This is a genomic window from Paenibacillus sp. 01T424 (assembly GCF_056398745.1).
This window is the reverse complement of sequence record NZ_JBFTPZ010000028.1, coordinates 1-57,671: the sequence shown is the minus strand read 5'-3', so window position 1 is coordinate 57,671 and position 57,671 is coordinate 1. Positions and strand designations below refer to the sequence as shown.

At 45.9% G+C, this 57,671-nt stretch carries 55 protein-coding genes (1 of these 55 running past the window's edge); 1 reads left to right on the top strand and 54 read right to left on the bottom strand.

Annotation, left to right across the window (positions count from 1 at the left end):
* Positions 1 to 378, top strand: the final stretch of a protein-coding gene (locus AC1DPK_RS20830; RefSeq protein WP_477511493.1) for an Ig-like domain-containing protein. Its footprint begins 1,830 nt before the window's first position; only the last 378 of its 2,208 coding nucleotides appear in the window; its start codon lies beyond the left edge, outside the window; it ends in the stop codon at positions 376 to 378.
* 144 nt (positions 379 to 522) lie between these two features.
* Here the strand turns inward: AC1DPK_RS20830 and AC1DPK_RS20825 are convergent, their stop codons facing one another.
* From AC1DPK_RS20825 to AC1DPK_RS20560, 54 genes are all read right to left on the bottom strand, one after another.
* Positions 523 to 840, bottom strand: a complete 318-nt coding sequence (locus AC1DPK_RS20825) for a DNA-directed RNA polymerase subunit beta (RefSeq protein WP_477511492.1) — start codon at positions 838 to 840, stop codon at positions 523 to 525.
* Between the two features lie 16 nt (positions 841 to 856).
* Positions 857 to 1,699 (bottom strand): flagellar hook-basal body protein, encoded by an 843-nt coding sequence (locus tag AC1DPK_RS20820; RefSeq protein ID WP_076266220.1) that lies wholly within the window; start codon positions 1,697 to 1,699, stop codon positions 857 to 859.
* 32 nt (positions 1,700 to 1,731) lie between these two features.
* Positions 1,732 to 2,595: a flagellar hook-basal body protein gene (locus AC1DPK_RS20815; protein WP_076266221.1), complete on the bottom strand. Its 864-nt coding sequence runs from the start codon at positions 2,593 to 2,595 to the stop codon at positions 1,732 to 1,734.
* A gap of 175 nt (positions 2,596 to 2,770) precedes the next feature.
* Positions 2,771 to 3,763 (bottom strand): rod shape-determining protein MreB, encoded by a 993-nt coding sequence (gene mreB, locus AC1DPK_RS20810; protein ID WP_477511491.1) that lies wholly within the window; start codon positions 3,761 to 3,763, stop codon positions 2,771 to 2,773.
* A gap of 124 nt (positions 3,764 to 3,887) precedes the next feature.
* On the bottom strand, positions 3,888 to 4,175 hold the full coding sequence (spoIIID, locus tag AC1DPK_RS20805) for a sporulation transcriptional regulator SpoIIID (protein WP_054025430.1): 288 nt from the start codon (positions 4,173 to 4,175) through the stop codon (positions 3,888 to 3,890).
* A gap of 194 nt (positions 4,176 to 4,369) precedes the next feature.
* Positions 4,370 to 5,116 (bottom strand): peptidoglycan DD-metalloendopeptidase family protein, encoded by a 747-nt coding sequence (locus AC1DPK_RS20800; RefSeq protein WP_477511490.1) that lies wholly within the window; start codon positions 5,114 to 5,116, stop codon positions 4,370 to 4,372.
* An 82-nt stretch (positions 5,117 to 5,198) separates the two neighbouring features.
* Positions 5,199 to 6,389: a stage II sporulation protein D gene (spoIID, locus tag AC1DPK_RS20795; protein WP_477511489.1), complete on the bottom strand. Its 1,191-nt coding sequence runs from the start codon at positions 6,387 to 6,389 to the stop codon at positions 5,199 to 5,201.
* Positions 6,390 to 6,513: 124 nt separating this feature from the next.
* Entirely contained in the window at positions 6,514 to 7,704 is a 1,191-nt protein-coding gene (locus AC1DPK_RS20790) for an ABC transporter permease (RefSeq protein ID WP_477511488.1), read from the bottom strand.
* Positions 7,646 to 8,413: an ABC transporter ATP-binding protein gene (locus tag AC1DPK_RS20785; RefSeq protein WP_477511487.1), complete on the bottom strand. Its 768-nt coding sequence runs from the start codon at positions 8,411 to 8,413 to the stop codon at positions 7,646 to 7,648. Before AC1DPK_RS20785 ends, AC1DPK_RS20790 begins: the two co-directional genes overlap by 59 nt.
* Positions 8,410 to 9,915 carry an efflux RND transporter periplasmic adaptor subunit gene (locus AC1DPK_RS20780; protein ID WP_477511486.1) on the bottom strand — a complete coding sequence of 502 codons (1,506 nt, stop codon included), beginning with the start codon at positions 9,913 to 9,915 and terminating at the stop codon, positions 8,410 to 8,412. Before AC1DPK_RS20780 ends, AC1DPK_RS20785 begins: the two co-directional genes overlap by 4 nt.
* Positions 9,916 to 10,149: 234 nt before the next feature.
* Positions 10,150 to 10,521 carry a DUF3846 domain-containing protein gene (locus tag AC1DPK_RS20775; RefSeq protein WP_477511547.1) on the bottom strand — a complete coding sequence of 124 codons (372 nt, stop codon included), beginning with the start codon at positions 10,519 to 10,521 and terminating at the stop codon, positions 10,150 to 10,152.
* A 218-nt stretch (positions 10,522 to 10,739) separates the two neighbouring features.
* Entirely contained in the window at positions 10,740 to 11,690 is a 951-nt protein-coding gene (locus AC1DPK_RS20770) for a carbohydrate kinase family protein (protein ID WP_477511546.1), read from the bottom strand.
* A gap of 11 nt (positions 11,691 to 11,701) precedes the next feature.
* The gene (locus AC1DPK_RS20765) at positions 11,702 to 13,159 is read right to left on the bottom strand and encodes a glycoside hydrolase family 32 protein (protein ID WP_477511485.1); all 1,458 of its coding nucleotides are present in this window, start codon (positions 13,157 to 13,159) and stop codon (positions 11,702 to 11,704) included.
* A 24-nt stretch (positions 13,160 to 13,183) separates the two neighbouring features.
* Positions 13,184 to 14,011, bottom strand: coding sequence for a carbohydrate ABC transporter permease (locus AC1DPK_RS20760; protein ID WP_477511545.1), 828 nt, complete (start codon positions 14,009 to 14,011; stop codon positions 13,184 to 13,186).
* Positions 14,011 to 14,895 carry a carbohydrate ABC transporter permease gene (locus tag AC1DPK_RS20755; RefSeq protein WP_441874703.1) on the bottom strand — a complete coding sequence of 295 codons (885 nt, stop codon included), beginning with the start codon at positions 14,893 to 14,895 and terminating at the stop codon, positions 14,011 to 14,013. The genes AC1DPK_RS20760 and AC1DPK_RS20755 overlap by 1 nt, the downstream gene beginning before the upstream one ends.
* Before the next feature lie 106 nt (positions 14,896 to 15,001).
* The gene (locus tag AC1DPK_RS20750) at positions 15,002 to 16,309 is read right to left on the bottom strand and encodes an ABC transporter substrate-binding protein (protein ID WP_477511484.1); all 1,308 of its coding nucleotides are present in this window, start codon (positions 16,307 to 16,309) and stop codon (positions 15,002 to 15,004) included.
* A gap of 191 nt (positions 16,310 to 16,500) precedes the next feature.
* Positions 16,501 to 17,478 (bottom strand): LacI family DNA-binding transcriptional regulator, encoded by a 978-nt coding sequence (locus AC1DPK_RS20745; RefSeq protein WP_477511483.1) that lies wholly within the window; start codon positions 17,476 to 17,478, stop codon positions 16,501 to 16,503.
* A gap of 172 nt (positions 17,479 to 17,650) precedes the next feature.
* Positions 17,651 to 19,087: a UDP-N-acetylglucosamine 1-carboxyvinyltransferase gene (gene murA, locus AC1DPK_RS20740; RefSeq protein WP_477511482.1), complete on the bottom strand. Its 1,437-nt coding sequence runs from the start codon at positions 19,085 to 19,087 to the stop codon at positions 17,651 to 17,653.
* A 300-nt stretch (positions 19,088 to 19,387) separates the two neighbouring features.
* Complete coding sequence (locus tag AC1DPK_RS20735) at positions 19,388 to 19,654, bottom strand: DUF1146 family protein (RefSeq protein WP_076266234.1); 267 nt, start codon at positions 19,652 to 19,654, stop codon at positions 19,388 to 19,390.
* A gap of 116 nt (positions 19,655 to 19,770) precedes the next feature.
* Positions 19,771 to 22,974: a S8 family peptidase gene (locus tag AC1DPK_RS20730; protein ID WP_477511481.1), complete on the bottom strand. Its 3,204-nt coding sequence runs from the start codon at positions 22,972 to 22,974 to the stop codon at positions 19,771 to 19,773.
* A 644-nt stretch (positions 22,975 to 23,618) separates the two neighbouring features.
* Complete coding sequence (locus tag AC1DPK_RS20725; protein WP_441874698.1) at positions 23,619 to 25,172, bottom strand: NADH-quinone oxidoreductase subunit N; 1,554 nt, start codon at positions 25,170 to 25,172, stop codon at positions 23,619 to 23,621.
* Positions 25,173 to 25,175: 3 nt separating this feature from the next.
* Positions 25,176 to 26,807, bottom strand: coding sequence for a complex I subunit 4 family protein (locus AC1DPK_RS20720; protein WP_477511480.1), 1,632 nt, complete (start codon positions 26,805 to 26,807; stop codon positions 25,176 to 25,178).
* Positions 26,804 to 28,675: an NADH-quinone oxidoreductase subunit L gene (nuoL, locus tag AC1DPK_RS20715; RefSeq protein WP_477511479.1), complete on the bottom strand. Its 1,872-nt coding sequence runs from the start codon at positions 28,673 to 28,675 to the stop codon at positions 26,804 to 26,806. The genes AC1DPK_RS20720 and nuoL overlap by 4 nt, the downstream gene beginning before the upstream one ends.
* Positions 28,676 to 28,683: 8 nt before the next feature.
* Positions 28,684 to 28,986, bottom strand: coding sequence for an NADH-quinone oxidoreductase subunit NuoK (nuoK, locus tag AC1DPK_RS20710; RefSeq protein ID WP_339205398.1), 303 nt, complete (start codon positions 28,984 to 28,986; stop codon positions 28,684 to 28,686).
* A 4-nt stretch (positions 28,987 to 28,990) separates the two neighbouring features.
* Positions 28,991 to 29,506 (bottom strand): NADH-quinone oxidoreductase subunit J, encoded by a 516-nt coding sequence (locus tag AC1DPK_RS20705; protein WP_076266240.1) that lies wholly within the window; start codon positions 29,504 to 29,506, stop codon positions 28,991 to 28,993.
* A complete protein-coding gene (gene nuoI / locus AC1DPK_RS20700) occupies positions 29,507 to 29,956 on the bottom strand; it encodes an NADH-quinone oxidoreductase subunit NuoI (protein ID WP_054025448.1) in 450 nt (149 codons plus the stop codon).
* A gap of 16 nt (positions 29,957 to 29,972) precedes the next feature.
* Complete coding sequence (gene nuoH, locus AC1DPK_RS20695; RefSeq protein ID WP_477511478.1) at positions 29,973 to 30,989, bottom strand: NADH-quinone oxidoreductase subunit NuoH; 1,017 nt, start codon at positions 30,987 to 30,989, stop codon at positions 29,973 to 29,975.
* Entirely contained in the window at positions 30,989 to 32,089 is a 1,101-nt protein-coding gene (locus AC1DPK_RS20690) for an NADH-quinone oxidoreductase subunit D (protein WP_076266242.1), read from the bottom strand. Before AC1DPK_RS20690 ends, nuoH begins: the two co-directional genes overlap by 1 nt.
* 7 nt (positions 32,090 to 32,096) lie before the next feature.
* Positions 32,097 to 32,738 (bottom strand): NADH-quinone oxidoreductase subunit C, encoded by a 642-nt coding sequence (locus tag AC1DPK_RS20685; protein ID WP_477511477.1) that lies wholly within the window; start codon positions 32,736 to 32,738, stop codon positions 32,097 to 32,099.
* Positions 32,735 to 33,253, bottom strand: a complete 519-nt coding sequence (locus tag AC1DPK_RS20680; RefSeq protein WP_076266244.1) for a NuoB/complex I 20 kDa subunit family protein — start codon at positions 33,251 to 33,253, stop codon at positions 32,735 to 32,737. The genes AC1DPK_RS20685 and AC1DPK_RS20680 overlap by 4 nt, the downstream gene beginning before the upstream one ends.
* Complete coding sequence (locus AC1DPK_RS20675; protein ID WP_256710814.1) at positions 33,238 to 33,552, bottom strand: NADH-quinone oxidoreductase subunit A; 315 nt, start codon at positions 33,550 to 33,552, stop codon at positions 33,238 to 33,240. The genes AC1DPK_RS20680 and AC1DPK_RS20675 overlap by 16 nt, the downstream gene beginning before the upstream one ends.
* Before the next feature lie 136 nt (positions 33,553 to 33,688).
* A complete protein-coding gene (locus AC1DPK_RS20670) occupies positions 33,689 to 34,924 on the bottom strand; it encodes a GerAB/ArcD/ProY family transporter (RefSeq protein WP_477511476.1) in 1,236 nt (411 codons plus the stop codon).
* A 5-nt stretch (positions 34,925 to 34,929) separates the two neighbouring features.
* Entirely contained in the window at positions 34,930 to 35,172 is a 243-nt protein-coding gene (locus AC1DPK_RS20665; protein WP_441874691.1) for a hypothetical protein, read from the bottom strand.
* A 9-nt stretch (positions 35,173 to 35,181) separates the two neighbouring features.
* The gene (locus AC1DPK_RS20660) at positions 35,182 to 36,438 is read right to left on the bottom strand and encodes a Ger(x)C family spore germination protein (protein WP_477511475.1); all 1,257 of its coding nucleotides are present in this window, start codon (positions 36,436 to 36,438) and stop codon (positions 35,182 to 35,184) included.
* Entirely contained in the window at positions 36,435 to 38,048 is a 1,614-nt protein-coding gene (locus AC1DPK_RS20655; RefSeq protein WP_477511474.1) for a spore germination protein, read from the bottom strand. Before AC1DPK_RS20655 ends, AC1DPK_RS20660 begins: the two co-directional genes overlap by 4 nt.
* Before the next feature lie 159 nt (positions 38,049 to 38,207).
* Entirely contained in the window at positions 38,208 to 40,430 is a 2,223-nt protein-coding gene (locus tag AC1DPK_RS20650) for a methyl-accepting chemotaxis protein (RefSeq protein ID WP_477511473.1), read from the bottom strand.
* 303 nt (positions 40,431 to 40,733) lie between these two features.
* On the bottom strand, positions 40,734 to 41,132 hold the full coding sequence (locus AC1DPK_RS20645) for a F0F1 ATP synthase subunit epsilon (RefSeq protein ID WP_076266251.1): 399 nt from the start codon (positions 41,130 to 41,132) through the stop codon (positions 40,734 to 40,736).
* A 24-nt stretch (positions 41,133 to 41,156) separates the two neighbouring features.
* Positions 41,157 to 42,560, bottom strand: coding sequence for a F0F1 ATP synthase subunit beta (atpD, locus tag AC1DPK_RS20640; protein ID WP_076266252.1), 1,404 nt, complete (start codon positions 42,558 to 42,560; stop codon positions 41,157 to 41,159).
* Between the two features lie 78 nt (positions 42,561 to 42,638).
* Positions 42,639 to 43,499, bottom strand: coding sequence for an ATP synthase F1 subunit gamma (atpG, locus tag AC1DPK_RS20635; RefSeq protein WP_054025458.1), 861 nt, complete (start codon positions 43,497 to 43,499; stop codon positions 42,639 to 42,641).
* A gap of 143 nt (positions 43,500 to 43,642) precedes the next feature.
* Positions 43,643 to 45,157, bottom strand: coding sequence for a F0F1 ATP synthase subunit alpha (gene atpA / locus AC1DPK_RS20630; RefSeq protein ID WP_076266254.1), 1,515 nt, complete (start codon positions 45,155 to 45,157; stop codon positions 43,643 to 43,645).
* Positions 45,158 to 45,182: 25 nt separating this feature from the next.
* The gene (locus tag AC1DPK_RS20625; RefSeq protein ID WP_477511472.1) at positions 45,183 to 45,722 is read right to left on the bottom strand and encodes a F0F1 ATP synthase subunit delta; all 540 of its coding nucleotides are present in this window, start codon (positions 45,720 to 45,722) and stop codon (positions 45,183 to 45,185) included.
* Positions 45,719 to 46,201 (bottom strand): F0F1 ATP synthase subunit B, encoded by a 483-nt coding sequence (atpF, locus tag AC1DPK_RS20620; protein ID WP_477511471.1) that lies wholly within the window; start codon positions 46,199 to 46,201, stop codon positions 45,719 to 45,721. Before atpF ends, AC1DPK_RS20625 begins: the two co-directional genes overlap by 4 nt.
* A gap of 85 nt (positions 46,202 to 46,286) precedes the next feature.
* Entirely contained in the window at positions 46,287 to 46,502 is a 216-nt protein-coding gene (gene atpE / locus AC1DPK_RS20615) for a F0F1 ATP synthase subunit C (RefSeq protein WP_053373757.1), read from the bottom strand.
* Between the two features lie 76 nt (positions 46,503 to 46,578).
* Positions 46,579 to 47,343, bottom strand: coding sequence for a F0F1 ATP synthase subunit A (gene atpB / locus AC1DPK_RS20610; protein ID WP_477511470.1), 765 nt, complete (start codon positions 47,341 to 47,343; stop codon positions 46,579 to 46,581).
* Between the two features lie 22 nt (positions 47,344 to 47,365).
* Positions 47,366 to 47,734, bottom strand: coding sequence for an ATP synthase subunit I (locus tag AC1DPK_RS20605; protein ID WP_076266258.1), 369 nt, complete (start codon positions 47,732 to 47,734; stop codon positions 47,366 to 47,368).
* The gene (locus tag AC1DPK_RS20600) at positions 47,727 to 47,960 is read right to left on the bottom strand and encodes an AtpZ/AtpI family protein (protein WP_076266259.1); all 234 of its coding nucleotides are present in this window, start codon (positions 47,958 to 47,960) and stop codon (positions 47,727 to 47,729) included. The genes AC1DPK_RS20605 and AC1DPK_RS20600 overlap by 8 nt, the downstream gene beginning before the upstream one ends.
* 190 nt (positions 47,961 to 48,150) lie before the next feature.
* On the bottom strand, positions 48,151 to 49,299 hold the full coding sequence (wecB, locus tag AC1DPK_RS20595) for a non-hydrolyzing UDP-N-acetylglucosamine 2-epimerase (RefSeq protein WP_054025466.1): 1,149 nt from the start codon (positions 49,297 to 49,299) through the stop codon (positions 48,151 to 48,153).
* Between the two features lie 38 nt (positions 49,300 to 49,337).
* On the bottom strand, positions 49,338 to 49,967 hold the full coding sequence (upp, locus tag AC1DPK_RS20590) for a uracil phosphoribosyltransferase (RefSeq protein WP_076266260.1): 630 nt from the start codon (positions 49,965 to 49,967) through the stop codon (positions 49,338 to 49,340).
* A gap of 168 nt (positions 49,968 to 50,135) precedes the next feature.
* Positions 50,136 to 51,122 (bottom strand): glycine-rich domain-containing protein, encoded by a 987-nt coding sequence (locus tag AC1DPK_RS20585; RefSeq protein ID WP_477511469.1) that lies wholly within the window; start codon positions 51,120 to 51,122, stop codon positions 50,136 to 50,138.
* Positions 51,123 to 51,701: 579 nt separating this feature from the next.
* Positions 51,702 to 52,664 carry an ABC transporter ATP-binding protein gene (locus AC1DPK_RS20580; protein ID WP_076266262.1) on the bottom strand — a complete coding sequence of 321 codons (963 nt, stop codon included), beginning with the start codon at positions 52,662 to 52,664 and terminating at the stop codon, positions 51,702 to 51,704.
* Positions 52,661 to 53,659, bottom strand: a complete 999-nt coding sequence (locus tag AC1DPK_RS20575) for an ABC transporter ATP-binding protein (protein WP_339209780.1) — start codon at positions 53,657 to 53,659, stop codon at positions 52,661 to 52,663. The genes AC1DPK_RS20580 and AC1DPK_RS20575 overlap by 4 nt, the downstream gene beginning before the upstream one ends.
* Before the next feature lie 13 nt (positions 53,660 to 53,672).
* Positions 53,673 to 54,596 carry an ABC transporter permease gene (locus AC1DPK_RS20570; protein WP_441910167.1) on the bottom strand — a complete coding sequence of 308 codons (924 nt, stop codon included), beginning with the start codon at positions 54,594 to 54,596 and terminating at the stop codon, positions 53,673 to 53,675.
* Positions 54,593 to 55,528 carry an ABC transporter permease gene (locus AC1DPK_RS20565; protein ID WP_054025472.1) on the bottom strand — a complete coding sequence of 312 codons (936 nt, stop codon included), beginning with the start codon at positions 55,526 to 55,528 and terminating at the stop codon, positions 54,593 to 54,595. Before AC1DPK_RS20565 ends, AC1DPK_RS20570 begins: the two co-directional genes overlap by 4 nt.
* Before the next feature lie 134 nt (positions 55,529 to 55,662).
* Positions 55,663 to 57,345, bottom strand: a complete 1,683-nt coding sequence (locus AC1DPK_RS20560) for a peptide ABC transporter substrate-binding protein (RefSeq protein WP_076266266.1) — start codon at positions 57,343 to 57,345, stop codon at positions 55,663 to 55,665.
* Between the last annotated feature and the right edge of the window lie 326 nt (positions 57,346 to 57,671).

The following is a 57,671-nucleotide window of genomic DNA, read 5'->3' as shown; positions in this document are numbered from 1 at the left end:
GAGTCTGGCAATCCTAATATCGCAACCGTTAGCAGTACCACTGTTAAAGGAATTGCCGTAGGAACAACTAAGATTACTGGTTCATACCAAGGCAAAACGGTCATCGTTCCTATCGTGGTTTCACCTAAACTGAAATCACTTGTTTTATCCAGCAAATCGGTTCAGCTCAGTCCGGGAGGAAGCTATTCGGCTAAGCTGCAAGCTAACTTTACGACTGGAAACCCGGCTGACGTTACCGACAATGCGGTTTGGACATCCTCCAAAGCGAGTGTTGCAACCGTGGTTAATGGAAAGATCATTGCTGTTAGCAAAGGATCTGCATCCATTAAAGCGACCTATGCAGGAAAAAGCGTGACGATTAGAGTAAGTGTAAAATAGTTCAAAAAACAGCAAGTGAGAAGCTCGTCACCTCGTTACACGACGAGTTTCTTACTTGCACAAATAATGTAGGCTATCAAAAAAAGGGATGCCCGCTACGCAGCATACACTGCAAAGCGGGCATCCCTTCTTCTATTTAATTGATTACGATTCAGCAAACACTAAGTCATAGAGATGCTGCCATGTTGCCCAGCTAAAAACCTCATCCTCAGGCTGCTTGCCTATTACAGCGTAACCAATGTACAAGCCTGCCACAAGCATAATGATCATTATGAGCGGTACGATGCTTTTGCGCAAAAGCCACAGCAGCATGCTTACCCCTTTGGGCCGTTGCTTCTTATTGGAGCTCTTCTCTTCAGCCTTCACGCGACCGGCGCGCTTCTGCCTCCCTGAGCTTTTCTCTTCCGCTTTACTCCCGGATCCGCTTGCTTCGTGGTCCATTCGCTCATCGGCCATACTCATTCACATCATCCTATCCTTATGCGCGCAGCCCGTTGGTAAGACTCATCATCGTATCACTTGACGATAACGCTCTAGCTGCCAATTGATAAGCGCGCTGCACATTAATAAGCTCGGTGATCTCGTCCGTCAGCTCGACATTTGACTGCTCCAAGTACCCTTGACGCAGCACAATGTTATTTTCCGAGTTCGGCACGGTCTGCTGCACGACATCACCAGCATTAATTCCGTTTGCAACGACAAACAGGTTATCAGAAACAGCAGTTAGTGCCGCAGGACGCGAAGCTTGGAGCAGCTTAATGCTGCCAAGCGGAATCGTGCGCTCGGAAGATACTCCTAGCACCGTTCCATCTGGATTAACCCGCAAACTGTACCCTTGTGGTACTACGATATTGCCCTCAACCACGTTTCCTGTCACAGCATTTCTTACATTTGCTACGACTGGATATCCGTCTTCCGTTGCCAAAATCGTATCACCGTTTGCGCCGACCGTCAACTGAAACGCTCCATTGCGTGTATAAGCACGGTTGCCAGCGTTGTCCACTTCCACCTCGAACAATGCATTTCCCTCGATCGCAATATCCGTGTCCTTATCGGTTCCCTGCATTGGACCTTGGGACAAATTAGGCTGAACCATTGTCATTCTTGAGCCCCAGCCTTGTGTGAAATCCATCGGCGTTTTACGGCCAGGCTGATTGAAAGCTTCCGGCTGAGTTCTTAAGTTCGTTAGAAGATCCTCAAAGGTAGCTTCCTTCTTTTTGTAACCAACCGTATTCACATTAGCTATGTTATCCGCTAGAAGATCCAGCTTTTGTTGAAGACCATTCATCGATACCATAGCGTTAATCATTGAACTGTTCATGTTTCGTGCACCTCCGCTACTTCAACCTGTTGTTACACGCGACCGACTTCGTTGACGGCTTTGCTTAAGCTTTGATCATAAAATTGGATAACCTTCTGGTTAGCTTCATAAGCACGCAGCGCCGACATAAGGTCAATAGCTGCTTGCGCGGTATCAACATTAGAACGTTCTATGTAGCCTTGTCTCACTTCCACGCGTTCATTCGGAGCGATAGCGACAGCTTCGCCGCCCTCTCCCGAGAATCGGAAGCTTCCGTTTCCTTCGCGCACAAGCATATTCGGATTATCAACACGGCTAATTAGCAATTGAACGCCGATATCTTGCCCATTGGCATCAACGAAGCGCTGATTATCAGTCAGTACAAGTCTGTCTAGACCTACACCGGCAGGCATCCGAATCGGCTGACCATTCGTTCCAAGCACGCTCGAGCCGTCACTTCCCATAAGAAAGCCATCCTCGGTCAGCGTAAACTTCCCGCCCCGCGTATACCGAACCTCGCCATTTTGATCCTGTAGTGTAAAAAAGGCTTGAGGCTGAAAAGTAATCTCTCCGTCCGGGCTTATATTTTTACCGGAAGCGTCAAAGGACAACCCGTCTACTTCAATGTTGGAGATCAAAGCAAAGTCAGACGAGTTATTCGTCTGTGTCAGATCGCCCTGCAAATGAATAGACAAGCTTTCTTCCGCAAATACACCGTTAGTCAGTTTACCGATCTTGGTGAAATTCTCCGGACCAGCGCCTGTCAATGACAGCATCATCTCCGGAAACGAACGAGTTACAGCGTTTGTCTGCTTATAACCAGGCGTATTAATATTCGAAATATTGTTCGTCACCGTATCATGTCTGCGCTGCTGAGAAATCATGCCTGACGCCGCGGTGTACAATCCTCTTAACATCCGTTGTTACCCCCTTAGTGCTTCCAATCGATCCTAGCTATATATGTTATCGGTTGAAAGCAAGGCTGCCTGAATAGCTTGTCCATGCGACCTATGACTCATTTACGCCTCGGCTACGCCCCCCTAAGGCTCCCTACCCGCGCAAATCATCTATTATATAAGCCGCATACGGTCTTTACTTCTTCCCGAGCTTGTCCAAGTTATCTAGAAGGATTCCGGTTCCCTTAACGACGCAGTGCATCGGATCTTCCGCAATAAGCACAGGCACTTTAAGCTCTTCTGCTAGAAGCGAATCTAGTCCGCCAAGCAAAGCGCCTCCACCTGTCAAAATAACACCACGGTCAATAATGTCCGCTGACAGCTCAGGCGGCGTGCGTTCCAGCACAGCCTTAGCAGCCGATACGATGGACATTACGGAATCCCAAAGCGCCTCACGAATTTCTCCTGAACGAATCGTTAATGTGAGAGGAAGGCCTGAAACCATGTCGCGACCACGAATATCAATCTCTTCCTGTTTTCCGCCCTCTAGCACAGTACCAATTTTAATTTTAATATCCTCGCTTGTTCTTTCACCGATTAGAAGCTTGTATTTGTTCTTGATAAACTTCATAATCGCATCGTCAAACTTGTCCCCTGCGACTTTAATGGAGGAGGCAGTGACAACGTCGCCCATAGAAAGAACGGCTACATCTGTCGTGCCTCCGCCAATGTCAACGACCATATTGCCGCTAGGCTGGAAGATATCCATTCCAGCCCCTATCGCAGCGGCTTTTGGTTCATCCTCAAGAAATACTTCTTTTGCTCCGCTGCGTTCTGCAGCTTCACGAATAGCCTTCTGCTCTACAGAAGTAATGTTGGTTGGAGCACAGATAAGAATGCGGGGACGGCTAAACCATTTCCGTCCCTCCACGCGATCAATAAATGCTTTAAGCATAATTTCCGTAATTTCAAAATCCGCAATAACACCATCACGCAGCGGACGAATCGCAATAATATTGCCCGGCGTTCTGCCTACCATGCGATGCGCTTCCTCGCCAACTGCCAGCACGCGTTTCGAATCACTCTCAATGGCAACTACAGAAGGCTCATCGAGAACAACGCCTCTTCCTTTTACRTGTATGGATACATTAGCAGTACCAAGATCAATCCCAATATCCTTGCTCAACATAAGGCTTAAGTCCCCCAACGAATAATAATTACAAAACGTACATTTGGTTCCCTTGACACAGAAACCGCTAACGTTTATTATTCGCCAAAAAAGACAAAATTCCTCTATAATTCGTGAAAAAACTTCAATGCTTTCCTGCTGCGAGTACTTCACGCTTTTTTGTACTCGTTTTTTTATATTTAATTTTGGTCGCTTCTCCTCCCCTCAGATGCCTAATCGATTTGTGGTACTCGAGAATGTGCTTTACCTGATCGGCCAAATCGGGGTTTATTTCAGGAAGCCGCTCAGTTAAATCCTTGTGCACAGTGCTTTTAGACACACCAAACTCCTTGGCGATCGTCCGCACCGTATGCTTCGTTTCCACGATGCAGCGGCCTATTTTAATGGTTCGCTCCTTAATGTAATCGTGCACGTTCCCGCCTCCCTACTCGAGATAGTTTGGTACATTATATGAGTAGGCACCGTATATATTCGTTGTGGCCAAGCTTGACAGGCAGGAATGTGAATAAATTTTCATAAAAACGTAAAACAGGCAGGGAATTGCTCCCCGCCTGTACGACTAAAGTCCTATTTTTTTACTAACCTGACGTTATGGTTTAACTTGTATTACTCTTGCACTAACGAGCTTGGGTTTATCGCCTTGCCATTGCTTCTTGTTTCATAATGAAGGTGGATGCCCAAATCGCGTTCCAAATCATTGCGACCGGCTTTTGCGATTATTGTTCCTTGCGTAACATCATCGCCTTCTTTAACTGTTACATCCGCTAAGCTTTGGTAAACAGTCACTAGACCGCCCTCATGTGTGATTTCGACGGAGTTGCCGTTAGTTGGATGCTGCTCCACATAAGTAACCTTGCCTGATAATGCTGCAAGCACATCAAATGTTTTTCCATTTGGGTCAACAAAGTCGATACCCATATGAGGAGAGAACTTGTCACCCGTTTGGATCAATGCAGCTTCGCGTTCTGCGTCACTTGCTTTTGCATCGTAGAATGGAAGCTCTTCTTTAAGCACTGTTTTGTCAGTTAGCGGCCAATGGATCGATTCATTGGCAGCAATAACTTCTTGCACTTCTTCATCCTTGCCTTGCGTTCCTGACGCTTCCCCTTGTGTAACTTCAGAAGGCTCGGTTTTTCCTGTTGTCGCTGTCGGTTTTGTATCCGCCCCCTGATAGATCCACATTAAGGTTACGATAATTGCTGCCGCGGCCATGAAGATTGCTGGAGATACCCATCGCTTTGCAAAAAGGTTCTTCCATCCACTGCTAGATTTGGCGGCAGACGTTCCTCCCAGAACAGTTTTGGGAGTTTCTTCTGGTCTTTGCTTCGGTTTACTTTGATTTTGATCATTCATTTTCTATCACCTCACTAGCCATTGTTACCAGATCTGCTAGGTTTATACGTGAGGTGAATACGAAATATTGAAAGAGTTCAAATTACGAGCGAGCTCTCAGCTCTTCCGATAGCTTCGAAGCTTGTTCCACTTGAACGCTAGAATAATAATGAGCCAGAATAGCTTCGGCTTTTGCCCCTGATTGCGCCATTCCATTGGCTCCCCACTGGCTCATGCCGACGCCATGCCCATAACCAAAAGTCGTTATGGATATCGATTTATCTTTTATATTCCAAATAAATTGAGAGGAAGCAAGTCCTAGCAGCTCTCTCACTTCTCGGCCTGTGAACGTTTTGTCTCCTATAATAATCTTGCTGATTCGATTTCCTTCTGTCTTCTCTATTACACGAATGGAGGGTTTGGCAGAGTTCTTCTTTGCTACCCCCAGCTTTCTGTAAAACTCGTTCAGTGACAGCTTGATCGTTTCTTTATATTTCGGCGACAGCTCTTTGTCCCATGGGCTTGCCACACTGCGCAAATATGGAATTTCTTGCGACCAATAGTCCTCCGAGTTTTCGGTGAATCCATTGCTGGTAGAGAAGAAAGCGGCATCTATCGGTTCGCCTTTATAAGTGATAACCTTGCCCTTCGTCTGAAGGATCGCTTCATTAAGCTTGCTCATATTGTTTTTCTGCTCATTCTTTGGCCATTTGGCTGCGAGCTCTGCAACTGAAATATACACTTGATGATCGGTTGTGTCCGTCACATCCGCTCCTTTTACCGGTACTCCGCTGTCATTGCCAAGAACAATTCTACGAATCATATACGTACGAGCCGCAATGGCCTGCGCCTTTAACGCCTCAAGCTCGAATCCGATTGGCATTTCCGCAGCTACTACACCGCGAACATACGCTTCAAGCGGAACTCGCTCTATCCGCTTTTCCTTCGTCAAATAAACACGAATGACAAGACGATCAATCGCATCCAGCGTTTCTCCATTCTTCCCATCACCAGCCGTTGGCCGATTTAAAAGATCATTTTCAGAAGATGGAATGAGCGCATCCGCATCATCCAACACGCTCGTTTTCGGTATCGCTTGGCTGCCCGCTTTAATAGCAGCATTGTCTGTTAAAGACCTAGCAGCCTGCGCATCGCGAAGCTCATCAACTGAAAGTCTTACTAGAATGACAGAAGCACCAAGCATCGCTCCGATTGCAAACAAGGCCATCGGTCTGCTTGTCCGTATACGATCGATCATCGAAACTATTGAAAACGTCCCTCTTCTTCGCCTCATGTGCTCTCCTTCCATCTTGGCCGGAAAAAGGAAGCAGGAAGCAGCTGCCGCCGCCCCCCTCTCTCTTAATCCGATCCTGATGGTTCATTCTATGAGCACAAATAATAGGGTAGAACCTTAAAGTCTAATCATGGCGAAGCGCGTCAACCGGACGCAGACCTGCCGCTTTATTTGCAGGCAGATAGCCAAATATAACGCCTACGAGGGCAGAGAAGACAAAAGCTAACCATACAGTATCTAAAGGTACTTCCGTTTCCGTCTTCATAATCATTCCAATAATAAAAGAGGCGATATATCCAAGTCCAATTCCTAGTGCGCCTCCCAAACCGCTGATGCACACCGCCTCTACTAGAAATTGAAACATAATATCCCGCTTTTTTGCTCCCAATGATTTACGAATGCCAATCTCTCGCGTTCGCTCTGTTACAGACACTAGCATAATATTCATGATGCCGATTCCACCTACGATAAGAGAAATGATCGCTACATAAATGAGCTGCCTGTTCATCGTTTCATTAACGGAATTTAGTGTTTTCATCGCTTCCTCTTGATTAAACACCCTGTAGGCATTCTCATTGCCTCGGAATTTCTCATAGAGAACAGCTTCTACGGCAGTAACCGTCGCAGCCATACGATCTATATCCGAGACAATTAAGTTAATAGTAGAAACACCGCTTGTTTGAAATATTTTCTGAGCTGTCGTTATCGGAATTAATATTTTCTCGTCATTTGAGCCGCTGAGTGAGCTTCCTTGCGATTCCAGCAATCCAACAATCGTGAAATTATAACCGTTAATAGTTATCTTTTTCCCTACTGCCGCCGCAGGGTCCACTCTCTCATCCTCAAATAAATCCTTCGCGGTCTCCACACCAATAAGCGCAACCTTTGTGTTGTTTGTTATATCTGGAGAGGCGATATACCTGCCATCCTGTACGGGAAAGCTTTTCACTTCCTCATAAGCGGCGGTTATTCCTTCTACGGTAACGGATACCTGCGTCTTGCCGTATTTCGCATATCCTGTTGTGCTCGTCACAGGCGCAACACCCGCAATATTCATAACATCACCAAGCTCATTCGCTTCATCGACTGACAGCGTCGTAACTGTTCCACGTCCAAGTATATTAACGGAGAGCGAGTTAGGGCTGCCAAGGGAAGATACCTGCTTAGCCACTTCATTGGAGGAAGCCTTTCCCATAGCAACAAGCGCAATGACCGTTGCAACACCAATCAATATACCGAGCATCGATAATATTGTTCTAAGCTTGTTGGATAAGACGCTCTTGACTGCCATCCTGAGACCTTGCGTAAGCTTCATCGCTGTCCCTCCTCTCTTGCTCCCGCTCCGTCAACACCCCATCCCGAATAATGACCGTACGGCTTGCTCGTTTGGCTACTTCCATATCATGTGTAATCAAAACGATAGTCTGACCTGAGCGATGCAGTTCATCCATCATATTGAGCACTTCCATGCCTGTCTTAGAATCAAGCGCACCTGTTGGTTCATCGGCAAGCAGTATGGGCGGATTAGTCGCCAGAGCGCGTGCAATGCCAACACGCTGCTGCTGCCCGCCCGACAGCTCGTTTTGGCGATGGTTCATACGATCACCGAGCCCTACTCTATCCAGCGCTTCCATCGCACGCATACGTCTCTCCTTGCCCGGCAGCCCCCGATAAATAAGCGGAAGCTCGCAGTTCTCAAGTGCTGTGAGCTTCGGAAGCAAATGATACCCTTGAAAAATAAATCCAATTTTTTTATTTCGTATTTCTGTCAGTTTATTATCGCTTTGTCCAGTCACCTCAAGCCCCTCAAGCTTGTAGCTTCCTTCGCTCGGCAAATCAAGACAGCCAATAATATTCATAAGCGTCGATTTTCCAGAGCCGGATGGACCCACGATGGCTAGAAAATCACCGCGTGCAACCGTAAGTGAGACCTCATGGAGCACTGTCATTTTTTCACGCGCCATCGTATAAAACTTCGTGATCTTGTTCATTTCTATTAATGGAGCATTCAGCGTTGAACTCATCGTGGACCACCTGTTCCAGTCCGCATTCCTCCGCCCATGCCTCCTGGGAAGACCATTACGTCGCCAGCAAAGCCGCCCTGCCGCATTGTCATCTCCGCAGAGCTGCTGCCCATGCCAGCCGTTCCTTGGGCAATCGGAACAAGCACACTGTCCCCTTCTTTTAGCCCTGAGACAATTTCCACAAAATTTTCATTGCTGAGTCCTGTGGTCACCTCAACCAGTTGGCCGCCAAGCGCATCCGGCATGCGGCCGCCACGACCGCCAGCTGCAAATCCGCCACCAGCGGCTGCGCGACCTGCTCCCGATTGACCTGCTGAAGCCGTTCCATCAGCTGCAATGGATTGGCCTGCGACTGCTCTTGAACCATTACCTTGCGCACCCTGAGCACCTTGCCTCACAGCTCCTGTTCCCGTTCCCCCCGTCGGAGCTTTCTGTGCTCCGCTTGTTGTATTGCCTTGTCCGGTCGCCGTTCCTTGTTTCCCGTCTACAGCTCCACCAGGAGCAGCTGCCCCTTCTTGCTGCTGCCCAGCCTGTCCAGCGCCTGCCGATGTACCCGCTCCGCCATTTTCAGACGGAATACGAACGAAAGACCTTGTGCCCATTTCGACGACAGCATTTACTGGTACAAGAATGATGTTTTCCTTAGACGCAATTGTAATGGCTGCCTCACCAGACATCCCCGCCTTCACGCCTTCAATGTTCTTTAGCAATAAGTTCACTTCAAATGAAGATGAACCGTTATTGGAAGTACCCTCCATCGCAATATCCGATACGGTTGCATTGATCTTCTTGTCAGTCAGCGCGCTTAAGGACAAATCTGCCGATTGATTAACCTTTAAAGCAGATATATCAAGCTCATCCACAGATGTCACAAATTCTAGCTTCGTATAATCTACAATTGTAGCTATTGCCGTATTGGCATTCACCTCATCGCCTACCTCAATAGACATTTCGGTAACTTCGCCATCTATGGAGGCTGTCACTACTTTTTCCTCTTTTGCTTGTGCTTCATAGATATCTTGTAGTTGATCCTGGTAGTCTGCGATCTCATCGTTTGCATTTTCAATATTCTTTTGAAGCGATGCCTTCGTGGCCTCTTCATTTTCAGTGCCCGTTGCTTCCTTATAGCTTTGTTGGTATTCAGTAATCGTTTCTTGTAGTTTTGTGATGCTTTTATTGATCGATTTAATTTTGTCATCATTGTCGTCCGCAGACTCAAAGGTAACAAGAATTTGTCCCGCTTTAATCTTATCTCCTTTTTTGACATTCACAGTAGCTATGGTGCCGCTCTTGCCAGCAGTCACCGATTCCCTCGAATTAGCTGCTACCGAGCCTGTCCCGCTAATTTGTTTTACGATTGACCCTTTTGTCGCCTGCACCGTCAGAGACGTAGGCATTACACCTGCTGCTTCCTTATCCTTAGCAAAATAAAAATAATAGGCACCTGCTCCAGCCGCGGCTAAAATGATTAAAATGCCGAGCCCTATCGTCCACTTCTTCATCTGCTTTAATCCACCTTCCATTGGTCTTAGTGAGATCGACTATAGCATTCAAAAATGAACGGAAGATGAACAAGCTTGACGACAAAAAGCCCCCATCTAGTGTTCAGTAGGGAGCAGGCGTATGATGTAAAAGATTACGTAAGGCAGCAAAAGTTCAGTAATAACAGGGTTCCTACTGAATAACGATATTAACGGAATTAAAAAAGAGCGGAGATCCCTCTCCGCCCTCATTCTTTATATTCTAGTGAATTGGTGGTATGTTTTGCGGTCAATGAAGTTACTCATGACAGCCTTAATTTCGTCCTCCGTCATTCCAACGGGTTCACCATCTTCATCCGTTCCAGTGAAAATAGCATTTCCAATAACGGATACTTTAGGCTCGTATTCATCTTGGTTTCTAATTCGCGATTTCTCGGTCAGATGGAAATTGAATGCTGACCCATCGGACTGCAAATCCATGTTAAACCATAAAACAACATCATTCCATATCGTGATAGATTCTACGTTGCCTTCAGCTATTTCATCTAATGCGTCATAGATGTTTCCCTTAATTTCTATTTCTTTTACTTCTAATTCTTTTTCGATTTCTGCAACAATGACTTTCATCGTAGCCAATGGACAACACACCCTTCGTTCTGCCAAAACCATTATTTTAATTCATTCTATGACAAGTGCTTACCCAATTACAAACTTTCACTTGCATGCACATTTATTAACGTTTGCGAGGACTTATAGCCATTCAGTTATCCATTCAAAAAAAGAGTATGTTTCATTCTCCCGAATTGGCGAGAAAAAACATACTCTCTAAATAGATACAGTGTTGATTACATAGGAGGAAGCTCCTGCAAAACAGGCAGCGACGAAATCGCGCCTGCTCTTGTTGTCGTAAGAGCAGCGGCGGCGTTCGCAAACGAAACCAAACGTTTGGCCGTATCGGCATTCATTTCGCTTAACGCTTCTTCACTTCGCTGCATCTGGTACAGCAGCGCTCCAATAAAAGCATCGCCAGCCCCAGTCGTATCCACAACGGCTACTTTCTGGCCAGGAGTAGATACTTCGTAGGAAGACGTATACCACACCGCACCATCCGCTCCCTTTGTGTATACAACAGCTTGAACGTCTCCGACAAACAAAGAAGCAATAGCCTCTTTCTCGTCTTCAATTCCCGTCACAAAAGCAAGCTCATCCGAGCTTATTTTGACAAGATGGCTCAAAGGAATGAATTGCAGTATCGTTTGTCTGCACTGCTCATGATCTGCCCATAGCGGCAGGCGCACGTTAGGATCAAAGCTGATGAGTCCTCCTGCTGCTTTCATCCCCGCAATCGCTTTGAGATGCGCATATTTCACAGGAGCCTCAATAAGATCTACTGAGCAATAGTGCAAAATATCTCCTTTAGCGAACCACTCTTCGTTAATCTCATCCTCTGAAAGCAGCATATCGGCACTTGGATTTCGGTAGAAAGAAAAATCGCGGTCCCCGTCGGCTTTTAAACTTACAAACGCAAGAGCAGTATTTGCTTCATTCGTTTGGAGCACATGCTGAGTATCAACACCTGACGCTTTCATCGTTTCCAAGAGAAAGTCACCGAAAGCATCTTTACCCAGCTTACCTATGAAGGCACTGCTGCCGCCTAGCTTCGCAACCGCACAAGCAACATTAGCTGGAGCGCCGCCTGCTTCCTTCGTGAAACCAACGACATCTTTGAGCTCAATGCCGCGAGTATCCGGAATAAAATCAATTAATGCTTCACCAATCGTATATAGTTTAGACAGATTAAGCCCCCCTAGCTGATGTCCCATTTTTTAAAGGATACCATAGTACAAGCACCTTCTGCGTAGGCGAATATGCCGAGAGATTCAGTACCTGGGTAAATACGGCCTGTCATCACCTTCTCACCGCCTTGAATGAACACCTCGACGGAGGATTTATCGACGAAGATGCGCAAAGCCAGCAAACCATCCTTCAGTTCAACACTCGTCCTGCGCTCACCGCGAAGACCAATCCCTGACTTATCGCGATTAAAACGGAATTTGCCTTCTGCTTGCTGATAAGACAATACGGTTTCTTCCTCGCCGTGCACCCTCAGCTTCAAACCAAATTCCTTGGCTTGATCTGCCTGGAACACGACCTCCAGCTCATAACAATCGCCGCTAACTCCCATATCTTCAACAACATCTGATAAGTTAATATCGCTTGCCTCATAAGCATTTTTCCGGTAATTTTTCATTTCCTCAAGCGGCTTGAACAATAACGACTCACCCTGCAAAATAACTTCGCGCGGCAAAGTCATAGCGCCGGCCCAGTAATGCCCAAGCTGCGTCGGAATTTCTTGTTCCCATGCCTCCATCCAGCCGATGATAATGCGTCTGCCTTTTTCATCAACGGTTGTCTGCGGAGCATAAAAATCAAAGCCGCAGTCAACCGGCTCATACCGATCATACTGAAAGCTGCTTTGCTTAATATCCAAGTGTCCAATCATATAGGTAGTGGAATGCAGATTACGATAGTCATCTCCTTGCGCAGGCATACGCTGCGGCGACATCACCAGCACGTCACGCCCTCCGAGCTCAAACAGATCAGGACACTCCCAGTTGTCGCCAAGCTTCCCATCACTGCGCGCGATTTCCCCGCTAAAACTCCAACTCACAAGGTCCGTTGAACGATACAGCAAAATAAGCCCGCTGCCCCGTCCATCATTTGACCCTAAAACGGCATAATAAACACCGTCGCGCTCGAATACCTTTGGATCTCGGAAATCCTTCTGGCTGAATCCTGACGGTATTTGGTCTGAACCAATGACAGGATTGCTAGCCAGCTTCTCAAAATGGATGCCATCGTCGGAAACTGCGATATTTTGATTTTGACTATAATCACGCTCTCTATTAGGGCCCGTTATCAAATGTCCCGTATACATCAAATACAGCTTGCCATCCCGCTCAACAGCACTGCCAGAGAAGCAGCCGTCACGGTCATAGTCCTGATCGGGCGCAAGTGCAACCGGGAGGTACTTCCACTTGATGAGATCATGGCTAACCGCATGTCCCCAGTGCATAGGCCCCCATACGGGCTGATAGGGATAATGCTGATAGAACATATGGTATTCACCGTTATAATAAACAAAACCATTCGGATCATTCATCCAACCAAACTCGCTCATTAAATGATAAGCAAGGCGGTATTCCTCTTTCAACAAATACTTGCGTTCTGCAATAAATGTGTCGGCATTTTCTCTTGTATACAAAATAAAGCATCCAACCCTTACTTATTATTTAATTGAGCCTTGCATGACTCCTTGGATAATATATTTCTGCGCAAACAAGTAGACAACAAGCACAGGCAATATGGTCAGCATAAGCCCTGCCATTAATGGTCCATAATCAACCGAATACGTACCGAAGAAATAGAAAGTAGACAACGGCAGTGTCCGTTCATCCGGCGAAATTAACACGAGGGAAGGCAATAAAAAGTCATTCCAAATCCATAATACATTCAAAATGGCAATCGTAACCGTCGTCGGAGCAAGCACCGGAAATACGATACGGAAGAAAGTTTGCGTCCGCGTGCAGCCATCGATAAGCGCCGCTTCTTCCAGCTCGGCTGGTATGCTTTTTACAAACCCATGATAAATAAAGACGGCCAGCGGACTGCCAAATCCGACATACATATAAATAAGGGCCCATTTGCTATTAAGAAGACCAATGGTTCCGTATATTTTGACGAGAGGGATCATAATGGCTTGGAAAGGTATGATCATAGCCGCAACCATAAGGAAAAACATATATTGGTTCGTTTTTGTTTGGTTTCGCACAAAATAATGAGCCGTCATTGCAGCTAAAATAGAGATAAGCACAACGCTAAGCACAGTTATGACTATAGAGTTCATAAATGCCGATATGAAATTCATTTTTTCAAATGCATTTGTATAGTTCGTGAAGCTTAGGCTATCCGGCAAGGAAAGCGGACTTGATGTGATTACCTTGTTTTCTTTAAATGAGTTGATGAGCAGCATAAAGAAAGGAACGACGAACAGAACTAAAATAACGAAGAGGGCGATGAACTTCGTCCATGCGAGCCATTGGTTCTTTTTCTCCATCACGCCTCAACCTCCAGCTTCTTGCTAAAATAAACCTGTGCTATGGTAATCGTCGCCACAAGCAGGAACAGGACAAATGCTTCTGCTTGGCCTACGCCATAATCCCGCGATAGAAATGCCTTCTCGTATACATGCATCGATACCATTTCCGTACTTTTGAACGGTCCGCCTTTTGTGAGTGAAACGTTCAGGTCATAAACCATAAAGCATCTTTGCAGTGATAGGAAAATACAGACGATAAACGATGGAACCATCAGCGGCAAAATCATTTTGCGCATTTTCGTCCATAGGCTCGCACCATCAATACTTGCTGCCTCTAAAATATCCTTAGGTACATTCATAAGCCCAGCTACATAAATAACCATCATATAACCGGCATATTGCCATACCGTGACGATAATCATCGACCAGAATGCTTTGTCCGGGTCAGCCAGCCATGAGGAGCTGAATAACGGAATACCCCATTCTTTGCCTAGATACACGAGTACATTCGAGAAAATAAATTGCCATACAAAGCCGAGTACAATGCCGCCTACCAAGTTGGGAATAAAGAAGCCTGCTCTAAAAATACTTTGCCCCTTCAATCCTCTCGTTAATACGTAGGCTAGCAAAAACGCAACTACGTTAATAAGAGCAACTGAAATAAAAACATATTTTAACGTAAGCAAAAATGATTTCCAAAAAACAGCATCCTTGAATACCGCTACGTAATTCTCAAATCCAACCAAACTGCTTGTCGTCGATATGCCATCCCAATTCGTAAAGGTCAAATAAATCCCATACAAGAATGGAATAATCATTACAGCAAGAAAAGCAAACAAAGTCGGTCCGGTAAACAGCAGCCGCAATCGCAATCGATTCCACAGCCCTTTTTCCGTTATCATCATGATCCCTCACATTCAAGCATGGTTTTGTAAGTCAAAATACGATAAGGAGTAAACAGCTTACCCCGTCGTTTGGCGGGGTAAGCCTTCTATAAGCTATTAAGGATTATTTAACCGTCTTCCAATACTCCACAATATCTTTCGTCAACTCCGCACGATCCGCAGCACCTGCTAAATATTTCTGCATCGATGCGCCAAGCTTAGCCCAGTGGTCAGCTGGCAGCGTGCTGATGGAATCCTCTGTTTTGCCGTTTGCGATATGTTCAGAAATGGACTTTGCAAGCGGATCTTTGGCTTCAAGTGTAATGTTCTTGAACGCCGGAATAATATTTGCTTTGTTCACGAGGAAGTCTTGCCCCTTCTCGCTGTATACCATCCACTCCAAAAACGTTTTGGCAGCAGCCTGCTGCTCAGCCGTATTTTTTTCCTTGTCGATGACCAAACGCTTCGAAACCGCAGAAGACACTTGTGTATTGCCAAAATCGTCCGGATTGTTGCTTATAGGGACAGGTAGAAAGCCGTATTGTCCGCTTGCCGTATCAAAGCTGCTAATTTGCGGCCAAGCCCAGTTCCCTTGGAACCAGATGCCTACCTCACCTTTACCCAGCACCTCTGGACCACGCTCATAGGTACCGGACAATGGGGAAGCTTTGTCGATATTGTATTTTGCCATGATGTCGAACGTATCCATTAGTCCATTGAAAACCGTATTGCTAGCTAAATCGATTGATCCAGCCTTCAAATCGTCTATGAACTTTGCAACTGCAGCCGTATCAGCTGATTGACCTGCGTAAGCCAGCGGCAAATAATGTGCTCCCAGCGACCAATCCATCGGTGAGATAATAAGCGGAGCTTTACCTGAAGCTTCGATTTTCTTGAACAGCTCTTCAAGTGCGCTTGTTGTGTTGATCGTTGCTGGATCAAATGTTCCGCCTACCGCTTGATCTACTACCGCTTTGTTATAAATAAAACCATAACCTTCAACTGCAAGCGGGAAAGCGTAGTTTTTACCATCAAATGTCGTTAGCGCCGTGCTGCGGTCAACGGCATCCGCCATCCACTTCTCACCGCTAAGATCAAGAACACGATCCTTGAATTTCTCAACATCTCCTGTATCGAGCATCGTAATGGTAGCCGGGTTTCCTGATGCATAAAGCGCAGACGCTTTCTCAAAAGGGGACTGTCCTGCCGGTACCGGTATAATTTCAAGCGTAATGTTAGGATTATCCTCTTTAAATACTTTCGCAGCCTCTTCGAGCTGGGCTTGAATCTCGCCCTTCGAGTTAAGCAACGATATCTTTACTGCAGAACCTCCATTAGACGATCCCGCATTATTCGAATTGCCACATGCCGTTACAACCATAACTACCATTAGCGATAATGCTATCGCTTGCATCCATTTCAATGATTTCATTTGATTGCCCCCAATTTTTTGAGATTGAAAAAGATTGAAAGACGATTTAMCGATCGTGTAAACCGCTTACAAAACGTATTATATAATTGTGAATAAGAGTATGTCAATCGTTTGACATGTTAAACGATTGACATAACTTTTAAAAAAATAAAAAACCCTTGCTGCACTTGGGTTTTTCACGTTTTTTTAATCTATGTAGAAGCTCGTTTAATCAGTTCAACCGGTAAAATATTTTCGAATTCGAAAGCTTCCTCGTTCATCTGCTTCATAATCAAATCAATCGCCATTTTCCCAATTTCTGCAATCGGCTGTTTCACCGTTGTCAGCTCCGGCGTGAGCCATCTGGCTGCGCTAATATCGTCGTAACCGATAATTTTCACATCCTCCGGGATTCGTTTGCCGGCGATCACACACTCTTTAACTGCAAAAGCAGCAATAATATCACTCGTTGCGAAAATGCCATCCAGATCGGGATGATCCTGAAACAGCTGATGTATAATTTGCTCGTACTGGAGTTGATCAAACACATTCATATCAGTCTGAATGATGACATGCTCGATCCTCTTCTCCTTCATCACGGCTTGAAACGCTTCTGTACGCTGATTTGCGAGTAAATGAAGCTCCAAATTACCGCATATATGCGCAATTTTTTTGCAGCCTTCACTAACCAGCAATTGTGCCGCAAGGCTCCCGCCTGCATAATTATCGGAAGAAATATATGGAATTTCACTGCTGATCTGACGATCAATCGTGACAATTGGCGAGTTCAAATGTTTGTACTCATCGACCTGAAGCGTATGGCTGCCCATAATAATGCCATCCACACGATTGCGCTTCAGCATTTCGATATAATCCTTTTCTTTCTGCGGGTCAAGCTGGGAATTGCAAAGCAGCATTTTGAAGCCAAGCTCATAAGCATAGTTTTCTATGTGATTCGCGAGCTCGCTAAAAAAAGGATGAGCTACACTAGGTATAATAAGACCAATGACGTTAGATTGTTTTCTTAGTAAAGAGCGGGCAATCTCATTAGGCTGGTAATTTAGTTGCTCCATCGTTTGATAAACCTTCGCTCTCGTTGCTTCACTAATATAACCCCGATTGTTTAAAACGCGGGAAACCGTCGTCACGGATACGTTCGCTATTTTTGCCACATCGTGTATCGTTGCCATGGCCGCCCCTTTGCTTATTGCAGTAGTAGTAACCATTATAGCTAAATGGTTAGCCTTATTATACTTAATAAATAATTCAAAAGTATAGATTGTCCAAACAAAAAGAAGCTGTTTCAGATAAGCCCTTTGCGACTTATTTGAAACAGCTTCTTTATCTTGTTCTTAACGGGAATTAAGCCCACGTCGGCTGAACTTTGAGAACCGCAACCTCTTTCTCACGCTTAAAGGAAGCAGCTGTATCCACATCAGAAGACGTTGAAGAGATCGCCACTACAGCAGCTGTATCACGCACTGCCGATGTAACTTGGACCGAAACGGATGGCTTGCTTGCCGCCGTGTCTTCCTCGCTAATCAGCTCAATACGATGAATATCAGCCCCAAGAGCTGCAAGCTTGCCTGTAATGTTAACATAACCGCGATCCACATGATGCAGACCTGTTACTTCAGTCTCGCCTTCCGCCCGCAAAGCCGCACAAATAAGTGCTGCTCCTGCTCTTAAATCGGTAGCGCATACCTTTGCACCCGTTAGCGGCATACCGCCATTAACGATAGCTGTACGTCCATCGACTTTAATTTGAGCGTTCATCTTCTGGAATTCCTCGACATGCATAAAACGATTTTCGAAAACCGTTTCCGTTACAACGCTTGTTCCCTCAGATACGAGGAGAAGAGCCATCATTTGAGATTGCATATCTGTTGGGAAACCTGGATGCGGCAATGTTTTCACATCAACCGATTTCAATTGCTTGCTCGATTGTACACGAATTCCGTTATCGCTCTCCGTAATTTCTACGCCCATTTCCTGCAGCTTAGAGATTACCGGCGTCAAATGATCAGAAATTGCACCTTCAACGAATACGTCACCGCCTGTAATAGCGGCCGCAATCATGTACGTGCCTGCTTCAACACGGTCAGGAATTACATTATGGGCTGCGCCATACATCCGGTCCACGCCTTCAATACGAATAACTCCTGTACCAGCGCCACGAACTTTGCCGCCCATAGCATTGATATAGTTGGCCAAATCCACGATTTCCGGTTCTTTGGCTGCATTCTCAAGAATCGTTGTGCCATCTGCTAAAGCAGCTGCCATCATAATATTTTCCGTTGCGCCTACGCTGGCTACGTCTAGGTAAATTTTCGCACCCTTAAGACGCGTCTTTGTGCTGGCTTCGATAAAGCCCTGCCCAAGCGTAATTTCAGCGCCCATCGCTTCAAAGCCCTTCAAATGCTGATCAATCGGACGAGTGCCGATCGCACAGCCGCCAGGCAACGAAATTCTTACCTTGCCTATCCGACCAAGAAGAGGACCCATAACTAAGAAGGATGCCCGCATTTTTCGAATAAGCTCATAAGGAGCTTCATAAGTCGTAATGGTCTGCGCTGTAATGCGCATCGTTTCATTATTATAGGATAATTGTGCGCCTAATGAGGCAAGCACCTTCTGAATCGTCATAACGTCGTCGAGGAGGGGTACGTCATAGATGACGCTGTCTCCTTCTGTCGCCAATAATGAGGCCGCTAAAATGGGGAGTACTGCATTTTTTGCTCCGCTAACACGGACCGTTCCCTTCAAACGCTGGCCTCCGCGGACGATAATTTTGGTCATCTTTTGGTTCCCTCCGCGAACTGCATTTTCTATTTCCTATTTGTGAAAAAAAAGGTTTATCTCACTTTACCCAACCTTCATCTTATCACTCAATTACACCAATCGACAAGCGTTATATTATTACCATTTTTTACATGTCATTCCCAGCGCATTTTATGACTTTTTTCTCCAAAAACGTCTCTTTTTCACGAAAAAACTACGTTCCCGGTACGATTACGGTTCCTGATTTATACCTATTCGCAAGCCATCGGCTTTTTGAGACCGTCATGTATTACCCATTGTTGACATGTTTCGCTTTTGTTATTCGACAAACGATTTGAGAAGAACGGTGTAGCCCCAATATTCCAAGATGAATTTTGCTAACAAATGACCCATAATAATAGCAACAAATACTTGAAACAAACGGGCCTTTGGACTCTTTGGAAAACGAAAAAAAGCTTCCCATTTCACCTCTTGCAGTACAAACCACACCAGAATAATGCTGAGAATAACAATGATTATAGAAAACAACCCGGTCATTCCGGTGTAGTTTTGCAAACCATTTATAAGACCGTAATTAACGTCCATGATGCCTCCTGAGCTTTTTCATGTTTTAAGCTTCAAACTCAAGCAGCTTTACAAGCAGCATTTATCTTGCTTCATATTATTAACGTAACTGGAAGCCATTTTGTTTAATGAAAATATTAGGCGATAAATCGGTGGAGCAGCACCGTGTAGTCTGCACGGCTAGCCTGCAGGCTTGGTTTGTACAGATTTGATTCTATCCCTTCAATTTGTTTGTTCAACTTCATGGCATACAGCATGGGTGCTGACCAATGAGACTTTGGTACATCGGCGAACGGATCAATAACAGGCAGCTTAGGCCGTACACCTTCCGCATAACCGATAATCATTGCCATTTCCGCCCTTGTAATCGGCTGATCCGGCTTGAACTCACCATTCGGGAATCCTTTTACCCAGCCTTGCTCTACAGCCCTTGTAATCGCATCATTCGCCCAATGTTTTAATGGGACGTCTTTGAATCGCTTCCCTTGCACGCGACTAGATGAAGCTGGCTTATATGCCTTCACAACCATGGAAACGGCCTCAGCTCGCGTTATGGAGCGTCTAGGCTCAAAGCGATTTTGTCCTGTTCCGTTAATAATGCCTTTTTTGTTTAAGGCGACGATTTCATTTTGAGCCCAATGACCTTTAATATCACGGAATCCAGCAATCAACTCCTCTGATTTCACCTTTAAGCGATAATACTGCTTGTCAAAAGGAGCATCTGCTTCCAGCTTCACGTAATACACACCAGGCTGCAGCAGCTTTTCTTCGGTTTGGAGCTTCCCGCTTGCTTTTGTTTTGGATGCCGTAAGCTGCTTCATCCGTTTATCATAGAGCAAGAGGCTCAAATCAACGTCAAGCGGCACACCGTTTACCGTCATGCTGATGATGCTGGCGTTTGAAACCCGGATTTGAAACCAATCTACGTCGGAGTAGCTGCTAATTACACCAAGGTACTCCGTACCTGGATTAATCATAAACGCCTCGTACGATTTATCGTTTGGTTCATTCGGATCATCATATTTTGGCATATAATCCATCTTCAATATGTAGGTGCCTATGGTCGGACTAGCTTCTGAGGAGATCGCATTGTGAACACGAATATAATATTTACCAGGAGTCACAGTTATGACTGGTGACTGCTCAGTCTCCCCTTCACCCTCATCATCGTACACCATTAATTGCTGACCTGCCTTCTGTATAGCAAGCCCAGGATCAATACGTGCCGTATTCGTACTAAGCGTAAGACTTAGCTTTCCGCTCTGCGTAAAGGTTACCGTAAACCAGTCGCGATCGGCGGTTTGATGAAAGTTGCCCGTAATCGACTGCGTACGAGGCTGCAATGTATAGGCTTCAAACGATTTATCATTTTTCTCGTAATCGTCCGGCTTCATCGTAAAAGTAGACGTCAGCAGATAAGGCAATTCATCGTTGCTGCTCTGATTGATGAGCTCCAGATGAATGAGCTGCCGCCCTTTTTTAACCTCAAGATCAATGGACCTGCTTGCAAGCTTCGTATCGCTCGTACTTTGCTTCACGCCATTCATGTAATGGGTGAGCCTAACAGGCGGAACAATCTTTCCGTTAGGAACAAGCCCTTCGTATTGTATGGTCAGCGTGCCATCATACGGCGCATCGATTTGATACCAATCATGGTCGGATACGCCCTGCAGCAAAGCCGAAATTTGGCTGTTCAGCTGAAACCTTGCAGCAGTTGATTGGGTTTCATTCGGTTCGAAGCCGTCTGGCTTCAAGGTTGAACGTACCGCTTGGTCGATCTGCAGCACACCGTAGCCTGACGTGCTGTCCGCACCTGGCGGCCCAATATCCTTAGCTGTTTGGCGCAGCAACTCGCGTATCTGGTAAGGCTTCATGTCCTTGTAGCGAGCCCATATGAGCGCTGCAGCAGCTGCGGCTTGCGGAGCCGCCATTGAAGTTCCTTCTTCTTTCTTATAGAGTCCACCAATGGCTGTTGTATATACATTCCAAGGTGCGACAAGGTCCAGCTCAGTGCCTCGATTCGATCGACTATCGACCGTATTATTCGACTTGACGCCTCCGACAGCGAGTACCGTCGGATAAGCTGCCGGGTATTTTACCGCAGCTTTCTCTCCAAAGGTGACGCCGTCATTGCCTGCCGCTGCTACGAGCAGTACGTTTTTGCTTTCCGCATATTGTACAATGTCGAGCATGTACGGAGAATATCGATGAAGGCCAACCGACAGCACAACGATGCTTGCTCCGCTGCGAACGGCGTACAATATGGCTTCGCCGAGCTCCTGCTCTGTTCCGTCACCTCGGTGATCCAGCGCTTTTATCGGCATGATTTTGGCTTTCCACAGTATGCCTGATACGCCAATGCCGTTATTTCCTACAGCTGCGATAACACCTGCTACACTTGTACCGTGCCCATTGTCATCATCGGGCGACTCACCAGGGCTCACTAGATTAGCGCCTGGAACAAGATTAGGCTTCAAATCCGGATGTTCCAGATCAACACCTGTATCCACGATCGCTATCGTAAGCTGCTGCTGCTCGCGAACGGTTTCCCACGCCTTTTGCGCGCCGATCTGACTGAGATAAAGCTGCTTAGACAACTCAGGATCATTTGCTTTCAGTGCTGTAGCCGCTGCTGCAATCTTCGCTGTGGAAGCTGCCTCAGACTCCTGCGGCGCCGATGGCGGTGTCGATGGTGAATCTGAGGGCGATGCTTCGTTAGGTACAGAAGCTGCAGGCGATACATTGGATGGAGAAGAGCCTGTAGGCCGCGCATTGCTGCGCGCGGCCTCTGAGCCTGCCGAGGCTGCGTCCTCCGACTCGCCGGCAGGCAGTGCAAGCATATGCACCCTATTGTTCGGGTGCACGTACTCTACGCCCGGCAGGCTTCGCAGCCGGTCGAGCCATTGCTGCACGTCCGCGCCTTCAGCGGCCGGACGTACGAGCATGACCGCCGCCTCATTCTGGCGGCGGAGCACCTCTGTCCCGCGCAGCTCTTGCGCTAGCGCGGGGTCACGCCATTTGAGCAGCCAGCTTTGCGGCTGCTCTGCATCGGCGCCTTCGGCGCCCTCAGCCGCAGGGGATGCTGCGGCCAGCGCCGTAGGCGCCGCTACGGGAACGAACCCTGCGGGGGCTATGCCCCCGAGGGTGATGCTCCCGATCAGCAGCGCGGGCAGCGCGCGACGAAGGAGCTTGCGCGCGGCGAGCGTGGCAATGGCGATTGCTTGCATAGACAAGCGAGCTTTATGCTTTTTGAGCGCAGAATCCTGTCGATCATTAAATGGGCTCTGACTAATCATTTGTGAATTTCGTAATTGCTTTGGTTCTTTTTGAGTGCTCATCATTTTCTGCCTTTTCGTATGAAACGGGTTATGGTTTGTTCCCACTTTCAATTGGATATTCCTTAACTACAATTTCTCTTCACAGGTATCATTTCCCTTGTTTCTATAAGACAAAAAGGACAAAAGTCCTACAACTATCCCGCTCCATAGCTCGGAACGTCAGTATTCGGCACAAACTATTATTTCCCGGTAAATATGACGAGCAGCAACACTGGTTCACATAGATAGAATAGTACTTCATGTCTACTATACTATGAACCTATACTCCCCCTGCTGCACATTACCCGCAACATTCTCCGCTGAAACACTGTAATTATATTTCTGCTCATAATCCCTGTTTAAAATAGCGTCAGACCGCTTCCTCTCTTCTTGCTATATGCTAGAAATGACTATAATCTAGCCATTACTATCATCATATCTAAAACTGCTGCTGCAGTCTGTGTCCTTAACAGTAACTTTAACTATAATGCTGCTTTTTAGCTTATAAACTACTTTCTATTTCCCCTGTGCCGCCTCGAAAATCCCCTTCATCGATTAAACAAAAAATAGATCGTTTAAATAGACATCAGCTCATCATCTACTTAAACGACCTATTATTTTCACACCTCTAGAATACGAATGCTTCGCATCACTCTTCTACAATCTGCTTATCCCATTATCATTAAATCGCCCTTAATCGAGAATATCGCATCAATCCATTGCATTAACGGTCCTGGGAAAATACCTAGTGCAATCGTTGCTGCTGCACACAGCCAGATCACAACTCCCGTTGCTGCCGATATTCGCACTTCATTATTTTCTTCTCCGCTGCGCATGAACATTTGACGAACAATGCCAAAGTAGAAATAGTAAGAAATGACGCTGCTCACGACGATAACAGCTACGAGCCAATAAGCTTTCGCATTCGCTGCTCCGAGCAAGATAAACAGCTTCCCAAAAAATCCGCCGGAAATCGGCAAGCCCGATAAAGACAAGATAAATACCACCATAGCCGCTGCCGTCCAAGGCGCTCGGTAGTACATGCCCGCGAAGCTTTTCAGCTCCTTATGCCCCGATGCGCGGCTAACTACCGTAAAGACAGCAAACGCTCCTATCGTCATAAACAAGTACGCAACCAAATAATAAACAAATTCAGAGAAGTTGCTGCTATGAACCATCGTTATTGAAATACCGATAGGCACCAGCATGTAACCCGCATTGGCTACTCCTGACAGGGCCAGCAATCGCTTTACGTTCCTTTGTTTAAGCGCAGCTGTCGTTCCGACGAGCATCGCTGCAGCAGCCAGAACCAGCAGGACCAGGAAGAGATCATTTGATATTTTTGCCGCTTCTCCCGCTGCGCTGAATAAACTAGTGCTAAACATAACTCTAAATATAGCAGCCAGCGCAGCACCTTTAGCAATGACCGCTAGAAAAGCCGACACAGGCGTTGGAGCCCCTTGATATACATCTGGCGCCCATGCGTGAAACGGAGCCGCTGCAATCTTAATACCGAATCCCGCAATCATAAACAGGAAGCCCACATAAGCAAGCGCTTTGAAATCCTGCATCGCCCGCGGTAAAGCATCCCCAATTACACCCAAATCGACTGATCCGGTTATGCCGTAAATGTACGACATGCCGAACAACACCATCGCCGAGGAAATCCCGCCCGTAATGACATACTTGAATGCCGCTTCAGCAGACAAAGTTGATTTGCGTCTAATGCCAACCAATACATAACTTGTAATACTAAGAAGCTCTAATCCGATATACAACGTAACCAGGTTTCCTGATGAAGCCATCATCATCGCGCCCATAAGCGCGGGAAGCACCAAATAGAAATACTCTGATTTGTCTGTTATCTCCTCTTCATCCCGATCCGATCCAATTGCGAGCAGGATGATAAGCGCAGTACCAGTTAGAAATACAATTTTCAGCAGGCTGGCGAAATCATCAATGCGGTAGCTGTTGCTTAACAGATGGATAGAGTCAGCAGATGCTCCGCCCTGATTCATATCCAACATTCGGAGCACGACTAGCAGCAGTGATGCAAGAATGCCCGCTAACGTCAGCCACCCTGTGAATTTTCTGTTCACGCGCTTCGGCAAGAACAAATCCAATACAACAAGAAACAAAAACATGGCGGCCAGCATAAACTCAGGGGCAAGGTAGAGCATATCCGTCCATGTCAGTGGTATAAATGAAACGCCTTCGTACATGGTTTATCCCCCCGCCCTTGATGCAAGTAATTGTCCGAACAGCTTATCCATGCCATGCTGCACAGTATCCGTAAGGACGGAAGGAAAACAGCCGAGAAGCACAATGAATGCAAGCAGCACAATCATGGGAGCCGCCTCAATTAGCCTTGCGTCCTTAAATGCTCCAAACGCCTCACGCTGTGGACCAAATGTAATCTTAAGTACAGCGCGAAGCATATAGACAGCGGTCAAAATAATGCCAAGCGCCGCAGCCGCAGTCAACCAGCGATGCGACTCGAATAGGCCGAGCAGCGATAGAAACTCCCCAATAAAACCGGATAAGCCCGGCAAACCGAGTGAAGCGAGCCCCGCAGTCAGCAGTACGCCGCTTATAAATGGCATAGAGCGCGCTAACCCACCCAGCTCTTGCAGCTCGGTCGTTCCCGTTCGTTCATAGATGCTGCCAACGATCAGAAATAACAAGGCAGATATAAGTCCGTGCGATACGAGCTGGTATACAGCTCCCTGCAAGCCAATCTCATTTATTGCTGCTATCCCTAGCAATACGATACCCATATGGCTGATGGAGGAATAAGCAAGCACTAGTTTAAACTCACGCTGCCTGAAGGCTAGCAGCGCTCCATACAATATATTTATGACGCCAAGCACAGCGAGCACTGTCGCAAATTGTCGCGCTTGATCAGGGAAGAGCATAATCCCAAATCGCAGTAATCCGTAAGCGCCCATTTTCAGTAATATCCCGGAGTGAATCATGACAATCGAGGTCGGAGCTTCCGTGTGCACCTTAAGCATCCAAGTATGGAATGGAAATATCGGAAGCTTGATGCCGAAAGCAACCAGCAGCATAATAAACAGCACCCATTGCATCGTATCCGTCAACTGGAATGGATTAATTGAACCAAGCTGCTCATTAGTCAGGTTAACCCAAGCGGATGCGTCCGCCATGTTGCGGAAGATGTCTGTATAGCTGCCGCTGTAAATAAAGCTAACTTGTTCGCCTACTTGATCCACGCGGAAGCCAGCTGTGTTCACGAGAATAACGAACGCAATCAGCATAATGGCTGAACCAATTCCGTTATAGATTAAAAACTGATTGGCTGCACGCTCGCGATTGAAGTAACCCCAAATTCCGATTAAGAAATACATCGCAACAAGCGTAATCTCGAAAAATACAAAAAATAAAAATAAGTCACGAGCTAGAAAAACGCCAAGCATTCCGAGCTCCAGCAGCAGAAACCATATGAAAAAAGATTTCCATCTTTTCTTGATATGAACTGCTGCAAGTGCAGCCATTGCTGATACGAGCGTTGCGAGAAGCAGAAGCGGAAGCGACAGGCCATCTATGCCGAGCTCATATTGAAACGTAAACTTAAATTCAGATACGCCCGATGGAACCTCTTTATTTAGCGGCACTTCCACCCAGCTATATTGCTCGTCATATGCCGCCCCGCCCTGCTGCTTATTATAATCAGCATAAAGCCACAAAGAGAGCAGCAAAGGAACTAATGTGGTTATGACAACCGTTGTTTTCATCCAGCTGCTGCGCTGCTTCGGAAGCAGCAGCAGAACGATGATACCAAGCAGCGGTGCCAGTAATATAAGTGATAATATCGGAATGTCACTCAGGATGCTCATGGCAGGAACCTCCTTCCAACGATAGCAGCCACAAGAATGACGAACCCGATAACAGCTGCCAAACCGTAGGTTTGTACTTGACCGTTCTGCAGACGAGCAGCCACTCTTCCAGCCGAGGTAACAGCCGTGCCTGTCAACCGCACAATTCCGCCTATGACATAAGAATCAAACGCCATAAGCGTAGAGCCAATCAGCTTCAGCGGCTTCACTATGATAACGGCATAAAGCTCATCGATGTAATAACTATTTTCCAGCAGCTTGACTAGCTTAGGCATTTTTTCTTGCAGTACATCTTTGTTTACACTGTTTTTTCCATAGATGAGCCAGCCAATATAGATACCTAGAAGGCCAACCGCAATGGATGCAACAATGGCGATGCCACTTTTATGCAAGGACTCTCCCCCATCAGTGATCCATGAGCCAAATGCGCCGTTCCATGGCGTCTCAATAAACCCAACAACAATGGCGAGAGCAGCCAGCACGATCATCGGCAGCGTCATCGAAACTGGTGATTCTTTCGCATGAGAAGAGGCCTCGTTTGATTTTCCCATAAATACAAGGAAGAACAACCGAGACATATAAAGCGCCGTACAGAAAGCGGCTGCCAAACCTACAATAAATAATAGTGGATTCGTCTCCCAAGCAACCGTCAAAATTAAATCCTTCGACCAAAAGCCGGATAATGGCGGAATGCCAACAAGCGCTAAAGCGCCAATTGCGAACGTCCATGTCGTCACTTTCATTTTCGAGGCAAGTCCGCCCATCTCATGAATGTTCTGTGTATGTACCGCATGAATGATGCTGCCAGCACCAAGGAAGAGCAGCGCTTTGAAGAAAGCGTGCGTGAACAGGTGGAAGATGCCGCCTGTTAAGGAACCCAGACCAAGCGCCATCATCATATAACCCAATTGGCTGACCGTGGAATAGGCTAATATCCGTTTAATATCCTTTTGTACGAGCGCAATCGTCGCAGCGAATATAGTTGTAAAACCGCCTACATATGCGATGGTCTCCATAGCAGCTGCAGAATCTTGAAAAATATCATACGTTCGTGCAATAAGGAATACGCCTGCCGCAACCATAGTAGCAGCATGAATCAGTGCACTGATCGGTGTCGGGCCCTCCATTGCATCAGGAAGCCACACATGAAGCGGAAACTGGCCTGATTTGCCGATCGCACCTACAAAAATAAGCAAAGCAATCAACGTCGTAATCCCGTTCGTAATCGCACCCGATTGCCCATCAAATACGCTTTGAATCGTAGTGAAATCAAGGGCATGATCCGGCATATACCAGAAAAGGAGCATAATAGCGATCAGCAAGCCAACATCGCCGATTCTTGTCACAATAAATGCCTTCTTGGCCGCCGCTCGCGCTTTGGGCAGTGTAAACCAGAAGCCAATGAGCAAGAACGAGCATACGCCAACTAGTTCCCAGAAAATATAAAGCGATAATAAATTATCGGATAATACAAGTCCCAGCATAGAGAATGTGAACAAGGCAACATAACCAAAAAACACGGTTATTCGCTCATCATTTTTCATATAGCCGGCCGAGTATACATTCACGAGAAAGCTGACGAGTGTCACGGCAACAAGCATAAGCGCTGTCAGGTTGGTCACCTCGAAACCAATCTTCAACGTATAATCTCCGATAGCAATCCAATCAAAGGAATAATTATAATCCACTTCATTGGTACCAAGTCGATCAATCATAATAAGCATAGATAGAACGAAGGCGCCAAATGATCCAAGCGAACCGATGATAACGCCCGCTCGTCGATAGCTGCGACCGAGCGCCGTCAAAACGAGGAATGCTGCCAGCGGAAACAGCGGAATTAACCAAGCCGTCTGTGAGTACATATTCATACGCCGCGCTACCTCCTCATTTTGTCAAACTCATCGACATTAACTGTCCCGCGCAATCTGAACAATGCTATTAATATAGCTACCCCAATCGCTGCTTCTGCCGCTGCGACTGTAATTGTAAATAATGAAAAAATTTGTCCCGTCAATGACGGAACAACACCATATTTGGAGAAGGCAATAAGATTCAAGTTGACCGCATTCAGCATTAGCTCAAGCGAGAGCAGTACGACGACTGCATTTCTTTTCACTAATGCGCCATATAGCCCAATGCAAAACAAAATAGCCGCCATCGTTAAATAGGAAGGAAGCATGTAATTATTCCTCCTCCTTTTTGGCAAGTACGATTGCTCCAATAAATGCTACCGTCAGCAGCACCGAGAGCAGCTCAAACGGTATCACATACCCTGTGTATAAGAGCTCGCCAATTGCCATCGTATTGTCTTCTCCAGCTTGAAAAGACTGCGGCTCTGGAAAAGTTGTTGAACGGATCGCATAAAACAATAGGCCAAACAAGCTGAGCGCGCCTACAGCGGCAAGCGTTTCATGGAGCGGCTTCACCGGCTCACGCTCTCCTGGCTGATGTTTCGTCATCATAATACCGAATATCATCAGAATCGAGACTGCTCCAGCATAGATAAGCACCTGAACAAATGCGACAAACTCAGCTTCCAGAAGCACGAACATTCCGGCTAAGCCTAGAAATACAGCAGCCATAGAGATGACCATATGTACGACCTTCTCTAAGCTGATCATTAGGACAGCGCCGCATATCATGATGGCTGAGAAGATAAAAAAAGCGACAAATTCGCCTGTAAAATCAATATTGAACAACTATTTTGCGCCCCCTTTGGCCGGCGCTCCGATATTGTTATTGTCCTGCCGAGTAAGTGTATTATTGTCTGTCAGCCATTCTGCATCCTTGAACAAATCATCGCGGCTGAAGGTTGCCAGCTCGAAATGATTGGACATAACGATCGCTTCGGTCGGACAAACCTCGGTGCACAGATCACATAAGATGCATATTTCAAAATTAATATCAAAAGTATCAATTACCTTGCCCTTTTTATCAGGGTCCGGGTTCGGTTTGCCGGTCAGCGTAATGCAGTCGGTTGGACAAATGCGTGCGCATTGGTTGCAAACGATACATAAATCCGGGATAAAGTGCTGAATACCACGGAAGCGATCCGGCATGACAAAGGGCACATCAGGATAGGAGGTGGTCACTTTTGGAGCCGTCATTGATTTGAGCGTTACACCCAGTCCTTGCAGCATTCCTTTCATTTCCTTCTCCCCTTTGCTAGTTCTTGATAAACAGCTCTAAATATACAGCCGTTAGAAACACATTAAGCAGCGACACCGGCAGCAGCACCTTCCAGCCAAGACCCATAAGCTGATCTACCCGTATGCGCGGCAGTGTAGCACGAATCCAAAATAAGAAAAACACAATAAACGCAAACTTGAGCAAAAACCATATAATGCCCGGTACAAAATCAAGAAATGGCGCCGGTGCGTGCCAGCCGCCCAGAAACAATACTGTTGTTAATGCAGCAATGGCATAAACGTATACGTATTCCGAGAGCATAAAAAATGCAAACCGAAAGCCGCTATATTCAACGTGATAACCTGCAACAAGCTCAGATTCCGCCTCCGGCAAATCGAAGGGCGTACGATTGAGCTCGGATACAGCAGCAATAATAAAGACAATGAAACCGATAAATTGAGGAATGAAGTTCCAATTCCAAAACCAGCCGCCATCCTGCGCCGCTACAATATCGCGCAGATTCAAGCTTCCGCTAAGTAAAATAACGCCTACTACCGAAATAACAAGCGGTACCTCATAGCTTATCATTTGTGCTGCCGAGCGCATACCCCCAAGGAGTGCATACTTATTATTGGAAGYCCAGCCGCCAAGCACGATGGCCAGCGTCGAGATGCCTGACAGGGCTACATAATAGAGCAAACCAACATTCAGATCTGCGAAATATAAGTTTTGTGTATAGGGAAGTACAGCGAGTACGGAGAATGCCGGTATGTATGCTAGGGCAGGCGCAAGAATGAACAATGCCCGATCTGCCTTGCGCGGAATCGTGTCCTCTTTAATGAGCAGCTTAAAAATATCCGCTACCGTCTGCAGCAAGCCAAAGGGCCCTACGCGATTGGGACCGATGCGAAGCTGCATCCACCCGATTACTTTACGCTCGAAATAAATGGCGTACGTGACGAAACCAAGCACAATGAATAAAAATACGACAGCCCAAAGGAACAGCACAAGTGCATTTCCCCAAGTTAGCGATTGGTTAAGCCATGACTGCATTAGCAATCGACCTCCCCGACGACAATATCAATGCCGCCTAGTATCGTAATGAGGTTTGTCATCGTTTCGCCTACAAGCAGCTTCGGCAGTATTTGCAAATTAACGAATGACGGTCTTCTGAATTTGAGCCTATAAGGTTCTGCTTTGCCTTTGGATACGATATGGCAGCCAATTTCGCCGCGCGGCGATTCGATCCGCACATACACCTCGCCAGCAGGGGGCCTTATTGCGCGCGGAACCTTCCCCATCGTCTCCCCGCCAGAAGGGAATTGCTCCAGCGCCTGCTTCAAAATACGCAAGCTTTGGCGGATTTCTTCCAGCCGAATCCGATAGCGATCATAACAATCTCCCACTTTTCCAAGCGGCACATCAAATTCAAATTGACTGTACAAGCTGTAGGGCTCCGCCTTGCGAATATCAAAGTCTACACCTGTACAACGCAAGTTGGCTCCAGATAAGCCATAATCAATCGCTGTTGCCGCATCATATTTCCCTATCCCTTTAATGCGGGCTAGGAAAATTTCGTTGCCGCTGACGAGCTTATCATACTCTTGCAGCTTATTCTCCATATAAGGAATAAAGTCGCGTACTTTGTCCAGCCAGCCCGGAGGCGCATCCCACTTCACACCGCCAACTCGCATGTAATTGTAAGTTAATCTTGCGCCGCACAGCTCATTAAATAAATCGATAATGATTTCCCGGTCACGGAATGCGTAAAGAAACGGACTCATTGCCCCAATATCAAGAAGATAAGTTCCCCACCATACTAGATGGCTAGCTATACGCTGCAGTTCCATAACGAGAAGCCTGAGATACTCCGCCCGCTGCGGTACTTCAAGCCCCATCATCGTTTCCACTGCATGTACGAGAACATAATTATTAGTCATTGCAGAGACGTAATCCATTCGATCGGTGTAGGGGATGATTTGCGTGAAATTCAAGTTTTCCGCGATCTTCTCGGTGCCTCGGTGCAAATAACCCATGACAGGTGTCGCTTCGGTTATGACTTCACCATCGAGCTTAACGATAATCCGGAATACGCCATGCGTGCTTGGATGCTGAGGACCTACATTTAGTAGCAGTTCTTCTGTACGAATCAAGGGCTGCCTACACCTCCGAATCTATCGACTCATAATCTTTGCGCAGCGGATGGCCCACCCAGTCATCAGGCATCATGATCCGCCGCATATCGGGGTGTCCAGGAAAATCAACTCCCAGTAAATCGTAAATTTCACGTTCGTTCCAATTCGCTGTTGCCCAGACTGGTGTTGCCGAATAGACGGCTGACGCTTCCCGCTCCGTCTTTATCTTAATTCCGACCTCTCTTCTGGTTCCAAGTGAGATCATATGATATACCACTTCTATGTGGGTCTCGTAATCGACACCTGACACATTACGCAAATAATTAAATTGAAGCTGCTCGTGCTCCTTAAGCATCTTTGCAGCTTCACGCCAGTGTTCATTGCGTAAGATAATCATCGGCATATCGCCATTCAGTTCATTTACATAGGCATCCTCAACCGATGCCTCTGCGACTTCCTGCTTCAGAAGCGCGACTATGGCATCAAGCTCAGGCTGCCTTGGCGAAGGCGCTTTCGGCTGCTCCGGCTCTGCTTCACTCGCTTCTGCTTCGGCCTTTGCTTTTGCTGCCGCTCTCGCTGCGCGTGCTTCCGCAGCTGCCTTCAGCTTGGCTTCCTTCTCCGGGTCTACGGGAGGCGTGTCTGCGACCGGTTTATCCTCTTCACTCATCGACTGGTCACCCGCTTCCCAGTCTTCGCTTCATAGCGAATTTTCTCCTGCAGTTTATTGATGCCATAGATCAGCGCGGCCGGATTAGGCGGACAGCCCGGAATATACACATCAACAGGCACGATCTGATCAACGCCTTTGATGACTGAATAGGACTTAATATAAGGTCCGCCAGCCGTTGCGCAGGATCCCATTGCGATAACCCACTTCGGCTCTGGCATTTGATCATAAAGCCTGCGTAAAAGGGGACCCATCTTCTTCGTCACTGTACCGGCCACAATCATCACATCAGACTGTCGCGGCGAGGTTCGGAACATCACTCCAAAACGATCCAGATCATAATGCGATGCGCCCGTTCCCATCATTTCAATCGCACAGCAAGCAAGGCCGAATGTGAGCGGCCATAACGAGTTGCTTCTTGCCCAAGCCTTCAATTGCTCCAAGGTACCCATAAATACGTTGCGTTCCAGCTCTTTGCGTTCCTCTAACGAAATTGATTCTAAACTGAATTCCATTTCAGCACCTTCTTTTTCCAGGCATATAGAAGACCAATAAGCAGCATTCCCGCAAAAATCAACATTTCGACTAGCACAAATAAGCCGAGCTTATTATATGCGACGGCCCAAGGATATAAGAAAACGGTTTCTACATCAAAGATGACAAACATTAGTGCAAACAAGTAATAGCGGATGTTAAAACGGACCTGTCCCTCACCTACCGGCTCATTTCCGCTTTCATAGGTGGTTTGTTTGAGCTCACTTGGCTTATTCGGCCTTAGCAGTCTTCCTACTGTTAATGCAACGACGGGAAGCATAATGCCAAGCACGATAAAAATAGCCACGACGACATAATTATTGGAGTAGTGTTCCACACGATCGCCTCCGTAAATTTGAGTAGGTAGCCGCTTGGTCAATTTTCCTCACAATTATAACAAATGCTTCCACTGCCGTCTATGATGGAGTTGTGCCCAAGGCAGGTTCCTTGTTCGTTATATCGGAATTCCCTTCTGCTGCTTCATTCCCTTTTTGCCTGCGGCTGCTGGACTTCTGCTCATCTTGAAACCGACCGTCGCTCGTATCTTTTTTTCCCCTAATAACAGCAACCACGAGCAGCAATAATGGTACAACACAACCATGCAGCAAGCTGTAAACCGTCCATACTCCTATGCCAAATTCATGCGCATGAGCCGCATTTCGATATACCATGAGCGAGATAGGCACAATGACAAAAGCATAAGGAATGACCAATGGACGATAGGTAGAAAGCTTAAGCATTTGAGCCGTTAAGACCGTCAGTACATAAACGCAAAGCGCAAGCTTCATAAAGACCGTCCCGATCCAAACCATCGCAACTAATATTTCAACACGCACCAATATCTCTTCGATATTAATATTTTTAGCCATATCATAGACCGCAAACGGACTTCTGCTCGCTTCTTGCACACCCATTACAGCAACCAGAAAAATCGTTATCAGCGTGCTTACAAAAGCAATGGCAAAAACAGAGAGCTTCAGTTTTTTTCTTAATTTTTTACGATCCTCCTGACGCACAAGCGGGAAAATCGTCGTTATAAACACGAATTCCGCAATAGGAAACCCGAGAATCGGATAGATCCCCTTAATCGGCCTTATCCAGCCGTCGTACAAGAAAGGCTCAAAGTTTTGAAAATTAAATTGATTGAACAAAGCAAGGAGAACAATACCAATAACTAAGGCCGCCCATCCAAATAAAATCTCACCCGTTCTCGAAATCGTCTCAATGCCTAAAAGAACGCCATATACAACAACAATCATAAAGGTGAGGTTAATGAACCACTCTGGTGTCTCTGGCAATACGGATAAATTCAAAAAATCGGATATATTGCGCAGTACCAATGCGCTTWACAACAAAAAATAAAAAATATATAGTAAAGTTACTACCTTACCGAGCCAAACCCCCAGCAGTTTTTCTGAGTATTGCGCCAAAGTCAACTTCGGAAAACGATCAGCAAGCGCTAGATAAATGAGCAGTATGAAATAATTAAACGGTCCTGCGAGCACCATTGAAATCCATCCATCCTGCTTGGCAATCGACGTCACCATTGTTGGCAATATGAGCGCTGCACTTCCTAGTGCAAATAAAAACAATATTTTGGCGCATTGCCCCGATGTAATCTCGGCATTGTTAATTCCCGCAAATTTGCTCAACTATGTTATGCCCCCTTTTCAATCCACTTTAATATAGGTTTATATACAGGTGAGAATATAGCTGTAATCCAATCTGCCGGATTGGGTATCGGTAGATGCATATGCTTTGCTGCCATAATTCCAACCCCAATGATTAAGATGACCAAAGCCCAGCCACCTTCACGCTGACGATTATTTTTGCTATTCCTTCTCCATATTGCCGTTCCAACCATAACGGAAGATAAGAGGAGGACAATGAGAGCCATCATGCTAATCACTCACTTCGATATAGATTCGCCTCGTACACCTGAGCCTGTTATTTGAGTCGTACAGATGACTTCGCTTTTCACTTGAGGGAAAATATCTTCCCAGTCCGCTTCGATTTTCCTCCAAATATTAGGTTCTTGAAAATAAACCTCTTTTCCCCACCCTAATACATCCGTGTGGAATTTCTTCTGTACGCTATTGATCGTGCCCGCTACCTCTTCCTCAATCGCTTTATCTGTCATTTTGCCGACCTTGATCAGTACACTTTCCTCCGTGATGTTGACGCCGTGGCACATGATTTCTTGAATTCCACCCACTACACTAATATGGACCTGTATAATTGGATGACCATCCGGATCTTGTTTAACCTTATACACGGTCGCCGTATCCTGCACCTCAACAATGAGCTCCCCTTCTGACTCCGGGCATCCAAGCTTTACGACAGTGCTCTCCACTTTATTTTGAAGCCAAGATAGACCTCTTGAATCCTTGGACTTCAAATAACCAACAAGCTTGCCATCGCGAAAAACAGCCATAGTCGACAGCACTGGAATCGCTTTTGCAGGAATGCTGTTTAAATTGTCATTTGAATGTCCCACCTCCTCATTTCCCTCTATCAGAATAGAAGGCAATACAGCTTGCTGCTTCCCTCTTCCCAATAGTCTCGTTAAATCTTTGACTAATACGACATAACTCGACGCATACGCAGACTGATTGACTTCAACTATTTCCCGAAGCTGATTAACAGGAATAGATTCGGTTTGCGTCGTTAATCGAAGCAAATTCTCCGCTCTCATGCCTCGTGTAATAAGCACTGAAATATCAGTGCGTATATCTGGATTTCTCTCAATTAAATCAACTAAGGGATAGATGCCTTTTCTAGCCATACTTTCACTGACGATCAGCATTTGTGTGTGGGAGAAAAAAAGCCGTCTAGATGTTTTAGTCGACATTTTTCGAATCGCCTCAAACAATGTATCCCCTTTTTCCGTAAACGTCGTCACTGCAGTGCCGCCAATGGCCCCTTTGGTTTCCGCTGCAACGTTTTGGGGCAATACGACCTGTACCGTCAACTGTAGCTTGTTTTTTCCTGTTGGGTCATCGTCAACTCCTATGGCGTATACGACGCCAAGCTTGTCCAAATAACGTAAATCCCAACAGCCGTTTAATAGCGCCAGCATACATACTGTCCATACAAGAATGAGCTTCCGTCCTATTTTCCTGAATGAAAATATCCGTTTCCTTGCATTGACGCTGCCATCGCTCATTGCTGCGGCTCCTTCCTATGCTCCGTTTCAATGTCTTGTCTAAGTCTATTACTCGAAGCAAGCTTCTCTGGCCGTTCCCGCATCATCCAAAGTGGCGCCCTAACCAGCGTATCCTTCATATCCTTTAAATACATCGGGGCGAATGGTTTGATATAGGGCATGCCAAACGATCTTAAATTGCTCAAATGCAGCAGAAGCAGCAGCACAACTAATCCAATTCCATAAAATCCGAGTGTCGACGCTGCTAGAAGCAGCAGAAAGCGCAGCAGCCTAGCTGCAATTCCAAGACTATAGTTAGGAGATACGAAGCTGGCAATCGCTGTGAAGGAAACGACGATAACGACGGCTGGCGAGACGATTCCTGCCTCTACGACCGACTGTCCGATAACAAGACCTCCAACGATCGATATCGTGTTACCCGCAGCACTAGGCATTCGTACAACGGCTTCCCGTAATATTTCAAATACAAATTCCATAATAAAAGCTTCCAAATAGGCGGGAAAAGGTACGCCCTCCCGCTGTGCCGCAAGCTTTAGCAGCAGCTGAGTCGGTATCATTTCCTGATGATATCCAACGATTGCGACATAAATCGACGGCATAAGCAGCGCAATTAAAAAGGATACAAAACGAAGCAGCCGCAGAAAAGTCGCGATATCAAACCGCTGATAATAATCTTCTGAAGCCTGAAAAAACATATTTAAAATCGTGGGTACGATCAGAACAAATGGCGTCCCATCAACAAAAATCGCTATTCGGCCTTCAAGCAAATTGCCTGCTACAGCATCCGGCCGCTCTACACTCATAATGGTAGGAAACGGCGACCACTTCTGATCCGTAATTAATTCCTCGATATAACCGGATTCAAGTATGCCGTCAATTTGTATTTCTTCCAGACGTTCTCTTAAATCCGTAAGCACATTCTCATCCGCCAAATCTTTGACATACATGATACATACAGGGGTTTGTGAAATTTCTCCGATCGTCCATTGCTCCATCCACAGCTTCGGGCTTCGTATCTTCCTTCGAATCAGCGATGTATTTGTTCTAATCGACTCCGTAAACCCTTCTCTAGGACCACGTATGGCCATCTCGGTTTTCGGTTCTTCTACACTTCTTCTTGCTCCACCTACTACATTGGTTCCTATTGCCTGAGTTGCACCCTCTATCATGATGACGCAATAGCCCATAAACAATTTTTGAAACAATAGCTTCCAATCGCATATATCATTAATAATACCGGTTGAGAGCAAATTGTTTTTCATAAATGCAAGCAACTCAGCAGGCTCTAAATTAGCCTCCTCCGGGTATTTGCCTCCATGCATCGGTTGAATGACAAAATGGTCAAGGCGTTCATCGTCAACCATCCCTTGTACATAAACAATTAGCGCCTTCGTGTGGCCTCTATCCGTTAACGTCAGCTCACGATAAATAATATCCTGACTCTCACCCAGCTCACGCTTCATGGTCTCCATATTTTGCTCCAGAGAAGTGAAAAGGGCCTTCTCCGCAAAAGGCTGAAGCTGCTCCTTTTCATGCATCTCTGCTTTGGTTATACGCTTATCAGCGTTTTTGCCAGCGCTGCCATTGCCCTGCTTATAGGTTCGGAACATTTACCCATCTCCTTTCTGTTGCACAATCGGATTGATGCTTAGGATAACTCTTCCATGGCATAATTATGTATTGAGTCTTAGTTGATTAAAGAATGCATCGCATAAAAAAAAGAGCCGCAGCTCCGTTTACACGGTCTTCTGCAACCCTATCTCGTTCACTTATCTTATTCGTGATTCTGTCAGCTTAAACTGGCCAACAAGCTGTTGAAGCAGCGTCGTTATAGACTCCACACTCTGAGACGTTTGTCTCACATTCGTCATTTCGCCTATGAGCTCTTGCACTTTACTCTCTACATCGGAAGAAATCTTCCGATTTTCTCTACTTACCAGCGCGATTTTCTCCATTAGCTGCACGACCTCATCAACGACCTGCGTCTTGCGATGATCCTCGGCATGTGCGGAAGCAAGCGTACTAGCAGCGGCTGCTACAAGCTGATTGCCCTCCTCAACAACGCGAGTACCTTCATCCATAGAAGCGTACGCTTGTTTCGCTTCATCATAAATGTGACGAGTAATTTCATGCACTTCCTCGGTCGACTTTTTGGTCATATCGGCAAGCTTGCGAATTTCCGACGCTACAACGGCAAAACCTCTGCCTTGCTCACCAACCCTTGCTGCCTCGATCGATGCATTAAGCGCTAATAAATTCGTTTGTGCCGATATTTCTTCAATGACATGCAAGACTCCTTGTATTTCTTGCACCGTATCCATAAATTTATGGATTGTTCCGTTGGTTTCGCCTACCTTGGCAGAAATGTGGAGCATCTTGTCTCCGATGCGATCAACCTCTGCTTTGGCTACCTCAATCTGCCCAGCTGCCTGCTCTTCGATCTGTTTCAGCGTTGCCTGCATATCGCCTGCAGCATCCTTCGCCATATCAATATCCTTCAATTGCAATCTAATGCTTCCAATCATATCAGATACTTTTCCGCTGACTCGCTCCGTTGAAGCTGAAGTGACAGCCGCTGATTCGTTTAGGACAAACTGGCTGGATAGAACATCAGAGGAGGCAAGCTTAACCTGCAGCATAATGCCTTCCAAGGAATCTATCATATTATTAATCCATTTTGCTAATTCTTTCGATTCATCATTATCAAAACGATTAAGCTGCAAGCGCTGCGTCAGATCGCCCTTTCCTTCTGCATTTATGCGAATAAAACGATTAATTTGGCGCAGATGCGATACGACACGCTTCGATTCCCTATTTTGAAAGGCAAAACTGAATAACAATCCAAATACAAGATTGAATAAACCTGCCGCTGTTGCAGTCACCCAGATTGGAGCATGAACGGCAATAAATAACATAAGCAATGCCGACAAAATACTAACACTCGTAATCGATATAAGTTGCAGCTTGCGTTGTCTCCAGCCTATACTGCGAATGCGGTATACTTCCTCCAAGTCTCCCTCGCACATCATCCCCCATTTGTCCGGACAATGCGGCAGCTGAAAGGTCACTCCCTTACCAATAACCGATATATGCCTATAATCTGAATAACCTGGATATTCAACGAATAGATTGCTGTCGCTTGCAATGGTATTCGCTACCCCAGGATGAAGCTGTCCAGTTGCCGGATCATTAAAGACAATTTCAAGCTCTGTATGCTCTTTGATCGAAACTTTGCCCCAATCAGTTGTTACGCCATCCTTGAGATTTTCACCATGTGTGAATGTTCGATCCTCGAACCTGCTTCGAGATAAAGCCGTCCCTGGCGCTATATGAGTATTCAAGCCTGCCTTCGCCATAAAGATATAATTATCACCCGAATCCGGATAGACGTGGCCCGATTCTCGCTGAATTAAATCTCCTAGTACATCATTCGGCACACGGGCGCATAACGTCCCTGCAAAGCTGCCATTTACCGTAATTGGAAGCATAAATAATAGAGTCATTTTGTCATGAAAAGAGGAAGAACGCGCTCCTAGCTTTAAGGTGAGAGAATCACTATAAGGCCCAAACAAGCATCGACGAGGGTTGCTCAACTGCTTAGTGTAGCTCAGTCCAAGCTGCAAGCTGCTATCTTCTTGATAGATTGTCCCAATATGCGGACTATGTGTGGAGCTGATAACGGTTTGCTTTACATCGAGTAAAAACAGCTCGGTTATATCGATCGCTCGAGCATATGTTCTTTCAAATAATCGTTCTATTTGCGACTGTTCAGTAGAAGTAGAAAAATCTTTGTTTTGAGCGAGGAGTTCCGTCAGTTGGCCACCCAATTGATCGATGTAATTCCAATACTCCATTGCCCATGCAGTTAGCAATTCCTTACGTGTCTCCGCAATCCCCTCAAAGCTTTGCTCGACATCTGTTTTCATATCTTTATTCAATTGCCATGAAACCCAGAGCGGAAACCCTACTTTCATACCTAGCCAGTCAAACATATGATTCTCCCCCCGCTATTTTCATTGTCTATGATGTTAACTATATTAACATATATTAGGGAGAATTATATACAAATAATTAGTTTTTTTGTCGAAAATACGCATATTTCAGAATACATAACACCGAATAGGGGGTGAAACACGAATATTCGAATCAACCTGACATTGAAAACTACCATTCAAATTCACTTTCATTATGAGATGTTACATATGAGCTGCTGCCTTCACACTCAACCTCTCACTCCTATAAAAAAAGCACCGCCAGCGCCTTAAAGGCGCTGACAGTACTTTGGTGGTTGTTGCTTATTTGTGTTTAATATGCAGACGATTCATCGCACGCTGCAAAGCAAGCTCTGCACGGCGGAAATCAACTTGGTCTTGCTTCGCAGCAAGACGCTGCTGAGCACGCTGTTTAGCGGCTTCTGCACGTTCAACGTTAATATCAGTTGCAAGCTCAGCGCTCTCAGCAAGGATAACGATCTTATCCTTGCGTACTTCGATGAAGCCTCCATTAACTGCTACTACATCTACTTGATTACCGCGTTTGATAACGACAGGTGCAATACGAAGCGGTGTGACAAGTGGAATGTGATTTGGCAATATGCCAAGCTCACCTTCCACGCCTGTTACACTAACCATATTAGCAGTCTCTGCGTATACTTTACGCTCAGGTGTTACAATCTCTACTAAAAAAGAACTCATGTGGATTCCTCCCGCCTTTCGCTATTAAAGCGTTTTGGCTTTCTCCACGGCTTCTTCAATCACACCAACATATCGGAAAGCTTCTTCCGGAAGGTCGTCATGTTTGCCCTCGAGAATTTCTTTAAAGCTGCGAACCGATTCTTTTACAGGTACATATTTACCTTTAGTTCCTGTGAACGGCTCAGCAACGTGGAACGGTTGAGAAAGGAATAGTTGAATTTTACGTGCGCGAGACACGGTCAATTTATCTTCTTCACTTAGCTCATCCATACCAAGGATTGCGATAATATCTTGAAGCTCTTTGTAGCGCTGAAGAATTTTCTTAACGCCTTGAGCTACGTTATAGTGTTCTGCACCCAAAACAGATGGGCTTAGGATACGTGAAGATGACGCGAGTGGATCAACCGCTGGGAAGATACCCATCTCGGAAATTTTACGCTCCAAGTTCGTTGTAGCATCCAAGTGGGCAAATGTCGTTGCTGGAGCTGGATCCGTATAGTCATCAGCAGGTACATAGATCGCTTGGATCGAAGTAACCGAACCTTTTTTCGTAGACGTAATACGCTCTTGCAATTGACCCATTTCAGTTGCCAATGTTGGCTGGTAACCTACCGCGGAAGGCATACGGCCTAGAAGGGCCGAAACCTCGGAGCCTGCTTGTGTGAAACGGAAGATGTTATCGACGAACAATAGTACGTCTTTTCCTTCTTCGTCACGGAAATACTCAGCCATTGTCAGACCAGTCAAAGCAACGCGTTGACGTGCGCCTGGCGGCTCATTCATTTGTCCGAATACCATCGCTGTTTTGCTTAGTACGCCGGAATCTTTCATCTCGTGGTAAAGGTCATTACCTTCACGAGTACGCTCACCAACACCCGCGAATACGGAGATACCGCCGTGCTCTTGTGCGATGTTGTTGATAAGCTCTTGAATCGTAACCGTTTTACCTACGCCCGCGCCGCCGAAGAGGCCGATTTTACCGCCTTTTGCGTATGGAGCGAGAAGATCGATTACTTTAATTCCTGTTTCAAGAATTTCCGCTTGCGTGGACAATTCGTCGAAAGCAGGTGCTGCGCGGTGAATCGGAAGGTTAACTACCGATGAAGCATCGCCAGCTTCGTCAATCGGTTGGCCTAGCACGTTAAATACGCGACCAAGCGTAGAAGCACCAACCGGAATAGTAATAGGTGCGCCTGTATCTACGGCAATCATACCGCGTACAAGACCGTCTGTCGTACTCATAGCTACGGCACGTACCTTATTGTCACCGAGGTGAACGGCTACTTCAAGCGTCAAGTTAATATCAATGCCGCCTGCTTCGCCCTTTTGCTCGATTTTGACAGCGTTCAAAATTTCCGGCAAATTGCCGCGTTCGAACTCTAAGTCTACGACCGGACCCATGACGGATACAACATGTCCTTTTTTCATGGTTTTCCCTCCTGGTTCCTTCTTGTAACTGCACGCCGGTCAGCTTATCGCAAGCGCCTGGCCCTTGCAGTGTATATATTAAGATTGAGCATTTGCCCCAGCAACGATCTCAGAAATTTCTTGTGTAATCGCTGCTTGACGCGCCCTATTGTAAGTGAGCGTCAATTGGTTGATGATTTTCGTCGCGTTTTTCGTGGCGCTTCCCATGGCAGTCATACGTGCCCCGAACTCACTTGCTTTTCCGTCTAGAACTGCGCTGTAAATGAGCGTTTCCGCATATTTAGGCAGCAGCACTTCAAGCACGCCCTCCGGTGATGGCTCGTATTCATACGATGTGACAGCCGTGTTCCCGCCTACTTCTGCAAGAGGCAGCAAACGTACGTCTGTCGGCACTTGAGTAATCGCATTAACGAATTCGTTATAGTACAAGTACAACTCATCATAAGCGCCTTCTGAGAACATATTAACGGCTGAATAAGCAACCGATTTAATGTCTGCGAATGTAGGAGCATCCGGCAAGCCGATAACTTCCTCAACGATTGTCATATTGCGGCGGCGGAAATAGTCGCGACCTTTCCGTCCGATAACGAACAATACATATTCATCCGTCGACTTATGATTCTCTCGAATCGTTTGTGTTACTTTACGAAGAATATTCGCATTGTAGCCGCCCGCTAGTCCACGGTCCGATGTAATAACGAGATAACCCGTTTTTTTCACTGGACGCTTCTCTAGCATCGGATGCTTCACATCTTTAGTGCCAGCTGCGATGCTTGCTACAACTTCCTTCAGCTTCTCAGCATATGGGCGTGATGCTTGCGCTGCTTCTTGTGCCTTTCTTAGGCGGGAAGCGGCAACCATCTCCATTGCTTTCGTAATCTGCTTCGTATTTTGTTTACTCTTGATTTCGCGTTTAATATCGCGCATACCTTTTGCCATTTGGTTTCACCCGCCTTTGTTGCTTTGGACCTGCTCCAAAGCCTGGTGTTGGTGGAGAAAGTTATCTAGGCCCGAACATAAAGAACGGGCTTCGATTTATATTGGATTATAAGAAGGTATAAGTTTCACCCGTATATGCTTAATTATGCCGATACAGAGAAGCTTTTCTTAAATTTATTGATAGCTTCAACGAGAGCTTTCTCGTTGTCAGCAACAAGATCCTTAGTATCGCGGATCGATTGGCCAATTTCAGGGCTGTTCGAATCGAGGTACGCGTGGAACTCTTCCTCAAAGCGAAGGATATCGCCAACTGGAATCTCATCCAAATGACCTTTAACAGCAGAGAAGATTGAGATAACTTGCTTCTCAACAGGCATCGGCTTGTTAACGTCTTGTTTAAGAATTTCCATCGTGCGCGCACCGCGGTTAAGGCGAGCTAGCGTCGATTTGTCAAGGTCGGAACCGAACTGCGAGAACGCTTGAAGCTCACGGTAAGCCGCAAGATCCAGACGAAGCGTACCAGCAACCTTTTTCATTGCTTTGATTTGAGCGGAACCACCTACACGGGATACAGAGATACCAACGTTAACCGCTGGACGCTGACCGGAGTAGAACAGATCTGCTTCTAGGAAGATTTGACCGTCTGTAATCGAGATAACATTCGTAGGAATGTATGCCGATACGTCTGATGCTTGTGTCTCAATGAATGGCAATGCCGTCATTGAGCCGCCGCCTCTAGCGTCGCTTAGTTTAGCCGCACGCTCTAGCAAACGGGAGTGAAGGTAGAATACATCACCTGGGTATGCTTCACGACCCGGTGGACGACGAAGCAATAGGGAAAGCTCACGGTAAGCAGCAGCTTGTTTCGATAGATCATCGTAGATAACAAGAACGTGCTCGCCTTTATACATGAAGTACTCACCCATTGTACAACCAGCATAAGGAGCTAGGAAGAGCAATGGAGCCGGCTCAGATGCACCAGCAGTTACTACGATCGTGTATTCAAGAGCACCGTGGCGACGAAGTGTTTCCACTACGTTTGCAACAGTGGATTGCTTTTGACCAACAGCTACATAAATACATTTTACGCCGTTGCCTTTTTGGTTGATGATTGCATCGATTGCAATGGATGTTTTACCCGTTTGACGGTCACCGATGATAAGCTCACGTTGTCCGCGGCCTACTGGTACCATTGCGTCGATAGCTTTCATACCTGTTTGCATAGGCTCATGAACCGATTTACGGTCAATTACGCCTGGTGCTGGAGATTCAATCGCACGGAATTGAGTCGTGTTGATTGGACCTTTACCATCTAGTGGCTGTCCAAGTGGATTTACTACGCGGCCAAGAAGCTCTTCGCCGACAGGTACTTCCATGATACGGCCTGTACGTTTAACTTGATCGCCTTCGCGAATATCCGTGTATGGTCCAAGGATAACGACACCGACGTTGCTTTCTTCGAGGTTCAAAGCCATACCGACTACACCGTTTGAGAATTCGAGCAATTCACCCTGCATCGCATTTTCCAAACCGTGTACGCGGGCGATACCGTCACCGACATTGATTACGGTGCCGACGTCTACGACTTGAATTTCGGATTTAAAATTTTCGATCTGTTGTTTAATCAGCGTGCTGATTTCATCAGGTCTGATACTCAATTCGTTCACCCCTATCTACAGTGCATTAGATTTTAAACGATTTTTGTAAACGTTCCAACTTGCCGGACAAGCTTCCATCATAAAGACGGTCGCCGATGCGTACTTGTACGCCACCTAGCAATGAAGGTTCTACTATTTGCTCAGCAATAATAGCTTTGCCAGTCAATTGTCCGAACTGCGCCGCTACGTTAGCAAGCTCAGCATCAGACAAAGCTTGTGCGGAATAAACCGTAGCGTGTGCTTGACCGAGCGAATCTCCCGCAACCTTCGTATATGCTGCATAAACCTCAGCAATAATATCTTGGCGTCTGCGAGTAATAAGAATCTGTACGGTGTTGAATACCAGTGCAGATACACGATCGCCGAATGCTGCTTTTAGAACGGCAATCTTTTGTTCTGGAGCAATACTTGGAACAGACAGGAACTTTTCAATGTCAGCGTCCTGCTCAAGAGCTTGCACGATCTGCTTAAGCTGCTCCTGAACCTCTGAAACAACCTTTTGCTGCTGTGCAACCTCGAACAGTGCTTTAGCGTAGCGCTTCGCTACGACTGCATCGCGGCTCATTTATTTCCAACTTCTTTCAAATATTGACCAACAAGCTGTTCTTGTGATTTCTCATCCACTTGCTTCTCAATAATTTTCGATGCGATTTTTACGGAAATGCCGCCAACTTCAGTACGAAGCGCTGCAATTGCTTTGTTTTTCTCGCTTTCGATATCTTTGAGAGCATCGTCTTTCAGACGGGATGCTTCTGTTTTTGCTGTTTGAACGATCTCGTCTGCTTGCTTCGAGCTCGTTGTTCTGGATTGTTCAATAATTTCGTAAGCTTCTTTGCGAGCTTGTTGGAGTGCAGCCTTCTGCTCTTCCATTTGCTGCTCAGCTGCTTTACGACTGTTCTCAGCTGTATTCATTTGTTCAAGCACAAGCTCTCTGCGCTTCTCCATTACTTCGAATAATGGTCCAAATGCGTACTTACTGAGTAACCAGTACAAAACACCAAATGCAACCATTGCGATTACTGTTGATTCCCAATGCCATGACATAGATGCCGCTCCTTTCTCACCACAATATTGTCTTAATCATAACGAAGGCGAAGAGGGCTAAGGCCTTCCCCGCCAATTTCAGTTATTAAGCTTGGAAGAAAGCCAAGAAGCCGATAACTACGCCGATGATAGGCACAACTTCGACGATACCTACACCGATGAACATTGTTGTTTGCAATTTACCTTGAAGTTCAGGCTGACGAGCGATACCTTCAACTGTTTTACTAACGATCATACCGTTACCTACACCCGCGCCAACTGCACCCAAACCTACTGCCAAAGCTGCTGCTAATAATTCCATTTTTAAAATCCTCCTCGAAAATTGTTGTTTTTTTGTATAACCAACCTCAATGTTGAATTAAGGCATAAAGCGAAAATTAATGTGCTTCCTCTTCATCGTGAATGGCAGCTTGTGAAATATATACCATCGTGAGAATCGTGAACAAGAAAGCCTGTATACCGCCTACAAAAAGACTGAAGCCCTGCCATGCAACCAGGAACGGCGTACCAATCCAGCCCATCATCAGAATTGTTGCAATTAGTACTTCACCCGCGAAGATGTTAGCGAACAACCGAAGCGCAAGTGTTACTGGCTTAGCGATTGTCTCAATAAGGTTAACTGGGAAAAATACTGGGTAAGGATGGAAATAATGTTTCAAGTAGTGCTTTCTATTCTGTTTCAGACCAAGGAAATGGACGATTACGAATACGATAAGCGCTAACCCTGCCGTTACTGAAATATCAGCAGTTGGCGATTTCCACCAAGCAAGTTCAATATGACCATGCTTCTCATCCAATAATTCCTGCGTAACACCGATACTTTCATTAACAGTACTAGTTTCGGTTACGATACCGAAAGGCAAACCGAGCAGGTTGGAGATGAAAATGAACATAATCAGCGTCATTCCTAAAGAAATGAACGGTCTGACTCGTTTTGCAGGCATTGTGCTTGAAATAAAGTTTTGAACGAAATCAACGACCCATTCCAAAAAGTTCTGCATCTTCGAAGGGTTGTCCACCGAAAGGTTGCGAACAGCCAGCTTAGCGATCAAGAACGTCACAATGACTGAAACCACAAGTGCTACCAAGGTCGAAATGTCAATATTAAACGGCCCCAGTGGCATCACCGGAAATTCATGCATCTAAAATTTTCACCCCTTTCCGCTAAGATTGTCGTTTATTGTGAATATATGCTGCTACCAAAAGAATAAACGGCATGACCATACAGCCAGCTAACGCGGCCGGCATGCTGAGATCCTCCGGAAAACGATAGGCGATCATGGCAACCAACAACACTGTTGCGATGCGGTTTCCTAGACCAAGACCTCTCTTGCGTGGTCCAACCCCCGCTGCTCCTAGGGTGACCATTTCTACTCTGCGTCTTAGTAAAAACGCATTCATGGAACTTGCTGCCAATCCCACAAGAAGACCGAGAGACACCGTACGCCAGTCCGGCAAGAAAGCCCATACAATTAGGCATACCGCCATTGCATAAATAAGCGTACGTAATGCTGTCTTCATTATTTTATCCATCGGCGTCCTCCATAACCTTCTTAACAAGCAGAATGGCTGAGAGTAGTCCGACAGCCAGACCGACCAGTATGCCACCGAGCGTCCATCCCTTCGCGTCCCCAAAACGGTTCCCGAGAGAAGAGCCGATCCAATAGCCTAAAAAGATACATACAGCGACTTGCAATCCGAGTGCGCCGACTAGTCCGGCTGCGAGCAGTGGATTGTCCCTTCTGTCCTTTTTATTCATGGTTCATACCCCTGTCAATCCTCATTTATTTTATCCAAGCCACAACACGTTTGTCAATTGAAATCACTGCAAACTTTTGGTGAATTGATCGACCAAAACCCTTGATACATAAGGTGTTGTGCGTCCCGGAAACCGTACAGTACTACTGTATGCTGTACATTCGCCTCTCAGCTCATCACTCCTGTGTAATCTATGAACGTTCTGTGAACGAAACAGGACGATCCTTTAGTCTGCCAAAATGATGCAAGATCGCATCTACAATACGCTCGGAAGCGGTGCCATCCCCATAAGGGTTAGCAGCTTGACTCATGCGAGAATACAGCTGAGAATCGGTTAGCAGTGCATGAGCTCTGCTGTACACCAGCTCCTCATTTGTACCTACCAACTCTAGCGTTCCTGCTTCGATGCCCTCTGGACGCTCTGTCGTATCGCGAAGCACAAGAGTCGGCACGCCAAACGATGGAGCCTCTTCTTGCAAACCGCCGGAATCCGTCATAATCATAAAAGCATGTGGATAGAAGTTATGGAACTCGAACACATCCAGCGGATCAATCAAGCGAATACGTGGATGATCGCCCAAAATTTCATTCGCAGGCTCTCTGACCGCAGGATTCGGGTGGACTGCATACACGACTACCACATCTTCGTGCTCGTCGGCGATTCGTTTCACCGCTCTGAAAATATTGCGATGCGGTTCTCCTAACGCTTCACGACGATGTGCTGTCATGAGAATCATCCGTTTCCCTTTAGCCCAGTCGATGACCGGATGCGAGAAAGACTCATCTACCGTATATTGGAATACATCAGTCGCGGTGTTCCCAGTCACATAAATGGCAGCATCCGACTTGTTCTCTTTGCGTAAATTGTTCGCCGACCATTCTGTCGGAGCAAAATGCACATCTGAGAGCACGCCGGCAAGCTGCCGATTCATTTCTTCCGGATACGGAGAAAGCTTATTCCAAGTACGAAGCCCCGCCTCAACGTGGCCAACTTTTATTTGCTTAAGAAACGCTGCATAACTTGCTAGAAACGTTGTCTGTGTATCGCCATGTACTAGCACGATATCAGGCTTCGCTTGCGTTAGAACAGGATCAAGCCCTTCTAGCACGCGAACAGTCGTCTCCGTTAACGTTTGACGATCCTTCATCACATTCAAATCGTAATTTGGATGAATTTCAAAAAAATCGAGTACCTGATCAAGCATCTGGCGATGCTGCGCAGTTACACAAACGATCGATTCGATTTCATCCTCTCGCTTCTGGAGCTCGAGTACGAGCGGCGCCATCTTGACTGCCTCCGGACGTGTTCCAAAAATAGTCATTACCTTCAGTTTAGACAAAAGATTCCACTCCTATTATCATTTCATACGACACTGTGCTAATTTGTTCCGAACATGCGGTCTCCAGCATCGCCTAGACCAGGGATGATGTAGCCTCTTTCATCCAGACGCTCATCGAGTGCGGCGATATAAATATCGACATCAGGATGCGCTTCTTGAACAGCCTTCACACCCTCCGGAGCAGCAATAAGACACATTAATTTAATTTGATCGCAATTATGATTTTTCAGTGAATTGATCGCTGCGATAGCAGAGCCGCCCGTAGCAAGCATCGGATCGATAACAATAAGCAGACGATTCGGTGCATCTGTAGGCAAATTAATGTAATACTCTTTAGGCTGGAGCGTTTCATGATCTCTCGCTAGACCGATATGCCCTACCTTTGCCGATGGAATCAGCTTCAATATACCGTCAACCATCCCAAGACCAGCGCGCAAAATAGGCACAAGCCCAAGCATTCTTCCGGATACAACCTTCGAATCCGTCTCGGCTACAGGCGTCTGCACCTTAATCGTATCAAGCGGTATTTCTCTCGTAATTTCGTAAGACATCAATGTTGCAACTTCATCAACCAATTCCCGAAAATCTTTTGTATTCGTTTCTTTATTCCGAATAAAAGTCAGCTTATGCTGAATTAACGGATGGTCGCAAATAATTACTTTGCTCATGGAGCCGTATTCCTCCCGTTTGTTGTTGTTATTGTATAGTAGTCTTCACACAATCCCGTATATTATAGCATTGTAAACAAGCCCTTGCATCTTGAGTTTTATGTTTTCGCAAATAAAGGCCAGTGATTCCAAAATTAGGAGTCACAGGCCGCTGTAAGTATATTCCTTTTAACTGCTGCAGCCTCCGCCGCCGCAGGATGATCCGCCGCCGTCTCCACCGCTTCCATTCGCTTTACGTTCCTCTTCATTTTGAGCTTGATCCATCTGCTGGGCAAAATCATTCGGGTGCGATATAGAATTGTAAATGAGAAGACCTGATAATAGGCCGGTTGCTCCTAAAACAGGATCATACCCATAGCTGCTCGCGGAGCTAGGCTCTTTCCCGTAAGGCGCTTTGCCCTTTCCAGCAGCCAAAAGCTGAGATTTGGCCCTATCTATCATATAGTTAGCTGTCGCTTTCAAATCAGAGTGTCTCTCTGTCGTACTCACGTTAAACCATTGCTTGCGCAGCTCTTCTGTACTCCAGCCAGCAAGCTCCTCCAGCCGTTGCTCCGACATTTGCGTTCGGTAAAAGGCTCCCCATATTCTGCCGCTAACCGGAGCCTGCCCAAACAGCTCGCCATAAGCCCAGTCGAACATCGCTCTTTCTCCCGGGAGCGGCTGCGCACCTGGCGCATGAGGTGCATGATGAATCATTGCGCCGGAGAATTTCATGCAAAACTGTTCATACTCCCTCGTGAACATAAGCATTTCATGCCATACCGCATCAACCTGCTTGCTATACATAGGAACACTGCGCATGATGCCGCACATAAGAAAATATCGCTTCAGCTCAAACCAGGTCCAATTCCATTCTTTATCTGATATTTTTGGGAATTCCTTTAATACCCTGTCCTTCACTCGGCTCTCAAAATCGATACCTAGCGCGGACTCCAAGCGTTCCGCCGCGGTTCTCGCAGGGTGCCCGTACGGCACGCCAAGTGCAGTCGGCAGCTCGGCATTTGGCCAAGGTGTAAACGCATTGGTACGGCCAGCATATTCTCGGCCTCTGCCGCCTGATTGTTCGATAAATTTTGAGGTTCTCGAAATTGCAAATACGACGATGATAATCAGTACTATCACAAATATAATTGGAATAATCACTAAACTCCCCATCTCTTCCTCCCACGTCGGTTCGTCTTACCCATATATTAACACATCTCCTAATCGCACGGGTCATCGCTGTTTCCCTACAGAATAAAAAAAACCGCCAAGCGGTTATGAACATTTGCATGGTAAACAAGAGAATAATGAAGGTCACACATAAAATCGAGGCTCTCTTCTGAATAGAAGCCTTTAAACAGCGCTGTACTGCCCTGTATGCCTGCTTTATGATACGGGAGAGTTTCCCTCTGTTAACCCCGCAATGTCCAGTACAACCGCTCTACGATCCTGCTCCTTGCACTTACACACGGCGAAGCCGCTCTCCTCAAGCTTATATAGTGAGCCTTGAAGTCATCATGTAAACTTCTATCCACAATCAGTATAAAAATAATAAATTAATTATTGAAAAAACGTTTAAACGATAAACTATCCACATTTTTGGCATGAGTTATCCACAATTGTCCACATGTTATCAACATTTTTGTGCACAATCTACTAAAAACAAAAAAAGATGAAGCAGGAATCATCCTTGCTCCATCTTTTTTCAAAAACTTATTCACAACTAGCTTTATGCAAGATAATTGATAATGATTAAACTGACGCATAGTGACAAGCAGCAAAATGCCCTTTTCTCACTTCAAGCAGAGCTGGCTCATCCACCTTGCATTTGTTTGTCGCAATCGGACAACGCGTATGGAACTGGCAGCCTGTAGGCGGATTGATTGGGCTAGGCAAATCGCCAGTCAATACAATACGCTCACGAGTCGCTTCAATCTCCGGGTCTGGAATTGGAATAGCCGAAAGCAGAGCCCTTGTATAAGGGTGAGCAGGGCTCGCATACAACTCGCTGCTCTCTGCAAGCTCAACGATTTTACCAAGATACATAACGGCTACACGATCGCTTATATGCTTAACCATGGACAAATCATGCGCGATAAACAAGTAAGTTAAACCCATCTTGCGCTGTAGATCCATCATCAAGTTAACAACTTGCGCTTGGATAGATACGTCGAGCGCTGAGATCGGCTCATCTGCAATGATGAAGCGCGGATCAACGGCAAGCGCGCGCGCAATACCAATACGCTGTCTTTGACCGCCAGAGAATTCATGCGGATACCTTGTAGCGTGGTCTGGATTAAGACCTACGACATCAAGCAGGTTCTCTACTCTGTGCTTGCGTTCTTTCTTGCTTGCAACAAGCTTGTGAATATCAAGCGCTTCTCCGATGATGTCCATAACCGTCATACGCGGGTTTAATGATGCGTAAGGATCTTGGAATATCATTTGCATATCACGGCGAAGCTCTTTTAGCTTAGGACCCTTCAGCTTATAGATATCTTGCCCGTCGAAGTTAACACCGCCGCTAGTTGGTTCATACAGCCGCATAATAGTACGACCAGCTGTTGATTTTCCGCAGCCGGACTCACCAACTACGCCGACCGTTTCTCCTTTTTTGATGGAGAAAGATATATCATTAACAGCGTGGAGCGTCGCTCCTCCGCCTAAATTAAACGATTTACGCAAATTATTAATTTCAATTAATGGCGCACTCATACTGACACCTCCCGATTTGCATAAGGATGTGCTAGCCAGCATGCCGACTCATGATTCTCATTGCCGTCCACTGGGAGCAATTCAGGATCATTGTCCACGCAAACCCGCATGGCTTCATCACAGCGAGCACAGAAGCTGCAGCCAGTCGGCGGCTTAATCAAATCCGGCGGCATACCGTAAATCGGTACCAACGGCTCTTCCTTCTTCTGGTCAAGACGAGGAAGGGAGCGCAGCAAGCCTCTTGTATAAGGATGCTTAGGGTTTTTGAAAATCTCCCATTTCGTACCGGTTTCCACAACCTTGCCTGCATACATAACGATAACGCGATCACACATATCTGCTACAACGCCTAAATCATGCGTAATAAGAATAATAGAAGTGCCAAGCTTTTGCTGCAAGTCCTTCATGACTCGCATAATTTGCGCTTGAATTGTAACGTCTAGCGCCGTTGTTGGCTCATCCGCAATAAGAAGCGATGGATTGCATGCAAGCGCGATAGCAATCATCGCCCGTTGACGCATACCCCCAGAGAACTGATGCGGATATTGATTAACTCGTGAAGCAGGGTTCGGAATACCTACAAGATCAAGCATCTCAATCGCGCGTGCAGTCGCTTTTGCACCGCTTATTCCTTGATGCTTGATTAGTCCCTCTGTAATTTGACGGCCAATCGTTAGCGTAGGGTTAAGAGAGGTCATTGGATCCTGAAAGATCATCCCCATCTCTTTACCACGAATGTCCTCCATTTGATTATTGGACATTTTCAAAATTTCTTGGCCTTTAAACATAATCGATCCTTTAGTATCGGCCGGAGGCGATGGAATCAAACGCATGAGCGATTGTGCAGTTACACTTTTGCCGCAACCGGACTCCCCAACGATGGCTACTGCCTCGCCTTTATTGACGTGAAAATTCACACCGCGAACCGCTTTAACGATACCGCCTCGAACTTTGAAATTAACACGAAGGTCTTTTACTTCAAGTAATTTCTCCATCATTGACCACCTCCTACTTCTTCATTTTCGGATCAAGCGCATCTCTCAGACCATCGCCAAAAATATTAAAGCAAAGCATCGTAATGCTTATAACTGCTGCTGGGAAAATCATTCTCCACGGATACAGTGTCCATGCTTTAATTGCATCATTTATCATCGTACCCAAAGACGCAGCCGGGGATTGAACACCTAGTCCCAAGAAGCTGAGGAATGCCTCTGCGAAGATCGCACTTGGAACAGTAAGCGTCAACGTTACGATAATCGGACCCATTGCGTTTGGAATAAGATGTCTGAATAGAATACGTGGAGTGCTTGCGCCGAGCGCTTGAGCTGCCATAACGTATTCTTGATTTTTGAGCTGCATGATCTGGCCGCGCACAATCCAAGCCATACTGATCCAACCGGTTATACTAAGCGCAAGCACGATCGTGAACATACTTGGCTCTAATATGACAATCAAAAGAATGATAATAAGCATGCTTGGAATGGAGTATAGAATTTCACAAAAACGGTTCAGTATCTCATCGACACGTCCGCCGAAATAGCCCATAATCCCGCCGATAATAACTCCGAGTACCAAGTCAGCTAATGCAGCATATATACCAACCTGCAGAGATATTCCAGCACCCATCCAAGTACGGGTGAATAGATCCCGTCCGAGATCATCTGTACCAAACCAGTAGGTAGCGTTAGGGCCCAGATTTTTTTCTTTCAAGTGATTCGTTTGAAAATCCTGCTCCGATATCATCGGGCCAAAAATCGCCGTAAGGGAGACGATAAGCAAAACTATTAAGCTGAACATGGCTATTTTGTTGGAACGCAAACGCAGCCAAGCATCTTTCCATGCTGAGATACTCTCACGAACAACTACTTCCGTGTGCTTCTCATCTTTGTTCAGCTTTGCGAATTGATCCGGCGTAAAGGTCTTATCCTTCATCCTTTTCCGCCTCCTCTTGTTAGCTTGATACGCGGATCGACAAAGCCATAAGCAACGTCAGTCAAGAACCGCGCAACCATCAGGATAATTCCATAAAATAAAGTAAGCCCCATTATGAGCGTATAGTCGCGGTTAGTAATACTTTGTACAAAATATTTCCCAATTCCACCTATACCAAAAATTTGTTCGACAACGACAGAACCGGTAATAATGTTAGCGGTCATCGGTCCGATATAAGTTACTACTGGCAAAATAGCATTGCGTAGAGCATGACGAACCAAGATAATGCGGCCGCTGAGACCTTTAGCACGAGCGGTCTTAATATAATCAGCGGATAGTACTTCTAGCATTGTTGAGCGCGTCAGACGCGCGATAAATGCAGCCGGAAGAAACGAAAGCGCAAGAACAGGCATAATAAAATCTGTAGGATCGTTAAGTCCCGATACATTGAGCCAACGCAGCTTGCTGCCTAGGACGAACTGTAAAATCGATGCTGCCAAAAAGTTGGGGATCGATACCCCAAGCACTGCAATAACAATCGTAAAGCTATCCAAAAATTTACGATGATTAAGAGCCGCAATGATGCCCAGAATCAAACCTAATGCTAGCGACACAATAACGGCAAAAAGGCCGATTTGCGCAGAGTAAATAAAGCTTTCTTTAATAATACGAGTAACGGACATATATTGCTGCTTCATTGACATCCCTAAGTCGCCATGAAGCAAATTGTTCAAATACATCAAGTATTGTTTCCATACCGGCTGATCAAGGCCGTACATTTGCAAGAGGTGCTCCCTTATTTTCTCGGGAATAGCCTTCTCCCTAATGAAGGGATCGCCCGGGATAATTTTCATAAGAAAGAACGTAGCGGACGCAAGAACAAACAACGAGACAAACATGGACAGAAACTTCTTGGATACATATTTTATCAACGCAATGGACACCTCCTTACAGAATATAAACAAGAAGTAATGCTAAAAAGTGATAAAGCCTGAATCTGTCAACAAGAAAGGGATATATGCGGACACCCCGCATATATCCCTAGCTTCAGGTGCTGGAAGGACGACTATTTCGCTTCGTAGAAACCTCTTGTGTAGTCGATGTCCCCTTTGTAGTCCAAGAAGATGTTCTTGAATCCAGGTTTAAGCATGTAAACGTTGCTGTAGTAGTAAATTGGCATGATCGGCATGTATTCCATAAGAATTTTTTCTGCCTCAGTCATAGCCGCAATACGTTCAGCTTGATCTCCACTTGCATTCGCTTTTTTGATCAAAGCGTCGTATTCAGGTGAAGCAAAACCTGTATTATTTTGACCGCCGCCAGTTACGAACATATCCAAGTAAGTCATTGGATCGTTGTAGTCAGCTCCCCAACCTGCGCGAGCGATTTGATAGTTCATTGCAGTACGGTTTTTCAATAGAACAGCAAACTCTTGGTTCTCGATACCAACTTCGATACCAAGGTTTTGACGCCACATTTCAACGATTGCTTCAGCAATTTTCTTGTGGCCGTCGCTTGTGTTGAACGTCAATGTTACTTTAGGGAACTTAGCAAGCTTAAGCTCAGCTAGACCTTCAGCAAGCAATGTTTTTGCTTCGTCAACATTTTCAGTAAAGAAATCATCCTTCACTTCGTTACGGTAATCTTCTTTCAAACCGATGATGCCTGGTGGTACAAAACCAAACGAAGGAACTTCGCCGGCCATTGTTACGCTCTCAACGATTGCTTGACGATCAATCGCCATTGCAAGTGCTTTACGTACTTTTACGTTGTTGAAAGGAACTTCTTCTGTGTTGAATTGGTAGTAGTACGAGCTTGCGATACCTTTAGTAACGATCTCGTCTTTTTTAGATTCTTTTAGAACCGGAATTTGCTCAGCTGGGATTTCACCAGTTGGTTTACCAGTGTAATCAAGTTTGCCTGTCTCGTAGTTAGCAAGTTCAGTTGCAGATTCAGCGATCATTGTGAAGTCAACGCCTGCAAATTTCACTTGTGCTTTATCGTAGTAGTTTTCGTTAGGAACAAGCTTAATGGAAGTATTGTGCTGCCATTCGCTCATTTTGAAAGGACCGTTACCGATGATTGTTTTAGCATCAGCAGCCCAAGCCTCGTTGTCCTTCACAGAAGGATGAACAGGGTTGTAAACATAGAATGATGTAAGGCTCAAGAAGTATGGTGTAGGTGAAACGAGTTTAACTTCAAGCGTTTGAGCATCAAGAGCTTTGATACCCACAGCGTCTGTGTTTGTCGTTTTGCCTTCGTTATAATCTTGTGCGCCAACGATGTAGTAGAATTGGTACGCGTAAGTTGAACCTACAGCTGGATCAAGCGCGCGCTTCCAAGAGAATTCGTAGTCATTTGCAGTAACAGGGTCGCCGTTACTCCATTTTGCGTCTTTGCGGATTTTAAATGTGTAGGTTTTGCCGTCTTCTGATTTTACCCAGCTTTCAGCTGTTGCAGGAATGGATTCACCATTCTCGTTTTTACGAGTAAGTCCCTCGTAGATACCAGTTGCAAGTGTACCTGATACGTTGTCTTCCATAAGTGCCGGGTCAAGTGTCGAAGGCTCAGAGTGAATGTTCATTCTGAAAACTTTCGCTTCGGATGCTCCTCCATTTGTAGCGCCGTTTGTTGCGCCGTTCGTAGCACCGTTGTTGCCTGTTTCTTCTTTAGGCGTACAACCAACAGCGACAATAGCAAGAATGAGTAAAGCAGCAATAAATGATAAAGCAGACTTTCTTGTTCTCATTGTAATCCTCCCGTTTTTTTTCTGCTCAGTTCAACAAGGCAAAATCGTCCAACTTACTCGCTTTGTACACAAACGTTTGCATCTTCTTCTAGCTTGTCCAATGCAAATATACGTATCCTCTTGAGCAATGCTAAACATTTTCCCCATTTAAACAATGAGTTTAAATATAATAATAAATTTCACTATACAACCATGTTAATTATTTATCAAGAATATGTAAGCTGTAAATTTTTGTTTATAATTACTTTTATACACTGTTCTTTAACACACTAACGCGTTTATTCAATTAATTATTCTGTTGCGTTAATGCTGTACAGCGTTTATTC

Coding starts and splice junctions, on each gene's coding strand:
- AC1DPK_RS20825 (WP_477511492.1), bottom strand. CDS start 840: ATGAGTATGGCCGATGAGCGAATGGACCACGAAGCAAGCGGATCCGGG.
- AC1DPK_RS20820 (WP_076266220.1), bottom strand. CDS start 1,699: ATGAACAGTTCAATGATTAACGCTATGGTATCGATGAATGGTCTTCAA.
- AC1DPK_RS20815 (WP_076266221.1), bottom strand. CDS start 2,595: ATGTTAAGAGGATTGTACACCGCGGCGTCAGGCATGATTTCTCAGCAG.
- AC1DPK_RS20800 (WP_477511490.1), bottom strand. CDS start 5,116: ATGAATGATCAAAATCAAAGTAAACCGAAGCAAAGACCAGAAGAAACT.
- spoIID (WP_477511489.1), bottom strand. CDS start 6,389: ATGAGGCGAAGAAGAGGGACGTTTTCAATAGTTTCGATGATCGATCGT.
- AC1DPK_RS20790 (WP_477511488.1), bottom strand. CDS start 7,704: ATGAAGCTTACGCAAGGTCTCAGGATGGCAGTCAAGAGCGTCTTATCC.
- AC1DPK_RS20785 (WP_477511487.1), bottom strand. CDS start 8,413: ATGAGTTCAACGCTGAATGCTCCATTAATAGAAATGAACAAGATCACG.
- AC1DPK_RS20780 (WP_477511486.1), bottom strand. CDS start 9,915: ATGAAGAAGTGGACGATAGGGCTCGGCATTTTAATCATTTTAGCCGCG.
- AC1DPK_RS20775 (WP_477511547.1), bottom strand. CDS start 10,521: ATGAAAGTCATTGTTGCAGAAATCGAAAAAGAATTAGAAGTAAAAGAA.
- AC1DPK_RS20760 (WP_477511545.1), bottom strand. CDS start 14,011: ATGGAGAAAAAGAACCAATGGCTCGCATGGACGAAGTTCATCGCCCTC.
- AC1DPK_RS20755 (WP_441874703.1), bottom strand. CDS start 14,895: ATGATAACGGAAAAAGGGCTGTGGAATCGATTGCGATTGCGGCTGCTG.
- AC1DPK_RS20750 (WP_477511484.1), bottom strand. CDS start 16,309: ATGAAATCATTGAAATGGATGCAAGCGATAGCATTATCGCTAATGGTA.
- AC1DPK_RS20745 (WP_477511483.1), bottom strand. CDS start 17,478: ATGGCAACGATACACGATGTGGCAAAAATAGCGAACGTATCCGTGACG.
- murA (WP_477511482.1), bottom strand. CDS start 19,087: ATGACCAAAATTATCGTCCGCGGAGGCCAGCGTTTGAAGGGAACGGTC.
- AC1DPK_RS20735 (WP_076266234.1), bottom strand. CDS start 19,654: ATGGACGTTAATTACGGTCTTATAAATGGTTTGCAAAACTACACCGGA.
- AC1DPK_RS20730 (WP_477511481.1), bottom strand. CDS start 22,974: ATGATGAGCACTCAAAAAGAACCAAAGCAATTACGAAATTCACAAATG.
- AC1DPK_RS20725 (WP_441874698.1), bottom strand. CDS start 25,172: ATGTACGAAGGCGTTTCATTTATACCACTGACATGGACGGATATGCTC.
- AC1DPK_RS20720 (WP_477511480.1), bottom strand. CDS start 26,807: ATGAGCATCCTGAGTGACATTCCGATATTATCACTTATATTACTGGCA.
- nuoL (WP_477511479.1), bottom strand. CDS start 28,675: ATGAATATGTACTCACAGACGGCTTGGTTAATTCCGCTGTTTCCGCTG.
- nuoK (WP_339205398.1), bottom strand. CDS start 28,986: ATGCTTCCTTCCTATTTAACGATGGCGGCTATTTTGTTTTGCATTGGG.
- nuoI (WP_054025448.1), bottom strand. CDS start 29,956: ATGAAAGGAATGCTGCAAGGACTGGGTGTAACGCTCAAATCAATGACG.
- AC1DPK_RS20685 (WP_477511477.1), bottom strand. CDS start 32,738: ATGAGTGAAGAGGATAAACCGGTCGCAGACACGCCTCCCGTAGACCCG.
- AC1DPK_RS20680 (WP_076266244.1), bottom strand. CDS start 33,253: ATGGAATTCAGTTTAGAATCAATTTCGTTAGAGGAACGCAAAGAGCTG.
- AC1DPK_RS20675 (WP_256710814.1), bottom strand. CDS start 33,552: ATGCTTCCCGTCGTTGCATTAACAGTAGGAAGACTGCTAAGGCCGAAT.
- AC1DPK_RS20665 (WP_441874691.1), bottom strand. CDS start 35,172: ATGATGGCTCTCATTGTCCTCCTCTTATCTTCCGTTATGGTTGGAACG.
- AC1DPK_RS20660 (WP_477511475.1), bottom strand. CDS start 36,438: ATGAGCGATGGCAGCGTCAATGCAAGGAAACGGATATTTTCATTCAGG.
- AC1DPK_RS20655 (WP_477511474.1), bottom strand. CDS start 38,048: ATGTTCCGAACCTATAAGCAGGGCAATGGCAGCGCTGGCAAAAACGCT.
- AC1DPK_RS20650 (WP_477511473.1), bottom strand. CDS start 40,430: ATGTTTGACTGGCTAGGTATGAAAGTAGGGTTTCCGCTCTGGGTTTCA.
- AC1DPK_RS20645 (WP_076266251.1), bottom strand. CDS start 41,132: ATGAGTTCTTTTTTAGTAGAGATTGTAACACCTGAGCGTAAAGTATAC.
- atpD (WP_076266252.1), bottom strand. CDS start 42,560: ATGAAAAAAGGACATGTTGTATCCGTCATGGGTCCGGTCGTAGACTTA.
- atpG (WP_054025458.1), bottom strand. CDS start 43,499: ATGGCAAAAGGTATGCGCGATATTAAACGCGAAATCAAGAGTAAACAA.
- AC1DPK_RS20625 (WP_477511472.1), bottom strand. CDS start 45,722: ATGAGCCGCGATGCAGTCGTAGCGAAGCGCTACGCTAAAGCACTGTTC.
- atpF (WP_477511471.1), bottom strand. CDS start 46,201: ATGTCATGGCATTGGGAATCAACAGTAATCGCAATGGTTGCATTTGGT.
- atpE (WP_053373757.1), bottom strand. CDS start 46,502: ATGGAATTATTAGCAGCAGCTTTGGCAGTAGGTTTGGGTGCAGTTGGC.
- atpB (WP_477511470.1), bottom strand. CDS start 47,343: ATGCATGAATTTCCGGTGATGCCACTGGGGCCGTTTAATATTGACATT.
- AC1DPK_RS20605 (WP_076266258.1), bottom strand. CDS start 47,734: ATGGATAAAATAATGAAGACAGCATTACGTACGCTTATTTATGCAATG.
- AC1DPK_RS20600 (WP_076266259.1), bottom strand. CDS start 47,960: ATGAATAAAAAGGACAGAAGGGACAATCCACTGCTCGCAGCCGGACTA.
- upp (WP_076266260.1), bottom strand. CDS start 49,967: ATGAGCAAAGTAATTATTTGCGACCATCCGTTAATTCAGCATAAGCTG.
- AC1DPK_RS20585 (WP_477511469.1), bottom strand. CDS start 51,122: ATGGGGAGTTTAGTGATTATTCCAATTATATTTGTGATAGTACTGATT.
- AC1DPK_RS20580 (WP_076266262.1), bottom strand. CDS start 52,664: ATGAGTGCGCCATTAATTGAAATTAATAATTTGCGTAAATCGTTTAAT.
- AC1DPK_RS20575 (WP_339209780.1), bottom strand. CDS start 53,659: ATGGAGAAATTACTTGAAGTAAAAGACCTTCGTGTTAATTTCAAAGTT.
- AC1DPK_RS20570 (WP_441910167.1), bottom strand. CDS start 54,596: ATGAAGGATAAGACCTTTACGCCGGATCAATTCGCAAAGCTGAACAAA.
- AC1DPK_RS20560 (WP_076266266.1), bottom strand. CDS start 57,345: ATGAGAACAAGAAAGTCTGCTTTATCATTTATTGCTGCTTTACTCATT.